Annotated in this window: 48 protein-coding genes, 1 tRNA gene and 2 pseudogenes (1 of these 51 running past the window's edge); 22 read left to right on the forward strand and 29 right to left on the reverse strand. The window is 70.6% G+C overall.

Going from position 1 to position 57,671, the window contains the following annotated elements:
• A partial coding sequence (locus MXD62_RS22465; protein WP_248831457.1) for an alkaline phosphatase PhoX occupies positions 1 to 847 on the reverse strand: 847 nt, incomplete at its 3' end.
• A 156-nt stretch (positions 848 to 1,003) separates the two neighbouring features.
• On the opposite strand from MXD62_RS22465, the gene MXD62_RS22470 reads away from it, so the two are divergent.
• Positions 1,004 to 2,368, forward strand: coding sequence for a UDP-glucose--hexose-1-phosphate uridylyltransferase (locus MXD62_RS22470; protein WP_248831458.1), 1,365 nt, complete (start codon positions 1,004 to 1,006; stop codon positions 2,366 to 2,368).
• 43 nt (positions 2,369 to 2,411) lie between these two features.
• On the opposite strand, the gene MXD62_RS22475 is transcribed toward MXD62_RS22470, so the two are convergent.
• From MXD62_RS22475 to MXD62_RS22490, 4 genes are all read right to left on the reverse strand, one after another.
• Positions 2,412 to 3,329 (reverse strand): PHB depolymerase family esterase, encoded by a 918-nt coding sequence (locus tag MXD62_RS22475; protein ID WP_248831459.1) that lies wholly within the window; start codon positions 3,327 to 3,329, stop codon positions 2,412 to 2,414.
• A 287-nt stretch (positions 3,330 to 3,616) separates the two neighbouring features.
• Positions 3,617 to 7,819 (reverse strand): ATP-dependent RNA helicase HrpA, encoded by a 4,203-nt coding sequence (hrpA, locus tag MXD62_RS22480; protein ID WP_248831506.1) that lies wholly within the window; start codon positions 7,817 to 7,819, stop codon positions 3,617 to 3,619.
• A gap of 405 nt (positions 7,820 to 8,224) precedes the next feature.
• Positions 8,225 to 8,689 (reverse strand): DUF1772 domain-containing protein, encoded by a 465-nt coding sequence (locus MXD62_RS22485; protein WP_248831460.1) that lies wholly within the window; start codon positions 8,687 to 8,689, stop codon positions 8,225 to 8,227.
• A 372-nt stretch (positions 8,690 to 9,061) separates the two neighbouring features.
• Complete coding sequence (locus tag MXD62_RS22490) at positions 9,062 to 9,928, reverse strand: helix-turn-helix transcriptional regulator (RefSeq protein ID WP_248831461.1); 867 nt, start codon at positions 9,926 to 9,928, stop codon at positions 9,062 to 9,064.
• Between the two features lie 1,593 nt (positions 9,929 to 11,521).
• Between MXD62_RS22490 and MXD62_RS22495 the strand changes: the two genes are divergently transcribed.
• Both MXD62_RS22495 and MXD62_RS22500 read left to right on the forward strand, forming a co-directional pair.
• Complete coding sequence (locus tag MXD62_RS22495) at positions 11,522 to 11,758, forward strand: DUF397 domain-containing protein (RefSeq protein WP_020458923.1); 237 nt, start codon at positions 11,522 to 11,524, stop codon at positions 11,756 to 11,758.
• A gap of 657 nt (positions 11,759 to 12,415) precedes the next feature.
• A complete protein-coding gene (locus MXD62_RS22500) occupies positions 12,416 to 13,123 on the forward strand; it encodes a hypothetical protein (protein WP_020458925.1) in 708 nt (235 codons plus the stop codon).
• A 147-nt stretch (positions 13,124 to 13,270) separates the two neighbouring features.
• On the opposite strand, the gene MXD62_RS22505 is transcribed toward MXD62_RS22500, so the two are convergent.
• Positions 13,271 to 14,050: a hypothetical protein gene (locus MXD62_RS22505; RefSeq protein WP_248831462.1), complete on the reverse strand. Its 780-nt coding sequence runs from the start codon at positions 14,048 to 14,050 to the stop codon at positions 13,271 to 13,273.
• A gap of 847 nt (positions 14,051 to 14,897) precedes the next feature.
• Between MXD62_RS22505 and MXD62_RS22510 the strand changes: the two genes are divergently transcribed.
• Positions 14,898 to 15,302 (forward strand): PPOX class F420-dependent oxidoreductase, encoded by a 405-nt coding sequence (locus MXD62_RS22510; protein WP_248831463.1) that lies wholly within the window; start codon positions 14,898 to 14,900, stop codon positions 15,300 to 15,302.
• A gap of 35 nt (positions 15,303 to 15,337) precedes the next feature.
• Here MXD62_RS22510 and MXD62_RS22515 read toward each other — a convergent pair whose 3' ends face one another.
• The 3 genes from MXD62_RS22515 to MXD62_RS22525 all read right to left on the reverse strand — a co-directional run bounded on the left by MXD62_RS22515 (position 15,338) and on the right by MXD62_RS22525 (position 18,815).
• Positions 15,338 to 15,859 (reverse strand): oxidoreductase, encoded by a 522-nt coding sequence (locus MXD62_RS22515; RefSeq protein WP_248831464.1) that lies wholly within the window; start codon positions 15,857 to 15,859, stop codon positions 15,338 to 15,340.
• A gap of 10 nt (positions 15,860 to 15,869) precedes the next feature.
• Positions 15,870 to 16,811, reverse strand: a complete 942-nt coding sequence (locus MXD62_RS22520) for a ParA family protein (protein WP_112108263.1) — start codon at positions 16,809 to 16,811, stop codon at positions 15,870 to 15,872.
• 234 nt (positions 16,812 to 17,045) lie between these two features.
• Complete coding sequence (locus MXD62_RS22525) at positions 17,046 to 18,815, reverse strand: serine/threonine-protein kinase (protein WP_248831465.1); 1,770 nt, start codon at positions 18,813 to 18,815, stop codon at positions 17,046 to 17,048.
• Between the two features lie 235 nt (positions 18,816 to 19,050).
• Here MXD62_RS22525 and MXD62_RS22530 point away from each other — a divergent pair, with 235 nt between their 5' ends.
• The 3 genes from MXD62_RS22530 (at position 19,051) to MXD62_RS22540 (ending at position 22,322) form a co-directional block, all read left to right on the forward strand.
• Positions 19,051 to 19,518 carry an SCP2 sterol-binding domain-containing protein gene (locus MXD62_RS22530; RefSeq protein ID WP_071061261.1) on the forward strand — a complete coding sequence of 156 codons (468 nt, stop codon included), beginning with the start codon at positions 19,051 to 19,053 and terminating at the stop codon, positions 19,516 to 19,518.
• Positions 19,519 to 19,734: 216 nt separating this feature from the next.
• Positions 19,735 to 19,989 (forward strand): hypothetical protein, encoded by a 255-nt coding sequence (locus MXD62_RS22535; RefSeq protein WP_020458932.1) that lies wholly within the window; start codon positions 19,735 to 19,737, stop codon positions 19,987 to 19,989.
• Positions 19,990 to 20,405: 416 nt separating this feature from the next.
• On the forward strand, positions 20,406 to 22,322 hold the full coding sequence (locus MXD62_RS22540; RefSeq protein WP_248831466.1) for an ABC transporter ATP-binding protein: 1,917 nt from the start codon (positions 20,406 to 20,408) through the stop codon (positions 22,320 to 22,322).
• Between the two features lie 115 nt (positions 22,323 to 22,437).
• On the opposite strand, the gene MXD62_RS22545 is transcribed toward MXD62_RS22540, so the two are convergent.
• Complete coding sequence (locus MXD62_RS22545) at positions 22,438 to 24,087, reverse strand: alkaline phosphatase (RefSeq protein WP_248831467.1); 1,650 nt, start codon at positions 24,085 to 24,087, stop codon at positions 22,438 to 22,440.
• 510 nt (positions 24,088 to 24,597) lie between these two features.
• Here MXD62_RS22545 and MXD62_RS22550 point away from each other — a divergent pair.
• A complete protein-coding gene (locus tag MXD62_RS22550; RefSeq protein ID WP_248831468.1) occupies positions 24,598 to 26,160 on the forward strand; it encodes an LCP family protein in 1,563 nt (520 codons plus the stop codon).
• Between the two features lie 69 nt (positions 26,161 to 26,229).
• Here the strand turns inward: MXD62_RS22550 and MXD62_RS39830 are convergent, their stop codons facing one another.
• Positions 26,230 to 26,721: a helix-turn-helix domain-containing protein gene (locus tag MXD62_RS39830; protein ID WP_248831469.1), complete on the reverse strand. Its 492-nt coding sequence runs from the start codon at positions 26,719 to 26,721 to the stop codon at positions 26,230 to 26,232.
• 162 nt (positions 26,722 to 26,883) lie between these two features.
• A complete protein-coding gene (locus tag MXD62_RS22560) occupies positions 26,884 to 27,162 on the reverse strand; it encodes a hypothetical protein (protein WP_248831470.1) in 279 nt (92 codons plus the stop codon).
• A gap of 248 nt (positions 27,163 to 27,410) precedes the next feature.
• On the opposite strand from MXD62_RS22560, the gene MXD62_RS22565 reads away from it, so the two are divergent.
• Both MXD62_RS22565 and MXD62_RS22570 read left to right on the forward strand, forming a co-directional pair.
• Positions 27,411 to 27,483, forward strand: a tRNA-Asn gene (locus tag MXD62_RS22565).
• 193 nt (positions 27,484 to 27,676) lie between these two features.
• Positions 27,677 to 28,525 carry a phosphotransferase gene (locus tag MXD62_RS22570; RefSeq protein ID WP_248831471.1) on the forward strand — a complete coding sequence of 283 codons (849 nt, stop codon included), beginning with the start codon at positions 27,677 to 27,679 and terminating at the stop codon, positions 28,523 to 28,525.
• An 8-nt stretch (positions 28,526 to 28,533) separates the two neighbouring features.
• Here MXD62_RS22570 and MXD62_RS22575 read toward each other — a convergent pair whose 3' ends face one another.
• The 3 genes and pseudogenes from MXD62_RS22575 to MXD62_RS22585 all read right to left on the reverse strand — a co-directional run.
• Positions 28,534 to 29,238, reverse strand: coding sequence for a 2'-5' RNA ligase family protein (locus MXD62_RS22575; protein WP_248831472.1), 705 nt, complete (start codon positions 29,236 to 29,238; stop codon positions 28,534 to 28,536).
• A 26-nt stretch (positions 29,239 to 29,264) separates the two neighbouring features.
• Complete coding sequence (locus tag MXD62_RS22580) at positions 29,265 to 29,549, reverse strand: hypothetical protein (protein ID WP_248831473.1); 285 nt, start codon at positions 29,547 to 29,549, stop codon at positions 29,265 to 29,267.
• A gap of 154 nt (positions 29,550 to 29,703) precedes the next feature.
• A pseudogene (locus tag MXD62_RS22585) lies at positions 29,704 to 29,967 on the reverse strand (ISAzo13 family transposase); the annotation flags it as partial.
• A gap of 1,017 nt (positions 29,968 to 30,984) precedes the next feature.
• Between MXD62_RS22585 and MXD62_RS22590 the strand changes: the two are divergent.
• Entirely contained in the window at positions 30,985 to 32,205 is a 1,221-nt protein-coding gene (locus MXD62_RS22590; protein ID WP_248831474.1) for an ABC transporter substrate-binding protein, read from the forward strand.
• A 226-nt stretch (positions 32,206 to 32,431) separates the two neighbouring features.
• Positions 32,432 to 32,647 (forward strand): annotated as a pseudogene (locus MXD62_RS22595) (transposase); the annotation flags it as partial.
• Between the two features lie 64 nt (positions 32,648 to 32,711).
• On the opposite strand, the gene MXD62_RS22600 reads toward MXD62_RS22595, so the two are convergent.
• The 4 genes from MXD62_RS22600 to MXD62_RS22615 form a co-directional block, all read right to left on the reverse strand.
• Complete coding sequence (locus MXD62_RS22600) at positions 32,712 to 33,854, reverse strand: ISL3 family transposase (protein ID WP_248831475.1); 1,143 nt, start codon at positions 33,852 to 33,854, stop codon at positions 32,712 to 32,714.
• Positions 33,851 to 34,201 (reverse strand): transposase family protein, encoded by a 351-nt coding sequence (locus tag MXD62_RS22605; protein ID WP_308301307.1) that lies wholly within the window; start codon positions 34,199 to 34,201, stop codon positions 33,851 to 33,853. The genes MXD62_RS22600 and MXD62_RS22605 overlap by 4 nt, the downstream gene beginning before the upstream one ends.
• A gap of 182 nt (positions 34,202 to 34,383) precedes the next feature.
• Positions 34,384 to 34,746, reverse strand: a complete 363-nt coding sequence (locus MXD62_RS22610; protein WP_248831477.1) for a hypothetical protein — start codon at positions 34,744 to 34,746, stop codon at positions 34,384 to 34,386.
• 103 nt (positions 34,747 to 34,849) lie between these two features.
• The gene (locus tag MXD62_RS22615) at positions 34,850 to 37,048 is read right to left on the reverse strand and encodes an MMPL family transporter (protein ID WP_248831478.1); all 2,199 of its coding nucleotides are present in this window, start codon (positions 37,046 to 37,048) and stop codon (positions 34,850 to 34,852) included.
• Between the two features lie 306 nt (positions 37,049 to 37,354).
• On the opposite strand from MXD62_RS22615, the gene MXD62_RS22620 reads away from it, so the two are divergent.
• Positions 37,355 to 37,972: a TetR/AcrR family transcriptional regulator gene (locus tag MXD62_RS22620; protein ID WP_248831479.1), complete on the forward strand. Its 618-nt coding sequence runs from the start codon at positions 37,355 to 37,357 to the stop codon at positions 37,970 to 37,972.
• Positions 37,973 to 38,267: 295 nt separating this feature from the next.
• Here the strand turns inward: MXD62_RS22620 and MXD62_RS22625 are convergent, their stop codons facing one another.
• The 7 genes from MXD62_RS22625 to MXD62_RS22655 form a co-directional block, all read right to left on the reverse strand.
• On the reverse strand, positions 38,268 to 38,729 hold the full coding sequence (locus MXD62_RS22625) for a hypothetical protein (protein ID WP_248831480.1): 462 nt from the start codon (positions 38,727 to 38,729) through the stop codon (positions 38,268 to 38,270).
• Between the two features lie 115 nt (positions 38,730 to 38,844).
• On the reverse strand, positions 38,845 to 41,466 hold the full coding sequence (locus MXD62_RS22630) for a heavy metal translocating P-type ATPase (protein WP_248831481.1): 2,622 nt from the start codon (positions 41,464 to 41,466) through the stop codon (positions 38,845 to 38,847).
• Positions 41,467 to 41,719: 253 nt separating this feature from the next.
• The gene (locus MXD62_RS22635) at positions 41,720 to 42,319 is read right to left on the reverse strand and encodes a hypothetical protein (RefSeq protein ID WP_248831482.1); all 600 of its coding nucleotides are present in this window, start codon (positions 42,317 to 42,319) and stop codon (positions 41,720 to 41,722) included.
• Positions 42,320 to 42,330: 11 nt separating this feature from the next.
• Positions 42,331 to 43,260, reverse strand: coding sequence for a zinc metalloprotease HtpX (htpX, locus tag MXD62_RS22640; protein ID WP_248831483.1), 930 nt, complete (start codon positions 43,258 to 43,260; stop codon positions 42,331 to 42,333).
• Positions 43,261 to 43,270: 10 nt separating this feature from the next.
• The gene (locus tag MXD62_RS22645; protein ID WP_248831484.1) at positions 43,271 to 43,549 is read right to left on the reverse strand and encodes a hypothetical protein; all 279 of its coding nucleotides are present in this window, start codon (positions 43,547 to 43,549) and stop codon (positions 43,271 to 43,273) included.
• On the reverse strand, positions 43,546 to 44,325 hold the full coding sequence (locus MXD62_RS22650) for a PspA/IM30 family protein (protein ID WP_248831485.1): 780 nt from the start codon (positions 44,323 to 44,325) through the stop codon (positions 43,546 to 43,548). The genes MXD62_RS22645 and MXD62_RS22650 overlap by 4 nt, the downstream gene beginning before the upstream one ends.
• A 280-nt stretch (positions 44,326 to 44,605) precedes the next feature.
• The gene (locus MXD62_RS22655) at positions 44,606 to 44,815 is read right to left on the reverse strand and encodes a DUF2933 domain-containing protein (RefSeq protein WP_248831486.1); all 210 of its coding nucleotides are present in this window, start codon (positions 44,813 to 44,815) and stop codon (positions 44,606 to 44,608) included.
• Between the two features lie 473 nt (positions 44,816 to 45,288).
• Between MXD62_RS22655 and MXD62_RS22660 the strand changes: the two genes are divergently transcribed.
• Positions 45,289 to 45,795: an excalibur calcium-binding domain-containing protein gene (locus MXD62_RS22660; protein WP_248831487.1), complete on the forward strand. Its 507-nt coding sequence runs from the start codon at positions 45,289 to 45,291 to the stop codon at positions 45,793 to 45,795.
• A gap of 486 nt (positions 45,796 to 46,281) precedes the next feature.
• The gene (locus tag MXD62_RS22665; RefSeq protein ID WP_248831488.1) at positions 46,282 to 47,505 is read left to right on the forward strand and encodes a YibE/F family protein; all 1,224 of its coding nucleotides are present in this window, start codon (positions 46,282 to 46,284) and stop codon (positions 47,503 to 47,505) included.
• Between the two features lie 668 nt (positions 47,506 to 48,173).
• Here the strand turns inward: MXD62_RS22665 and MXD62_RS22670 are convergent.
• The 3 genes from MXD62_RS22670 to MXD62_RS22680 form a co-directional block, all read right to left on the reverse strand.
• Positions 48,174 to 48,389 carry a hypothetical protein gene (locus MXD62_RS22670; RefSeq protein WP_248831489.1) on the reverse strand — a complete coding sequence of 72 codons (216 nt, stop codon included), beginning with the start codon at positions 48,387 to 48,389 and terminating at the stop codon, positions 48,174 to 48,176.
• Positions 48,390 to 48,666: 277 nt separating this feature from the next.
• Positions 48,667 to 49,428, reverse strand: coding sequence for a hypothetical protein (locus MXD62_RS22675; RefSeq protein WP_248831490.1), 762 nt, complete (start codon positions 49,426 to 49,428; stop codon positions 48,667 to 48,669).
• A 221-nt stretch (positions 49,429 to 49,649) separates the two neighbouring features.
• Complete coding sequence (locus tag MXD62_RS22680) at positions 49,650 to 50,108, reverse strand: BlaI/MecI/CopY family transcriptional regulator (RefSeq protein WP_308301308.1); 459 nt, start codon at positions 50,106 to 50,108, stop codon at positions 49,650 to 49,652.
• Positions 50,109 to 50,483: 375 nt separating this feature from the next.
• Here MXD62_RS22680 and MXD62_RS22685 point away from each other — a divergent pair, with 375 nt between their 5' ends.
• From MXD62_RS22685 to MXD62_RS22715, 7 genes are all read left to right on the forward strand, one after another.
• A complete protein-coding gene (locus MXD62_RS22685; RefSeq protein ID WP_248831492.1) occupies positions 50,484 to 51,830 on the forward strand; it encodes a WD40 repeat domain-containing protein in 1,347 nt (448 codons plus the stop codon).
• 875 nt (positions 51,831 to 52,705) lie between these two features.
• The gene (locus MXD62_RS22690) at positions 52,706 to 53,839 is read left to right on the forward strand and encodes a sulfite exporter TauE/SafE family protein (protein WP_248831493.1); all 1,134 of its coding nucleotides are present in this window, start codon (positions 52,706 to 52,708) and stop codon (positions 53,837 to 53,839) included.
• Positions 53,840 to 53,882: 43 nt separating this feature from the next.
• The gene (locus MXD62_RS22695) at positions 53,883 to 54,104 is read left to right on the forward strand and encodes a heavy-metal-associated domain-containing protein (protein ID WP_248831494.1); all 222 of its coding nucleotides are present in this window, start codon (positions 53,883 to 53,885) and stop codon (positions 54,102 to 54,104) included.
• Positions 54,105 to 54,342: 238 nt separating this feature from the next.
• Complete coding sequence (locus MXD62_RS22700) at positions 54,343 to 55,062, forward strand: hypothetical protein (RefSeq protein WP_248831495.1); 720 nt, start codon at positions 54,343 to 54,345, stop codon at positions 55,060 to 55,062.
• Between the two features lie 223 nt (positions 55,063 to 55,285).
• The gene (locus MXD62_RS22705; RefSeq protein ID WP_248831496.1) at positions 55,286 to 55,525 is read left to right on the forward strand and encodes a heavy-metal-associated domain-containing protein; all 240 of its coding nucleotides are present in this window, start codon (positions 55,286 to 55,288) and stop codon (positions 55,523 to 55,525) included.
• On the forward strand, positions 55,522 to 56,493 hold the full coding sequence (locus MXD62_RS22710; protein ID WP_248831497.1) for a hypothetical protein: 972 nt from the start codon (positions 55,522 to 55,524) through the stop codon (positions 56,491 to 56,493). Before MXD62_RS22705 ends, MXD62_RS22710 begins: the two co-directional genes overlap by 4 nt.
• Before the next feature lie 19 nt (positions 56,494 to 56,512).
• Positions 56,513 to 57,671, forward strand: partial view of a heavy metal translocating P-type ATPase gene (locus tag MXD62_RS22715; RefSeq protein WP_248831498.1) — the 5' portion only. 1,121 nt of this gene lie beyond the right edge of the window; the window shows 1,159 of its 2,280 coding nt (coding positions 1–1,159); its start codon is at positions 56,513 to 56,515; its stop codon lies beyond the right edge, outside the window.

Raw genomic sequence — 57,671 nt, forward strand, 5'->3', positions numbered from 1 at the left:
GCTCGCCGACCGCGTCGTAGGCCCAGACCCGGTTGTCGCCCTTGGTGGTGAAGAAGCAGGTGCCCGCCACGTAGTGGCAGCCCTCGCCGCCGTCGAAGGCGCGGGCGTCGGAGACCTGCCTGCGGGTCGACCGCGGGAGACCGTCCGGGTCGGGGACCCGCGCCCAGCGCACCGGACCGGACTCGGTGTCCTCGGGTGCGACCAGCACCTCCAGGACGCCCGCGGACAGATCGCCCCACCGGGCCGGGCGGAAGCGGTAGAAGCAGCCGTCACGGCGGTCCTCGGTGAGGTAGACGACCTGGCGGTCGGGGTCGCAGGCGGCCGCCTCGTGGGTGAACCGCCCCATCGCGGGGCGTGCCACCGCGTCCCGGCGGCCGTCCGGCCATGTCTCGTGCACCCGCCCGAACGCGTGCTCCTCGCAGGAGAGCCAGGTGCCCCACGGCGTCGCCCCGCCCGAGCAGTTGGCCGAGGTTCGCCGCAGGATCCTGCTGGCCGAGACGATCGTGCCGGTGGCGTCGAAGCGCAGCGCCGAGGCGCCCCCGCGCCACGCCGTCTCGGAGTTGGAGACATAGGTCCAACCCGTTCCGGCGGGGAAGCAGGCGCCGCCGTCCGGGGCGTCGTGCCACTCGAGATCCGTGCCGGGGACGACCTGGCGCGAACGGGCGACCACCCGGCTGGTGAACCCGCGGGGCAGGGCGACCCCGTTGGCGTCGGGTGCCTGAGGGGGGCCATAGGGGCCCTCGCCCGGTCGGGCGGTGGCGGCGAGCGCGGGTGCCCAGCTCGCTCCGGACAGAGCGGCCACCCCGGCGCTCGCGAGCGCCAGGCGCAGCACGGTGCGGCGGTCCACGGTTGTCGCCTCCTCACTGCGGTCGGCGACCCGACCCTAAAGTGATGGCGATGGCACTGACAGTAGTGGTGGGGGCGGTGGCGGGTCGTCCGCCGGCGGCGGTGACGCATGTCTCTGGCGCCGGAGGCGCCGGTGGGGCGTTGATACGGTTCGTCCGTGCTGGTCTCGGTTTTCCCGTCCGATGACGGTCCTGGTCCGGACGATCAGCCCGGGCCGGGGGGCGACTGCGACCGGCGCGGCGAGACGCCCTCGCCGAACGGGCAGGCTGCGGCCGGGCCCGCGGCGCACCGGCGGCACGATCCGCTGGGCGATCGCTGGATCATCGTCTCGGCGGGCCGGGTGGCGCGCCCGTGGCGCGGCGGCCAGGAAGTGGTCGCCACCGCCGTGGGGACCTACGACCCCGAATGCCATCTCTGCCCGGGAAACGTGCGCGCCTCCGGCAAGGCGAATCCCGACTACGACGGCGTTTACGTGTTCGACAACGACTTCCCGGCGCTGCGCCCCGAGCCCGCGGACCTGGCCGCGTCCCCCGATCAGGCGGTGTCTCCCGATCAGGCGGTGTCTGCTGATCCGTCCGGGCTGGATGCGCGGGCGGCGGGGCTGCTGCACGCCGAGCCGGGCATCGGCACGTGCCGCGTCGTCTGCTTCGATCCGGGCCACGACCAGTCACTGGCGAGCCTGGGGCTCGACCGGGTGCGGGCGGTGGTCGACACCTGGGCCGACCAGGAGCGTGAGCTCGGCCGGACCTGGAACTGGGTACAGATCTTCGAGAACCGCGGCGCCGCGATGGGGGCGTCCAGCCCGCACCCGCACGGGCAGATCTGGGCGTCGTCGTTCCTGCCCGACCTCGCCGCGGTCGAGGACCGCACCCAGCGCGACCATCTACGGTCCAGGGGCACCTCGCTGCTGGTCGACTACGCGGCGCTGGAGGCTGAGCTCGCCGCCGCGGATGACGGCGCCAGCACCGCCGCCGCCAGCAGAGTCGCTGCTGGCAAGGCCACCAACGGCAAGGTCGCCAACGGCAAGGCCACTGATGGCGTGGACGGCCCCGGCCGGTCCGCGAGCCGGGTGGTCGTGGCGAACGACCACTGGCTCGTCGTCGTCCCCTACTGGGCGTTCTGGCCGTTCGAGACGCTGGTGCTCCCGCGCCGCCCGGTCGGCCTGCTCCAGCACCTGACCGACGCCGAGCGCGACGCGCTGGCCCAGGCGCTGCGGTCCCTGCTCAGCTGCTACGACGCGCTGTTCGACTCGCCCTTCCCCTACTCGATGGGCTGGCACGCGGCGCCCGGCGCGCGCCCGGATCCCGACGCGCCGGTGCCCGCGCACTGGCAGCTGCATGCCCACTTCCACCCGCCGCTGCTGCGGTCACCGACCGTCCGCAAGCACCTGGTGGGCTACGAGATGTTCGCAGGCGTGCTACGCGACATCACCCCGGAGGACGCCGCCGCCCGGCTGCGGGCCGCCGGGGCGCGCGCGGAGAAACGGACAACAGAGCCCACGCGGGGGCTCACGCCGGGATGATCCCGAGCGGTGGCCTGGCTTCCGGTGGCAGCAGACGCGGGGGTCAGCGGGTGCTGGGGAGCGCCGTCGTCCCGGACCACTGCTGGGAGAACCCCCACAGGGTGCCCGTGGCCCACCACGGCCAGGCGTGTCCGCCGTCCCAGGGGATGCCCACCACCGTCGACGAGCTGGTGACCCGCTCCGACTCGGTGCGCGCGTCCGGGAATGTGACATGGACGTAGTCCGACCAGCCGCCGCGCCACGGCACGGTGGTGTCCGCCGTACCGTGGATGTGCATCATCCGGATGCGTGCCTGGTCGCAGGGCACGAGCAGGTGGCCCGCGACAACGCCGGCCGCCGCGAACACGTCCGGTGCCTCGCAGACGGCACGGGCCGCCAGCATCCCGCCGTTGGAGTAGCCCCAGACGTAGACGCGGCTGCGGTCCACCGGGGTCCGCCGGGCCACGTCGGCCACGAGTTCGCGCAGGTAGGCGATGTCGTCCTGCCCATTCGTCCCGGCGCAGCAGGTGCCGGCGTTCCACGATCCGTCCACGGCGTGCCCGTAGGCGAGCACGAACCCGTGCTCGTCGGCGAACGGGGTGGCCCCGCTGATGTCGCGCATGTCGGCCGCGGTGTGGGCGTAGGCGTGCAGCAGGACGACGAGCGGCCTGGGCGCCCCGGAACGGACGGTGGTGTGCAGGTCGTAGCTGCGCCCCGACCGGAGCGCGATCTCCTTGGTGTACGCCGGGCCCGCGTCGGTGGCATCGCTCGCGGTCCGGTCGCCAGTTCTGTCGGTGGCCCGGTGCATGGTGGACGCAGCGGTCGGTGACGGGGACGCGGACGTCGCGGCCGGCCGTGCGGGGGCAGGCGCCGTAGCCGCGGGAGGTGATCCACCGCCGTACATCAGGGCCACCGGCACGGCGGCCAGCGGGATGCCGACGATCACGAACAGCGCCACCAGGAGCCTGCCGCCGGCCGTCACCGCACCCCCAACGCCCGGCCCAGCGCGACCTGAGGCCACCGAAGACAAGAAGAACAACCCTGCTCACGAGGAGGTGAGATCGGGTGGATCCGGGAGATGTTCGTACGTCGTTGTGATCGGCACAGGATTCTCGCCGGGGGGTGTCATCGTAATGGGCGCCGATGGCCGGTCGTCCCATGGGCGAGGTGTCTGACCGGCCGTGCCCTCCCGCACGCGAGCCGCAACCGGCACGCGAGCCGCAACCGGCGGTCTGCGGGCCCGGCGGGTGACGGGCCCGCGCGGCGAGGTCAGCCGGGGCGCAGTTGGTCGATCGCCCGGTAGACGCGCTCCTCGGAGACCGGGTACGGCGTGCGCAGCGCCTGGGCGAACAGGCTGACCCGCAGCTCCTCGATCATCCAGCGGATCGCCTGGACCGGTTCGGACCCGGCGCGAGCCGGGCCCACCTCGTCGATCAGCTCGTTGAAGGCCTCGACGACGTTGCGCACCCGGAGGGTGAGCTGGCGGTCCCGGGCGGCGTCGGCGGGCAGCCGGTCCAGGCGCCGCCGGGCGGCGGTGAGGTAGCGCTCCAGATCGGGCAGGCGCTCGGCGCCCGTCTCGGTCACGAAGCCCCGGTGAATCAGTGTGTCGAGCTGGGCACGCAGGTCGGTCGCGGTCACCAGCAGCGCCGGGCTGCCCAGCGCCCGCACCCCGAGGCTGATCCCGTGGGCGGCGGCCAGCACGCGCTCGGTGCCGCGGACCACCGACCACGCGGTGTCCGCCAGCTCCGCGCGCACCGTCTCGAGTAGCGCGGCGAAACCCGCCTCGTCCCGGGCGGGCCCGCCGGCGCGGCGCAGCAGCGTGTCCACGGCGGCGGCGACGCAGTCGTCCAGCAGGTCGGTGACGTCGCGGTGCGGGTTGTTGCTCAGGGCCAGCTTCGCCGCGTTCGGCAGCCGGCCGATGATCCCCCGGACGGGGGAGGGGACGTTGAGGAGCAGCAGCCGCCGGGTGCCGGCCCACATCGCGCGGTCGGCCTCCTCCCGGTCGTCGAAGACCCGGACCGCGACCGAGTCGCCCTCGTCGACCAGAGCCGGGTGGGCGCGCACGAGATGCCCGCCGCGGCTGCGCTCGATCACCGCGGGCAGCGTGCCGACGTCCCAGGTGCGCAGGCCCGAGCGTTCCACGCCGGCGGCCGCGGCCGAGACGACCGCCTTCGTCCGGGGCCGTAGCCGGGCCCGCAGCTCGGCCAGGTCCTTGCCCTCCGCGAGCGTCGCCCCGCCGTCGTCGACGACCCGGAAGGTCATCCGCAGGTGCGGCGGCAGCAGCTCGGCCAGCCGCGGCGGCGCCCAGACCCCGGAGGGGAGCGCCGAGCCGCTCATCCGGTGCAGCTCACCGGCGACGGCGTCGGCCAGCGGGCGGTCGTCGGGGGTCAGGCGGTCGTCGGGGGTCAGGCGGTCCAGGACAGCGCGGGCGTAGTTCGGCGCCGGGACGAAGCCGCGCCGCACCACTTTGGGCAGCGCACGGATCAGCGCGGTGACGAGCTCCTCCCGCAGCCCGGGCACCTGCCAGGTGAACGGCTCCGCGCGCAGCGTGCCGAGGACCGGCAGCGGCACCCGCACGGTCACCCCGTCGGCGGCCTCCCCGGGCGTGAACTGGTAGGTGAGCGCCAGCTCGACGCCGTCGGCGTCCCAGGTGTCGGGGTAGTCCTGCTGGCGGATCGCGCCCGCGCGGTCGTTGACCAGCATCGACGCGGAGAAGTCGAGCAGGTCCGGCTCGGTGCGGCGGGTCGCCTTCCACCAGGTGTCGAAATGGCGGCCGGAGACGACGTCGGCGGGTATGCGCTGGTCGTAGAACTCGAACAGCGTCTCGTCGTCGACGAGGATGTCGCGGCGGCGGGCCCGGTGCTCCAACTCCTCGACCCCGGCGAGCAGCTCCCGGTTCGCGTGGAAGAAGGCGTGCCGGGTGTTCCAGTCGCCCTCGACGAGCGCGTGCCGGATGAACAGGTCCCGGCTGACGACCGGGTCGATCCGGCCGTACTGGACCAGCCGCGACGTCACCAGCGGGATCCCGTACAGCGTGACCTTCTCGTAGGCCAGCGCTGCGGCCTGCTTGCGGGACCAGTGCGGCTCGCTGTAGGTACGCCGCAGCAGGTGCTCGGCGAGCGGCTCGACCCACTCGGGTTCCACCCGCGCCACGGTCCGCGCCCACAGCCGGGACGTCTCGACCAGCTCGGCCGCGACGACCCAGGTCGGGATGCCCGGCCCGCGCCGCCCTCCGGTCTCCGCGTCCGCTTCCGCCGGTGCGCCCCGGCCCGCGTCGCCGGCTTCGGGCCGCGCCGGCCTCCGCCGCGCCAGCCCGGAACCGGGGAAGATCGCGAAGCGGGCGCCCCGGGCCCCGAGATAGTCCTTCTTCTCCGGCTCGTAGCGGCCGAGGTGGGAGAGCAGCCCGGTGAGCAGCGCCTGGTGCACCGACCGGGCGTCGGCCGGGCTGTCGTTCGGCTCCAGCCCCAGGCTCCGGGCGATCGCGCGCAGCTGGCCGTGGACGTCCTGCCACTCCCGGATCCGCAGGTAGTTCAGGAACTCGGTGCGGCACATCCGCCGGAACTGGTTGGACGACCGCTCCTCGCGCGCGGTGCGCAGGTGCCGCCACAGGTTCAGGATCGACAGGAAGTCCGACGTCGGGTCGGTGAACCGGGCGTGCCGCTCGTCGGCGGCGGCCCGGTGCTCGACGGGCCGCTCCCGCGGGTCCTGGATGGCCAGCGCGGAGGCGATCACGAGCACCTCGGACAGGCAGCCCAGCTCGCCGGCCGCGAGCACCATCCGGGCCAGTCGGGGATCCACCGGCAGCTGGGCGAGACTGCGCCCGGTCGGGGTCAGCCGTCTGCCGGGCTCGGCGTCCTCGATGAAGGCACCCAGCTCGGTCAGCAGCCGCATGCCGTCGGTGACCTGGCGCGACTCCGGCGGGTCGAGGAACGGGAAGTCCGCCATCTCGCCGAGGCCGAGTGCCTCCATCTGCAGGATCACCGAGGCCAGGTTGGTGCGCAGGATCTCGGGATCGGTGAAGGCCGGCCGGCCGGCGAAGTCCTCCTCCGAGTACAGCCGGATGCAGATCCCGTCGGACGTCCGGCCGCACCGGCCGGCCCGCTGGTTGGCCGAGGCCTGCGAGACCGGCTCGATCGGCAGGCGCTGCACCTTCGTCCGATGGCTGTACCGGGAGATGCGCGCCAGCCCCGGGTCGATCACGTAGCGGATGCCCGGGACGGTCAGCGACGTCTCGGCGACGTTGGTGGCCAGCACGATCCGGCGTCCGGTGTGCGGGGTGAAGACCCGGTGCTGCTCGGCCGAGGACAGCCGGGCGTAGAGCGGGACGATCTCGGTCATCGGGAGGTCTCGGCGGGCCAGCGCGTCGGCCGTGTCGCGGATCTCGCGCTCCCCGCTGAGGAACACCAGGATGTCGCCCGGCCCCTCGGCGCACAGCTCGTCCACCGCGTCGCAGATCGCCGAGACCTGGTCGCGCTCGGTGTCGGCGCCCGCCCCGGTTCGGGCGTCGCCACCGGCTCCTCGCCGGGCCTCGCTGTTGCCTCTTCGGCCGTCGCCGCCGGCTCCCTTGCGACCACCGGCTCGTGGTTCGCTCCGTGCCGCGGTGCCAGCGTCGGCGTCGGTGTCGGCGTACGCGTCAGCCTCGGAGTCGGCATCGACGCCCGGCCCGGTGTCGATCAGAGGGCGGTAGCGGGTCTCGACCGGGTAGGTGCGGCCGGAAACCTCGATCACCGGCGCGTCGTGGAAGTGGCGGGCGAACCGGTGCGGGTCGATCGTCGCCGAGGTGATGACCACCTTGAGGTCCGGGCGGCGGGGGAGCAGCCCGTGCAGGTAGCCGAGAATGAAGTCGATGTTGAGGCTGCGCTCGTGCGCCTCGTCGATGATCAGGGTGTCGTACTGGCGGAGCAGCCGGTCGGCGGTCAGCTCGTTGAGCAGGATGCCATCCGTCATCAGCTTGATCAGCGTGGACGGGCCGACCCGGTCGGTGAAGCGCATCTGGTAGCCGACCAGCCCGCCCCCGCTGCTGTTCCCGCCTCCGCCTCCGTTCGGGCCGGCCTGGGCCCGGTCACGGCCGGTCTCGGGGATCACGCTGCCGAGCTCCTCGGCGATCCGTTCCGCCACGGTGCGCGCGGCGATCCGCCGCGGCTGGGTGTGCCCGATCATGCCGCGCACGCCCCGGCCCAGCTCCAGACACAGCTTGGGGAGCTGCGTGGTCTTGCCCGAACCGGTCTCGCCGGCGATCACCACGACCTGGTTGTCCCGGATGGCGGCCAGGATCTCCTCCCGGCGCTGGCTGACCGGCAGCTCCTCCGGGTAGCCGATCACCGGGACGCTGGCCCGGCGCGTCTCCACCCGCAGCCGGGCGGTCTCGACGTCCGCCGCCAGCCGCGCGATCGAGGAGTCGCGCGCCGCCGGGTCGCGCATCCGGCGGGCCCGGTCGAGGTGCCGGCTCAGGCGGTGGGCGTCGCGCGCCATGAGCTGGGGCAGGCAGGCACGCAGCTCGGCCAGCGGCGGCGGTGCCGGCGGCGGCGTTTCAGCAGGAGAGATCACAGACGGCGTATTCCCGGGCGGTCGTCGGTTCGTGGGTACCCCGGTCGAGCTGGGCACGGGCCACGCTACGAGCGCGGCCGCACTCCGGCCCGGACCGCGGCGGCCGCCTTCGCGCGGCGTTGTCTTCGAGGCAGCTCTTCCGAGTCAGCCCCTCAGGGCAGCATTGTGCCCGCGCCGCCGCGCGCCGGCACCTGCTTTTCTCCAGCGCCGGGCCGGCGGCCCGCATTCCCAGCGGACGCCGGCTCCGGTCGGGGATCGTCCCGGGATCAGCCCCGGGCCCGGGCGGGCGCGCCGCCCAGGCGGGCGGGCGCGCTCAGTAGGCCGACGCGGTCAGTAGGTCGTGGTCGCCGCCAGCGCGAGCAGCACCAGCGCGCCGACGGCGGCGGTGGTGCGGATGGAGTTGAAGAAGTCCCACCGGGCCCGCTGGGACTCCCAGTCGGCGGGCGGGGCCTCCGGGCGCCAGGTGGCCATCGCGTTGTTGATCGGCAGGTCGCCCCGCACCGTGACGAGGATGTTGGTGAACACGGCGACGGCCGCGACGGCGGCGATGATCGCGCAGGTGGACGCGCCGTCCACGGCCGCCACGACGGCCAGCGCGACCGTCGACAGCAGACTGCTGATCTGGAGCGGCTTCATCAGCTTCGGGTAGCTGACGTCGAACGCCTGCTTGACCAGCACATACGAAGTCGGGGGCAGGGAGTGCATCGCGGGCCGGACGGCGACCAGGCCGACGGCCATGGTCCCCGCTACGAGCCCGGTCAGGACCAGGGAGATCACGACAAGCGCCGAGACCATGGTTTTCCGGCTCTCCATCCTGTGGGCGCGGCTGAACGGGTGCATTCATACCAAGTTGTGGGAGCACTTGGGTGCCATTGCCCAGATGTGTGCCGGTTGATGCCGATGTCTGCCGGAGTCACCGACGGTGGACGCGTCGGCCGCCGCCGAGGTCGCTCGGGCCGGCCGTGGCCGGTTGCGACGTCGCGGATCGCCCCGCGGGAGCATCCTGAGCGCCGGGGCGGCGCCGTGTGGAGCCCGCGGCTCCGAAGGGTGTCGAGGCGGCCTGGCCCGCCCGAGCCGTGGCCTGCCTCGTGCCGCCGGACGGCCCCGCATGACTGGCTGGCCTATCCGGCGTCGGGGTGAATCTCGTTGTGGTACGCCTGGCCAGCTTCAGAGCTCGGTGATGATTTGGCTGAGAAGCTTGGGCGTGGTGGCCGGCGGCGGGCTGTCCACCGTCAGCCGGTTCATCGCTTCGGCGTAAATGTCCACATCTTCTCTTTTATCCATGTAGACGGCGCCGGTGAGCTGCTCCAGGTAGACCACATCGGGGAGGTCTGACTCCGGGAAACGCAGGATGCTGAAAGCGCCGCCCTCGGCCGCGTGCCCGCCGAAGGCGAAGGGCATGATCTGCAGAGTCAGGTTCGGCAGGTCGCACAGGGCGATCAGCTGCTCGAGCTGGCTGCGCATCACCTTGGGGCCGCCGATCGGGCGCCGCAGGGCGACCTCGTCGACAACTACCCACAGTCGAGGCGCGTTCTCGCGGTGGAGAACCTTCTGCCGGTTCATGCGCACGTTGACCCGGCGCTCGATGATCTCCGCGGGCACACCGGTGTTGCCCTGCGTGATCACCGCCCTGGCGTACTCCTCCGTCTGGAGAAGCCCGGGGATGAACTGGAGCTCATAGGTCCGGATGAGCTGCGCCGCCTCCTCCAGTCCGATGAAGGGCTGGAACCAGTTCGGGAGCACGTCACCGAAGCTGTGCCACCAGCCGGGCCGGTTGGCCTCCCGGACGAGGGAGAGCAACGGCGCGCGCTCGGCGCTGTCCGTCACCCCGTACAGGGTGAGGAGGTCGTCGACGTCGCGTTCCTTGAAGCTCACCCGCCCCAGTTCCATGCGGCTGATCTTCGACTCCGAGGCCCGGATGTGGTAGCCGGCGTCCTCGCGGCTTATGCCCTTTTCCTCCCGAAGTCGACGGAGCTGTGAGCCGAGCAGGATCCGACGTACGGTCGGACCGCCACCCGGCTGAGTGGTTGTCACTGTCGGCCCCCTCGCCATAGGTCAATGCAAGAGTACGGCATTCGATCTTCTACCCTCGTTCACCTCGCGCCTTCTCCGCCCCGTTCAACTCAGTCACGTCTCGCGGTGCGAACGAGATACGTATACACGGTTGACGGAGAGCGCTCGCGACCGACTCCCAATTTCGGTGGGGTACGAGACCCGGTCCGGCTGTTCCGCATACTGCCCGGTCATTGCGTCCCACGCTGGGTACGCATTCCGAGGTTGGGCGGGCGGCTCCGGGCGCGGCCGAAGCCCGGGCGGCGGGTGCGTAACCCGCGTCAGTCCGGCCGGCTCCTGGGGCGGCTGCCGTTACCCCCGCCATCGGGCATCCCCCGGGGCGGGACCACCGGAGGAGGTCTGGTGGTGCCTGCTTCCATCCGGATCCCCCTTGACCGGATCAGCCTTGCTCGGTCGCCACTGTGGCAGAAAGACCACGCCGGGTCGAGCAGTTGCCGGCCGCCGGAGTACACCTCTGATCTCCTCACCGGTGATCCCGTCGCCGGGATCGGAAGAGCGCCTGTCGACGGCGCGGAGCACACCTCTTTCCCCGCTCGCCGACGGTGCTCGCGCCTCGCGCACGGTGCCGCCGCGTTCGGTCCGGGACCCGCTTCTGTGGGCCGGAATCGGGCGTCGTGTCGACCGTACAACCTCCCCGCAGGCCTGCCGGGCGTGATCGGGACCTTCGTCTCGGCATGTAGGGCGGTACGGCGCTGAGGGCGGGAGCCCGGCCGCGCGGGCCGGAATTCACGTGGGAACGCTGCTCGGGGCACGCGCCGGCGGGATGCCGGCAGGCCGGACGGGCGCCGCCGCGGGCGGAGCCGAACAGGCCGTTCGCCACCACTGCCGGCGCCGGAGAGTGGGCACGATCGGGTGATCACCGGAATGGACCCTTCGGGCGGCCGAGGCGGGCTGGGTGCTGCCTGGCCGGGTCGGGACCGGACCGGACCGGGGTCAGGTTCGACGGGTCCGATGGCGTCGCGTCTGTCGGGGCTGGGTCTGTCAGCCGCCGGGTCCGTGTAGCCGTCGGGTCCGTCGGGCGTCGGGTCCGTCGAGCCCGGACGTGCCGGGCCGGGGCCGGAGGGCTGCGGGTTCGTGGCGGGCTCTCTTCCTTCCGATCTTCTTTGTCGCCGGAGAAAGTCCTACACCACAGGGGATCTCCGCGATGATCCGTGTCCGTAACGACGATGAAATGTAGACGGAACACGAGATCGACGTTTCGCCCGCGGTATTCCGTAGTGCATTCAGTGTGTCCTGGTGTTGATGTCGTGTGTCCGCGTCGCGGGTTGTGAGTGTCACCCGAAAGGGTCGATCCGTAGCGGTCGAACGTCGCGTGCACGTGGGCGCAGGTCGGATGCACGTGCACACGCGCGTGCTGTATCGTGAGCCGAAGTCCGTGCAAGCGCACGCGCCGACCCCCGGAGGGAGGTGGGACGAGGCCTCTCATCGGCCGAGGCTTCCCTGTGGCGGAGCGGTTCTGTGGCCGCGGACGAGCCGCGAGCCGCTCGAGCGGAAAGGTGCCCAGACCGCGTGTAGCGAGCGCCTGGCTCCGGACGAATCTTCAGGAGACCGACCTTGTCCAAGATCTACAGTGGTATGCCTGCCACGGCCCTACAGCGGGTTACCTGGCAGAAGAGTCGACGGAGCAATTCGCAGGGCAACTGCGTCGAGATGGCGCGGCTTCCCGGGGACGCGGTGGCCGTCCGAAACTCCAGGCATCCCGACGGACCCGCGCTGGTTTACACGCGGGCCGAGATTGAGGCGCTGATCCTGGGCGCGAAGGATGGGGATTTCGACAACCTGCTCATCTGAGCGGGGCGGTCTCACGGGGGTCCCCAGCACGTGGCGTCGCGGTCGCCCTCGGGGGTGGTGACCAGGCATCCGTCAGGGTGTCGTTCGACACGTGTGAACTAACGGAAAGTGAAACACCAAACGCATCAAGCGATCTCCAGGTGGCGAACGCATGGGACATCGCGCCACGCACCACCGGCGCCACGAACCTCCGCCTGGGTGACTCGCACCAGGTACGCACCATCACCGCTGACGAACGAGGCGCCGGCCCACCGGCGCCGGCCGCTCGATCAGCTCCAGGGCGAGCTTGACGGATCCTGCTGTAGTCCGTCTCGCTCCGGATCACGACCGGACACCGGCGTCCGGTCATGATCGCAAGGTGAGATGCGTGGCTGGGAGCTCTCCGCCAGACCGTCTCCGTGACGCCCTGCGCGGGCCGCCGTGGCCCGTCGCCAGGCGCCGATACGGGGGCGGGCGGCACCCCGTGGCCTCGGCAGCACCTGTCGGGGCGTATGACGGCCTGTGGACCGCCGGATCCACGCCCGCGCACTGCCCGCACCGAAGCACCCGACCGCCGACGCGAGACCCGGTACCCGCCTCACCACGTACCGATGCGACATCGACCCCCCGGGGCTGACGCGAGCGCTGCCATGCCCTGTACGCGCACCGGAGAGCCGAATGACGACCCTGACCATGGATCGGATCTTCACGTCCGGGGATCTCCCGCTCCTGTCCCTCCCACAGGCCGACGGGCTGATCACCTGCAGATGGTTCCACGAGCCTGTCGTGGTGCGGGCCCTGGCCGAGGACGGCGGTGACGCCGTCGGCGAACGGCGGCGTGCGCAGGTGGGATTCGTGATGGTGGAGCCGAGCTGGCTGGCCCGGGCCGCCGCCGAGCGGGTCCGCGGCCCCGGGATCGACGCGGTCGTGATGCACGTGCAGGGCGGGCTGCCCGGCCGCAGCGCGCTGGCGCTCGCGTTCGCCTCCCATCTGCGGTCGGTGCTGCTGCGCAGCGGGCGGGAGACCCACGTGGTCACCGCCGGCGCCCGGCCCGACCTGACCGGCCTGGCGGACCTGGTGCGCATTCCCCATCTGGTCACCGTCACCGACGCCACCGGCGCGATCGCCGACACCGTGGTCTGGGAGGTCATGACCGACGCCCAGTTCGACGCGTGGCTCGACGGAGCCCCCCGACCGGACCAGCACGCGATCGAGGCCCACCTGCCCGGTCTGCTCCGTCTGCGCGGTCTGCACCGGTCCGGCCGGCTCGACCGCCGGCGAGCCGGTGCCCTGCTGGACGTCCTCGAAGGCGGGACGCTGTCAACCCGGCTGATCCACCTCTGCCCTCGGGTCGTGCTGCCGCTCGCCGCGGCCGCGGCTGCCTAAGGCCACCCGCCGCGAACAGCCCGGTGCGGGCGCTCGACCACGTGTGACCATCTCGTCGCCCGCAGACCGTTGCATCACCCGGTGGGGCGGTGCAAACATGTACTAGCCGCCCGGGGATCCCCCCGTACCCCGGGCGGCCTTTTCATGTCACCGGCAGGGTCGTGCCATCCGTCGGCCCGGGGTCGACCAGCCACCGTCCGGTGCGTCGTCCAACGCCCCGCGGAGCCGGTCGGGGATGCTGATCACCAGCGCGGTGCCCGGATCCGCGCCCGCGGAGCGGATCTGCCGCGCCGCCGCCGCGACGGCCGACTCGATCACCGCAGACACCCCGTCGTTCATCGCCGGGACGGCGTAGACCACGTGGGGGAACCTGCGCAGCAGGTCGCCGGCGACACCGATCGCCGCGCTGATCCCGTGGTTGACCCGCTCGACCTGCACGGCGGCGCAGGATCCGTCGGCGAGCCGGGCGACACCGTCCGGAACGTGCGCGCCGGTCCGGACCGCCCGCTCGTGCTCGTCGCGCCAACGGCGTGCGCCCACCCACCCGACCACCGGGATGCCGGGCGGCCGGTGTTCCAGCAGCAGCCGGGTGCGAGCCACCTCGGCGGCGTGCACGGCTGCGGTCAGCGGGCCCGCGGCGCTGTGATCGACCTCGCCGACCAGGCGTGCGCCGTCCTCGGTGAGGCGCACGATCCGACCCCGGTTGGCGAACAGCCCCTCCGCCTGGACGAGATCCGCCTGCTGCCAGCGCCGCACGACCGCCCTCGCCGCGCTCGGGGAGGCCAGCCGCGCCGGGTCGAGCACGATGGCGAGATCCACCTCGTAGGCCGAACCCATCTCCAGCAGCCAGCTCAGGCACCGGAAGTCACGCGCGTTGATGCGGATGCTGCCCTTGTCGGATCGTTCCTTTCTGGCCACCTGGCTCATCTGTGTGCCTTCCCTGGACACCGGATCGGGTGCCGCCTCCAGACCGGCCCGATCGCCGCGGGGGTCGTCCTGCCGCCGGATCGAGCGAGAAATTTATATAGAGGATTATTCTCTGGTTGTTTCGGCGGCACCCATGGCGAGGTGGGTCTGGCGCCGCGCGGGATGTGGGAGGTGAGGTTCCGCCTCCGGGGTATTCGCCTCCGGGACAAAGGCACGCCGTGGTATCGGTCGATCCCACGGATGAGAACGCCGATTCCTCATCCGATGCGCCATCGTCGGCCGGAGGCCCAATTCTGCCAAGCGGGCGAACGCTGTCAAGTGCTCCGCCGGCCCGGCGCCGGTATTCGTGTCGACCCACGGCCGCTTTCCGTGACTCCGCTCCGCGCCCGTATGGGCCTCGGGTCGTCGCCGCGGCGGGACGCCCGTCCGCGGCTTTACCGGGCCGCGTTTCCAGGATATTGACCGGAGTCAGCACTCCGTCGCTGTGGGCCGGTGGGCGGGTGGGGTTCGCCGCCGGACCCGCCGGACCCGCCGGCTTGGCTGACCCGTCCGTCCGGCCTGCCCGGCTCCCGGCTGGGTGGGTATGACCGCAGGTGGCGCGGCGGTGACGGACCGGTGCCGGGCCCGCCGCCGCGGGACCGCACCGGACGCCCCTCAGCGCCCGCGGCCGGCGGGGGAACGAGGAAAATTCGGCGAAGCCAGGCGGGTGAGGTTCGTTCTCCCACATCTCGGAATCATCCCGCCGGCGCGGTGAATCGGTCCGGCCGCGCGATTCGTGCCGGGAATCTTCCGGGCTTCTCCGCCGCCCGGCGAGCGGCCCGGCCGCGGCCGGGCTACGGTTCCGCCCATGTCGTCAGCCGTCACACTGCCTGCATGGACCGAAACGTCGAAGTACCTGTCACTGACCACCTTTCGTAGTGACGGGCGATCCGTCTCGACGCCGGTGTGGTTCGTGGTCAACGGCGCCGAGCTGCTCGTTCTTACCGACGAAAAAAGCGGAAAGGTGCGCCGTCTGCGTGACTCCCCGCGGGCGACGGTCGCCCCGTGCGACGCACGCGGAAAGGCGGCGGAGAGCCCGGTGGATGTGATGGCAGAGGTCGTCCCGGAACGTACCGGTGCCGCGCGGGCCATGGTGCGCCACCGTTACCGGGTCGCGGCGCCGCTGGTCTCGGCCATGTCGAAGGCGGCACGCGCGGTGCGCCGGCGCCCGCCGGAGACCCAGACCGCCATCCGGATCACCCTGCCTGGCTAGTAGCCGCACCCGCCGCCCGCTGCTGGGCGGCGGCCTCACGTGCCGTGGACGCCGCCGAACATCGCCTCCGATCGCAGCCGCAGGCCGGCCGTCTGGTCCACGATCTTCCGTTGGACGGCGGCCCGGGGGTCGCGGCTGGTGATGCCCTTGATCCCCAGGTCGACGGCCAGCGCCCGCAACCGGGCCACCGCGAGCGGGCCGAGGGCGTCCAGGAGCTGCTCGGCGGCCGCGCGGCTGGGCGCGTCGAGCAGGGATCGGCGCAGCTCCTCGAGCTCGGCTCCGCTGGGAACCTCGACCTGGGCCCGGCCCGCGGCGCCCGCCGCCGTACCAGCGGGACGTCGCGCCGCCGTGCCCGTGGGACGTCGCGCCGCCGTGCCCGAAGGACGTCCAGCGGGGGTGGACACCACGGCGAGCCGGGCGTGGCCCGCGATCAGGTCGGCGACCTGGCGGCTGTCGAGGCCGGTCAGCAGCTCCGCCACCTGGCGCAGCAGCAACGCGCCGAGGTCCGCGGGCGAGGCGCCGGAGTCAACACCCACGGCGCCGGTTCCCGTGCTCATGGTGGTGGCTTCAGTACCCACGGTTGGCCGCCCCGATCCGCCGGAGGAACTCGTCGACGAGCGTGCGCAGCTCGAGCGCGAGCCCGCGGGGAATGCGCTCGGAGAGCACGACGGGGAGCTGGGTTCCGGCCGCGCCGGCGAAGTAGCTGTTGCTCTCCCGGACCATCGCGTCGAACACCGGCGCGTCGAGGCTTTTCGCCAGCTCGATGTGCGGCTGCATCGCGGTGATCGGCTGGCCGCCGTAGTACTGCACCATGGTGAACACGATGCCGAGGATCTGCGGGTCGAGCCGTTTGACCCCCGGGTAGCGGTCCGACTGCATGTCGGCGACCCGGTTGTACTCCCACGCGAAGCGGCGCAGCCGGGTGAGCAGGTGCTCGATGCCCAGCGTCGACAGCTCGTCCGGCCGGGCCGGGACGAGCAGGAAGTCGCACGCGGCGACCGCCATGCGGGTGATCACACCGAAGTTCGGCGGGCAGTCGATGAGCACCAGGTCGTAGTCGTGCGGGTGGAACGTCGCCAGGCCCGCGGCGAGACGCTGGTAGACGTCGAAGTAGTACCGGGTCGAGCGGTGGACCTGCGCCCCGCCCAGCCGGGCCGCCAGGTTCATCTCGACGTCACCCAGCGAGAGGTGCGACGCGACCAGCCCGAGCCCGCCGCCGTTGTGGGTGATGGCCGAGTTGACGACCGGCGGCGTCGTGACGAACGGTGAGAGGTGCGGAACGTAGGACTCGCCGCGCCAGGCCTCGAACCACTCCTTGACGGTCCGGTCGTCGGCGAGATTCGCCCGCCACTCCTCCGGGCGGTAGAACGAGAACGTGAGGCTCGCCTGCGGGTCGAGGTCGATCATCAGGACGCGCTTTCCCCAACGGGCGATGTCCGCGCCGATGTTCGCGGTGAGCGTCGTCTTTCCCACCCCGCCCTTGTAATTGACGACTGCCACGACTTTCACGGCATCCTCGCTCCCGTATCCCGCCGGTGCTGGTAAGAGGAAACCACACGCCGGCGCGTGATTCGTGCGGCGGGGCGCACGGCGGAGATTCGCGCGGAGCGGGTTTGTGCGGAGAGTGTTTGTGCGGCGGGGCCGGGCCGGGGCGGATTCGCCGCGCCGGGCACGCTACTCCGCAGGACGGCCGGGCACGCTGTTCCGCGGGGCGGAGAGCGCGGCGGACCGGCCTGCCGGCCGTCAGGGCGGCGCGTAGCCGATGAGCCCCTCCGCTGTCTGGCCCTCGCAGTCGGCCTGGAGTGATTCGAAGTGATCCTCGCCGATACGGCACCGGTACACCGCCTGGGTGGCCGGCTCCGCCGGCTTCGCCGCGTAGATCCAGCCCAGCACGCCCACCGGCGTGCGACTCTCGCATGAGGACGCCAGCGAGGTGAACGACTCCGCCCCGTTGAGGCACGTGTAGACGGGAACCGTCCCAGGGGCGTCACCGCTGGTGAAGAGGTTGCCCAGCACCTGCTCCAGGTGGAAGCCGGCCGCCGGCGCCGCGCTCGTGAGCGAGGCGTGATCCTGACCGTTGTAGTAGCGGTACAGCGGCGTGGCCGGCGGCAGCTGCGGAGTCTGGGACGGCGCGGGCGCGGGGGCCGGCGACGGCGGCACACCCGGTGTGCCCGTTGAAGGGCCCGGCGGATTCGAGCCCGGCGCCACGCCGGGGGAGCCGGGGGCGGTCTGGGTCGCGCCCGGCTTCGCGGGATCCGCGGCCGGGAAGCCCGGCCGGCTCGCGCGTGCCCCCTTGTCCGCCGGCACCGGGGGCACCATGTCCTTGAGCGCCCCGACCCGCATCCGCGCGTCCTGGTCGCTCCGGTCACCGCTCCCCGCCGACCGGTCCCATCCCACACCGGTCGCGGCGAGCGTGACCGCGAGCACGGCGAGGGCCAGGCCGGCGGCGGCGAGACCGGTCAGCAGGCCGGAGCGGCCGGCACCGGTGCCGCCGGTCCCGCGGCGGCGCGCCCGCAGGGTCCGATCCGCCACCGTGCCGATGCCCGGCGCCACCACCGAGCCCGCCGGTGCCACCGAGCCCGCCCGCGCCGCCGCGGTCTGGACGTCCGACACGTCGGGCGGGGGGCCGGCGCCTGGCGGCGTCGGTGGAACCCAGCCGGTTCCGATCAGTCCGCGGACCGCGGCGTCGGCCTCGTCGAGGCTGGCCACCGCGACCCCGGCGAGGCTGGACACGACCTGCGTCGCCGTCGGCCGCAGGCCCGGGTCCTTGGCGAGGGCACGGGCGAGCAGCGGGAGCAGGTGGTCGGGCACACCGGTCAGATCGGGGTCGTCGGCGAGCATGCGCATCGCGGACACCGCCGGCGCGTCGGCGGGGAACGGGTGCCGCCCCCGCGCCGCGAAGACCACACACAGAGCCCAGGCGAAGATGTCTCCGGGTGGCCCGACCCGCTCGCCGCGAAGCTGCTCGGGTGCCATCCACGCGACGGTCCCGAGCACGCCCCCGGCGGTCGTGTGGCTCGTGGCGTCGAGCGACCGGGCGATGCCGAAGTCGATGATCTTCGGGCCGTCCCAGGCCAGCAGCACGTTGGACGGCTTGAGGTCGCGATGCACCAGGCCGGCGGCGTGCACGGCCACCAGCGCGTTCGCCAGACCGGCGGCGAGGCCGGCGAGCATCGGCCCGTCGAGGTGCCCGCGCCGGCTCACCGCCGCCTGCAGGCTCACCCCGTCGACGTACTCGGTCGCCATCCACGGCGTCGGTGCGTCGACGTCGGCGTCGAGAACGGCGGCGACGAACGAGCCGCGCACCCGGCGGGCGGCGGCGACCTCCTGGCGGAACCGGCCGCGGAACTCGGCGTCGCCGAGCAGGTCAGGCCGGACGACCTTGACCGCCGCTGGTCGGCGGGCGGGGTCGAACCCCAGGTAGACGGCGCCCATCCCACCGGTGCCGAGCCTGCCTGACAGCCGGTACGGCCCGATGGCACGCGGGTCGGAGTCGATGAGCGGCTCCAGCATCCGGTGTCCTTTCCGCCGCGGCTCGGTGTCGACGGCGCCGGGCCGGCCGCCCGGTCGCCGATGGTATCCACCGGCCACATGCACCTGAACAGGCCCAAATGCCACACGGCCGCGGCAGGGTCCGGGTGTCACCTTCGGTGGGGGGCCGCTCCGAGGGCGTCGGGGGGACGCGACATCATGGGGCGTACCGGCGCATGGCCGGCCATCCGTATCGGCGCGGCACCTGGGAGCACCCATGTCCGACCTGTCCGTTGATCTGAACGCCGACCCGGCCACGCTGGTTGACGCGCTGGGCTCGTTGTCGGAGTCCCAGACGGAGACGGTTCTGCGTGGCCCGTCGGGCGACGCCGTCCTCGACGAGCTGTTCGCCCGGATGCGCGACAGCTTCCAGCCCGAGAAGGCCAAGGGCGAGGACGCGCTGGTCCAGTTCGTCCTCAGCGGCGGGCCGGGCGGTGCGACGCGGGTGTATGTGCTGGCCGTCCACGGTGCGGCGTGCGAGCTGACCATCGACCCGCCCGGCGGCACGGCGCCGGGCGGCGGGCGGACGGTGACCATCACGACCGACCGCGTGCGGCTGGTGCGCGTTGTCACAGGGCAGGCGAACGCCGCCAAGCTCTACCTCACTCGCAAGATCAAAATCGACGGTGACCTCAAGTTCGGCGGGCAGGTCGTCTCCTGGTTCGGGGTTCCCTCCGAGAACTGAGCGCCGCCGGTTACCGAGCGCACACCGCTGCGGGATCGCGTTATGGTCCGGCGGGGATCCGTAAACGGGCTGTAATCGATCCGCGGGACGGGTCGCGTCGCCTCGAGGTCCGTTCCGGTGGCCGGTCTGGCAGGCCGCCGGAACAGCTGTTGTGCAGGGTGTTGCCAAGACTTCCTGCTCACGCAACCATCTATCACCGTGACATGTGACGAGGTAATGCAGGTAACTGACCCGATCGAACGTGCGGGGCTTGCCGACGAGCTGATGTGGACGTCACATCCGCAGCGTTCGGCCCTGCGCGCAATCAGGGCCGCCGCCATCAGGCAGGCGCTCGAGGGCGGGTACGCCCCCACCGATCTCGCCAGCCGGATGAAGGTGACGGTCGCCGACGTCGGATGGATGGCGGACCACCCGGTGTCCGTGCTGCCGGCGGCGCCGCGAATGGCCGAGCGGGCGACACGCATCGCCTGAGCTCGCGGTCGGGACCGCGGCGAGGGACGTAGTCCGGTCAACGGCGACCGGGCACACCTTTCGCCGGCCTCCTGGAACCGCCGAATCCAGGGGTGGCTCCCGCAGGCGGATCCGCTTTCTGCCTTTCTGCCTTTCTCCTAGCCAGCTCACTCTTGGCCCTTGGCCCTTGGCCCTTGCTCGTCGCGGAGCAGGGCGACGTCGGCCCGCCTGGCGGCCCCGGTCGCAAAAGCTTGACCTGAAGTCAACTTCAGGTATTAGCGTCCGAGCTGGCTCGTGATCCCCCGGCCGTCCGGCCGAGGAGCCGCGCGCCCCGAACGCCGCCGGCGCGCCCACCTGGACGCGCGGAAAACTGTCGGACCTCCGTGTTTCGATACGTGCGGCCGTACGGACCTCGGCGACGGACAGGTGGTGTTCAGATGAGCATGGAGTTCGCGGCCTGGAACTCGATGTATTCGGCGATGCACGCGCAGGAGGAGCGGCGCCCGTTCTCCCGGGCGACCGTGCGCCGGATCGCGGGATTCGCCCGGCCGCACCGCCGCACCCTGGGCCTGTTCCTGGTGACGAGCATCGCCGGAGCCGTCCTGGCGGTGGCGACGCCGGTGCTGGCCGGCCGGGTCGTCACCGCGATCGTGGACGGCTCCCGCCCCCGCACGGTCATCGTCCTCGCGGCGCTGATCGCGGCGATCGCGGTGGCCGAGGCCGCCCTCGGCGTACTCAACCGCTGGCTGTCCGCCGGCATCGGCGAGGGCCTCATCCTCGACCTGCGTACCGCGGTGTTCGACCACGTCCAGCGGATGCCGATCGCCTTCTTCACCCGCACCCGCACCGGTGCCCTGGTCAGCCGGCTGAACAACGACGTGATCGGCGCCCAGCGCGCCTTCAGCGACACCCTGTCAGGAGTCGTCGGCAACCTCGTCGCGCTCCTGCTCACCCTCGCCGTCATGATCAGTCTGTCCTGGCAGATCACCCTGCTCGCGCTGGTCCTGCTCCCCGTGTTCGTCCTGCCGGCACGGCGGATGGGCTCCCGCCTCGCCCGCCTGGAGCGTGAGGCCGCCCACCACAACGCCGTCATGGGCTCACGGATGACGGAGCGCTTCTCCGCCCCCGGCGCCACCCTGATCAAGCTGTTCGGCCGGCCCGCCGACGAATCCGCCCAGTTCGCCCGCCGAGCCCAGCGGGTGCGCGACATCGGCCTGCGCACCGCCATGGTCCAGTGGGTGTTCGTGACGGCCCTGACCCTCGTGTCCGCCCTCGCACTGGCGCTCGTCTACGGGCTGGGCGGGTACTACGCCCTGCGTGGCGAGCTGGAGCCCGGCGCCGTCGTCGCCCTGGCGCTCCTGCTCACCCGCCTCTACGCGCCGCTGACCTCACTGGCCAGCGCCCGGGTGGAGGTGATGAGCGCCCTGGTCAGCTTCGAGCGGGTGTTCGAGATCCTCGACCTCGAGCCCCTCATCGTGGAGCGCCCCGACGCCCGCGTGCTGCCCGCCGGCCCGGTGTCGGTGGAGTTCGACCACGTGCACTTCGCCTACCCCTCGGCCGACGCCGTGTCACTGGCGTCGCTGGAGGAGGTGGCCGTCCTGGACGAGCGCGAGAACGGTGAGGTGCTGCACGACGTCTCGCTGCGGGCCGAGCCGGGCCAGATGATCGCCCTCGTCGGCTCGTCCGGGGCTGGAAAATCGACGATCGCCCAGCTCATCCCGCGTCTCTACGACGTGGGCTCGGGCGCGATCCGGCTGTCCGGGGTGGACGTCCGCGACCTGACCGCGGACTCGCTGCGCGAGACCATCGGCATGGTCACCCAGGATGACCACCTCTTCCACGACACCGTGCGGGCGAACCTGCTGCTGGCCAGGCCCGAGGCCACCGAGGCCGAGCTGTGGGACGTGCTGGGCCGGGCCAGGCTGGCGGACCTGGTGACCCGGCTTCCCGACGGGCTGGACACCGTGGTGGGGGAGCGGGGCTACCGCCTCTCCGGCGGGGAGCGCCAGCGCCTCACGATCGCCCGCCTGCTGCTGGCCCGCCCCCGGGTGGTGATCCTGGACGAGGCCACCGCGCACCTGGACTCCACGTCCGAGGCGGCCGTGCAGGAGGCGCTCGGCGAGGCGCTGGCCGGCCGGACAGCGCTGGTGATCGCGCACCGGCTCTCCACCGTGCGGTCGGCCGACGTCATCCTCGTCATCGAGGCCGGCCGGATCGTCGAGCGCGGCAGCCACCCCGAGCTCATCGCGGCGGGCGGTCGTTACGCCGAGCTGTACCGGACCCAGTTCGAGCAGCGGGACCCCGCCGCGGAGGTGCCGCTTCAGCCTGCGCCTGCGCTCGCCGGCGCCGAGTAGGCCCGGTGGCGGCGAGCGAGGCGGCGGTTGGCGCGGCAGCGTGCCAGCCATGGCGAGCGCGGCGGTCAGCACCATGGCGGGCGCGGTGGGTACGGCTGCGCCCGCCACGGCGTGGTCAGCCGGCTGGCAGCGCCTTCGACCACAGGACGCCGCCGGCCGCGTCACGCAGCTCGACGGTCAGCGCGCGGGAGCCGCCGTCGATCGCGAGGCGGCCGAAGAACTGCAGCCCGGCGGAGGGAGGGAGGTTCGACTGGCCGGGCGGAGGCGTCCGGGCGAAGACCTGCTCGGGACCGAAGGTGGGATCGAGCGCGTTGGGGCCGAACGTGCCCGCGTTCAGCGGCCCCGCCACGAACTCCCAGAACGGGTCGAAGTCCTTGGTGGCCGCCCGGTCGGGGTGATAGCTCAGCGCCGCGGTGTAGTGCACGTCCGCGGTGATCCATACGGTGTTGCGCACCCGGTTGCGCCGGATCGCCGAGAGGACCTGCCCGATCTCGACCTCACGACCCAGCGGCACCCCGGGCGAGCCCTGCGCCACTCCCTCGATGGCGGTGGTGCCGTCCGGGACGACGATGCCGAGCGGCAGGTCGTTCGCGATCACCTTCCAGGTCGCCCTGCTCCTGGTCAGACCGTCGATGAGCCAGTCCCGCTGCCGGGTGCCGAGGATCGCCGCGCCGGCCGGATCCGTCTGCCCCACCCCGTTGTTGTTCTTGTAACTGCGCATGTCCAGGACGAACACGTCCAGCAGCGGGCCGTAGGAGATCTTGCGGTACAGCCGGCCCGCCGGGTCCGGCCGGCCCGGCAGTGTGGGGGTGTACTCGAACAGAGCCTGCCGCGACCGGGCGGACAGGACGTCCACGCGCTTCTCGGTGTACCGGTCGTCGGTGAGGATCTCGCCCGGATACCAGTTGTTCGTGGTCTCGTGGTCATCCCATTGGAACACCCAGGGAACCTCGCGGTTGAACGCGAGCAGGTTCGCGTCCATGAAGTTGTAGCGGAAGTTCCCGCGGAACTCGGCGAGGGTCTCGGCGACCTTGCGCTTCTCGTCGGTGACCAGGTTGTGCCACACACTGCCGTCGGGTAGTGCGACCGTCTCGGCCAGCGGCCCGTCGGCGTAGACGAAGTCACCCGAGCAGATGGCGAAGTCCGGCGACAGCCGGCGCATCGTCTCGAAGATCGTCATTCCGCCGCGGTCTGGGTTGATTCCCCAGCCCTGGCCGCAGACATCACCAGACCACACCAAAGACACGTCCCGGGGGCGGACCGGCGCGGTCCGCAGACGTCCGACCAGGGTCTCGCCGACGCGGCGCGGATCATCCGCCGCCGCCAGCCGCACCCGGTAGAAGACCTCGCTGCCGGGCGGGAGCCCGTTCACGGCGACGACCCCGGTGCGGTCCGTGGCATCAGTGAGACGCGTGACGCCCACCGTCCGTGCCGACCGGAACGACTCGCTGCCTGACACCTCCACGGTCATCAGCGCCGGGCGGTCCGAGCGGGCCCAGATCACGGCGCCGCTGGTGTCGACATCGCCCGCCTGCACCCCGGAGGTGAACGCCGGGCGCCCGCCCAGCACCTGCCCGCCGGCGGCGACCGTCGGCGTGCCGGTCGCGGCGCCGGCCCGCCCGGCCCCGCTCCCCAGCCCGACGACGCCGGCCGTCGCCACGACGGCACCGCCGCGCAGCAGCGCCCGGCGTCCCACCCCGGCCGGCCCGTGCCCCGCCGGACCGTTCTCGAGGGGTGACGTGGATCGGTGGTCAGGTGCGGTCATGAGCGTCCTTCTTCCTCCGGCCGCACCGCCGCCGCGCGCTCCGACGGTCGCCCCCGTGGCCGCCGTCCCGCGCGGCGGCTCCGGCGCGGCGTCAGCGCGGTGGCCCCCAGTGGGGAGAAGCCTGGCAATCACGGCGAGCCGGCGACCGACTCCCCGCCGACGCTCCGCGTACGGCGCGATGAACGTTGCGGAACGCGATGAACATCGCGCAGAGGGATGAGCGCTGCGGATCGGGCGGGCCAGTCAGAGCCCGGCAGCCGGCCAGCCGGCTGCTGAGGCCCCGATCCCGGCTGGTGAGGTTCAGAACCCGGCTGGTGAGGTTCAGAACCCGGCCGCGGGCGGCGCGGAACAGCCCCGGCGGCGATCTGGCCCGGTCAGAGGGTGTCTCCGCGTGGGCGCTCCTGACCAGCGCGGACGGGACCACCGGGTGGTCCCGTCCGCGAGTGCATAGCCTATGATTTCCGCCCCAAGCGCTGTTTTCCGTGTGGTGCGCCGGAAGGAGACCCTGGATTGGGCGGGCGACCGGGTGTGCCACGGGATCCAGAACGACGATCCAGAACGCTCCCGTTCGACCTGCGCGCCGGAGGCCGGCCGCGCCGCAGCGCGTCCTCACAGCTCTCCCGGGTGCTCCTCGGTTTCCTTTCCGTCCTGGTCTTCTCGATCACTGCGGGTGGCTGGGCCGTCTACACCTACGCCAACGGCCGCATCGGGCAGGTCAACCTCGACCTCGGTGACGACCGGCCCGAAGAGTCCGAGGGCGCCACCAACTTCCTGCTCGTCGGCACGGACAGCCGTGCGGGCCTCGAAGGGCAGCGCTCCGATACCACGATCCTCGCCCACTTCGGTGAGGACGAGACCGTGACCATGCTGTCCATCCCGCGCGACACCTACGTCACGATCCCCGAGTACACCGACACCGACGGGCGCAAGCACGCCCGACACAAGGCCAAGTTCAACTCCGCGATCTCCGACGGCGGCCCGTCGCTGCTGGTCCGCACGATCGAGTCGCTGACCAACATGCGCATCGACCACTACGTCTCGATGGACCTGGCAGGCTTCAAGTCGATCACCGACGCGATCGGCGGCGTGGACGTCTGTGTCCTGCCCTCGGACCACAAGGAGTACGTCGCCGAGAACGGCCGGACGAGCCGCAACACCAACGATCCGATGAGCGGCTTCGTCGGCGGCCCCGGGACGATCCACGTCGGCGGCGAGCAGGCCCTGGCGTTCGTCCGGCAGCGGCACGGCCTGCCCGGCGGCGACATGGACCGCATCCGCCGTCAGCAGCAGTTCATGGGCGCGGTGTTCCACAAGGTCGTCGGCGGCGGGGTCCTGACGAACCCCAGCCAGCTCGAGCAGCTCCTGTCCACGGCCACCGGCGCGCTCACCCTGGACGACAACACTGATCTCCTGGACCTGCGGAAGCTCGCGACCAGGCTGAAAGGCATCGCCTCGGGCGGGGTCGGCATGCAGACCCTGCCGACCCATCCGCCCACCCGGGCCGAGGGCGCGGTGAACGACCGCGGCGAGATCCTCGTCGGCGGGCAGCGGGTGTCCGTCCAGTTCTACAATCCGGCTGATCTGGAGCGCATCGTCGCCCCGCTGGGCGGCTCCACAGGTTCGGCCCCGGGCGTCGGCGGCGGAGCCGACGCCACCGAGGTCGCCGTCCAGGTCTTCAACGGCAGCGGGATCGCCGGCCTGGCCGCCGACGCCGTCGACGAGCTGACCGCCAAGGGCTTCCGGGCGACCAACGCCGGCAACGCCTCCACCCGCAACTACGTGACCTCCCGGGTCCGCTTCGGCACCGGCCTGGACGCCGCCGCGGCCACCCTGCAGACCCTCGTCCCGGGGGCACGACTCGAGAGCGACCCCGGCATCGACGGGCTGCAGCTGATCCTCGGATCGTCCTTCGACGGCATCGCCGACGTCCCGGTCACGCCGCCCGCGGCCGCTCCGGCCGCCGGCGGCGCTGAGACCGCCGCCGCCGGCACGGCGGCAGCCGGAACCGCCCCCGGTGCGCCCGCGCCCCCCGCCGCGGCCACCCCACCCCCCGCGCCGAACTGCACCTACTGACCGTGGGATGTCCACCCGACCGCGGGACGTCGTAGTCGGCCCGGGGGCTGACCGGGGTGCCGGGCGGGGTCAGTCGGAATCCGGTTCGTCCGTCGCGTGGCTGGCGGAGCCCTTCGGTACTCGTTGGCGCGGACTGAGCGCGTCCCAGCCGTGGGCCCAGGCGGACAGCGGCTCCAGAACGCCCAACAGCCGACGTCCATGGCTGGTCAGGCGGTACTCGCCGACCTCGTCGACCTCGACCAGGCCGGCTTCGCGCAGCTCGCGCATCCGCTGCGAGAGCTGGGACTCCGGCGCGCCGACCCGTCCGGCGAGAGACCGGAAGGAGGACGAACCGCCGCGAAGGCTCCAGAAGGCGGCCAGCGCGTACCGGCGTCCCAGCAGTTCCAGGATGGCGGCGAGCTCCTCCGGCACACCGGCCGCAGCCTGCCCGGAGCCGGAGCCGGAGCCGGAGCCGGAGCCAGGCCCGGACCCGGCACCTGACCCCGGCGTGGCACCGCCGGCATGCGTGGACGTCCGCCGGCCGCCGGGGCCGCGTCGCCCCCGGTCAGCGCGCGCGGACACCGGTGTGGCCGACGGCGGCCGGGCGGACCCGTGCCGAGCGCTCGCCAGCGGGACGGACCCGGACGGCCTGCAGCCAGACCGCCCGGAACCGGCGTTTCCTGGAGTGGTCCCCCAAGTGGGGCAGGGCCGGCACCGCGGTGTGGTGGGAGATGCTGCTCGTCGTCAGCGCGAGTGCACCCCCACACCGTTGGAGCTGTGCGCTCCCAGGGACGCGGCGAAGGTGGTGCCGTCGCTGTCCTGGGCGCTGCCCAGCACGGTGCGGACCCGCTGGGCGAGGGCCCCGGCCTGGGCGGAGACCACCCCGGCGACGCTCTGGACCTCCGGGCGTTCCCTGACCTCGCGTGCCTGGCGCATGATCGCGTCGTAGTGGCCACGCCCCGCACGGGCACCGAGGACGTACCCGATGCCGAGGGCAACGACCACACTGGGCCTGATGCGCATGGTTCCTCCCGGGGCAGGGGCCGGGCGTTCGCGGCTGACACCGCGCTTGCTCCGGCTTGTCACAGGCTTGTTTACTACCCCACCGACAGCCGTGCCGGAACCTCAGGTAGGCTGACGACGTCAGGCACGATCCGTCGCCGCCACCCGCCCGGTTCGGGCGGCTAGATCCAGGCGGCACGGCGGCCAGGCCGCGGAGCATCTGGTCGCTCGGCGGAACCTGGGCGGTTCGGGCCTGACGGAAATGACGGTCCCGCGTAGCTCAATTGGCAGAGCAGCCGGCTGTTAACCGGCAGGTTAGAGGTTCGAGTCCTCTCGCGGGAGCACGTTCGCCCAGGTCAGGGGCTATTTCCGCAAGATCCTGAAGATCTTGAAGTAAAGATCACCCCAACTTTACCCCCATGATTTTTTGTACCGCCCAACGTGACCTGCCGGTGCCCGCGCCGTGGACAGATTCGACCGCGGACGCAGCCGAGCCGAGGCCGACGTGATGGATGTACCCCTTCCGGGCGGTTGGGTGAACACTGTCGCCCGCAGCGGCGACACGGTGCGCAGACCCCAGCCGCAGCGCGCCGAGTTCGTGCACGAGCTGCTTGCCTTCCTGGCGCGGCGTGGCTGGGGTGGCGCGCCGCGGTTCCTCGGTACCGACGAGCACGGCCGGGAGATCCTCAGCTTCCTGCCCGGGCATGTCGCCTGGGAGCCCGTGCAGCCTGCCGCCGTCACGTCTGATGAGAGCCTCGTCGGGGTCGCCGAGCTGGTTCGCGGGTTTCACGATCTGACCGCGGGCACGCCACTGGCCGCCAGCAGCGAGGTCGTCTGTCACAACGACCTGGCGCCGAAGAACACCGTCTACCGCGACCTCGGCGATGGACTACGCCCTGTCGCCTTCCTTGACTGGGATCTGACCGCCCCCGGGGAGCGGATCCATGACGTCGCGCACGTCTGCTGGCAGTTCCTCGGCCTCGGCCCCGCGGTGACCGATACGGACGAGGTGGCGCGGAGGATCGGGCTGATCCGTGACGCCTACGGACTGCACCGGCGTGCGCCACTGATCGAGACGATCCTGTGGTGGCAGGACCGCTGTTGGCGTGGCATTCAGGCAGGAGCGCTGGCGGGTGACCCGGCGGCGGTGCGCCTACGCGACGCCGGCGCCATTGAGGACGTCCGTGCCGCCTACCAATGGGTGGTCGACAACCGCGGCCGACTCGGCGACCAGAGTGGATCTTTCAGGGGTGAACGGTCCTGTACGGATCAATCGGGCAGGCCCATGGCCGGCGCCGCAGACCCTAGCAGCGGTGGGGAGGGGCTTGGAGTCACCCCAGAGCCCGATTCCAGGTGTTCGTCCGGACCCCCGCTAGGCTGCTAGAGCCCAGGTCAGGGCCGGTACTCGTTGCTGGAGGTGCTGCTAGGTCTAGCGGACCGGGTGCTAGATCCAGCAGGCGCTGGCAGGTGCACGCGGGCCACGGTGTCCCACCGGTACGCGCGTTCCTCGCGGCGTAGTTCGACCAGCGCGACGGTGCCGACCGTGACCCGGACGGGTGGAAGTTCCCGGAGGTCTCTGACGGCCGTGATGATCGGATGGGCGTCGGTCGGGCTGTTGCAGTAGGCGATGCCGACGTGGGGCCGGAACCCGTGCGGCTTGACCACCACCGCGGCGGGCCCGAGTACGGCTGTGGTCGCCTCGATGAGCCTGTCCCGGACGGCGACCACCGGTGCCCAGGGCAGGACGCTGAAGCGGACGGCACCGGACGACCCCGCCAGTGGCCCCACGGCCAACGAGAACGGCTCGACACCGGCCAGCCGTGCACATGTCTGCTCCACGGCCCTGTCAACGTCAGCCCGGCCGATCTGGTCGGTGAAGGCGAGACGTTGGAGCGTCAGATGCAGCCCGTCAGGCGGTACCGGGTCGAGGACGGGCAGGCGCAGCCGCCGCTGGCACCGGTCGGCAAGGGCGTGCAGCTCGGTGGCGTCCTCGAAGGTCAGCATCCAGTGGTAGGAGCGGCGTCCGGGCGTCCAGCCGGGCCGGTCCCAGTGGTTGTCGAGCCGTTCGAGACTGGCGAAGCGGTGCCAGTCGTCCATGATCGGGTCAGTGGTGGGTGACGCGGTCACCGGCGCGCGGGAACGGGGATGGCGAGTGCGCGGGACGCTTCCGCGAGTTCGGTGACCGGGCCGGTCTGTTGCCATGGCCTGGCACGGGCGACCAGCTCATTGCTGCGACGTCGGATGGACTCGATCGGGTTGCCGGCCGTGGTGGTCAGCGCCTCGATCCCCAGTGCGGCGGCCTGCTCCGGGTCGGGAGCGTCGGACAGGAGCAGTACGGTCGCCAGGTCGAGGCGGACGAGACAACGGCTCCACATCGACGGGGACCGGTCGGCTACCTGCACGGCCATGTCCGCATACTCTCGCACCCTGGCTGTCTCGCCCAGGGAGACGTATGCGGTCGCGGCGTTCGCGGCGACACGAGCCGTGCTGTAGGGCCCAAAGGAGATGCAGGGTGACATCCCGTCAGGCACTGGACGGTTGTTGGCCAGGTCGAACGCTTCGCTCCGGGTCCTTCTCCCACAGCGCTTTGTGACCCGCACCCGGCGCGCGCACCCGACCCGTCGGGACCGCGCCGGACTCCAGCTCGGCCACGCCTCGCGAGACTGTGCCCTCCGAGACCCCGGCCGCCCGGGCCACCAGATGGATCCCGCCATGTCCGAACGCCCGCGCGTCCGCTCCCAGCACCAGCCGGCGTTGCCGCTCGTCCAGGTGCGGCACCAACAACGCGAACTTCTCCGCGAGCACCGCCTCGTCAACCTGCTCCACACGCCGGAGCGTCCCACGATCTTCCACGTAGATCAAAGACCGGAGTTATTTTCCGGCAGCTCCTTGGGCGTGGAGCGAGGTGGAAGTATCATCTCGGGCGTTCAAAAACAATGATCATCCGGTGCCTGGCAGGTGTGGCCTGAGGGCGGGATGCCCTCGCCCGTTACTACGCGAGTCCCGCTGCGCTGGCGCGGACGGTGACCTCGTGGCGCGCACCGCCGACGCTGCGGGCGGCCGTTCACCGCTCGTCAGGCGTGGAGGGCCCTGTCCGCAGAATCTCCTGCGGACAGGGCCATCGATGGCTGTCGGCTGGAGGCGAGGCCAGCGGTGAAGTGTGCGACGCGGTCGCGCTCAAAGCGGAATTCGATGCTCGCGGCGATGATGTCGATGCCGGCGCGGGGCCTGCGGTTTTCGGGAGTGTCCGACTACCGGCTCTGTTCCACTTTCAGTGGTGACTCAGAGTCAACGGTTGGCGAGGCCCGGCGTGTCTAGGTCTGTCCGAGGACGCGGGTCTCCAGAGTCGTCGCCTCTACGGCGACCCGCGCCCGAACTCGATCACGATCTGCTCCGGATCTGACGGGATTGATCCTCCGTCGTCACCGTTGCTACCGCCGTTAACACATGGTCACCACCGGAAGTGGAACAGAGCCGGTAGCCGGACACTCCCGCGGGCGGGGCACGACCGGTGTGCCAGCAGCTGGGTGGCCCAGCGGAAAAGGGTCGTGACCGCTCCCCGGCCGGCCGAGCTTGCGCCAGCGGAGAAGCCGGGGCAGCGAACGGTGCGCCGGCGGCGCGGGAAATGCGCCCGGCGGAGGACCAGCGGTGTCGGCTCCCGATTCCACGCTGCGGCTCGCCCGAAGAACGGAACTCGGTAGATATACTGTCCGGGCTCGTCCTGTTTAGATCGAAGATCTACTTGAAGGAAGGTTTGCATGGCGGCGGGCCCTGGAGTGGCCCAGTCGGCTTGGCGCATCGCCGACCCCACCATCAGCCTCTTTATTTTCTGTGGAGAAACAGATGTTCCTGGGTAGATTATCGCCAAGGTTACTGGGGGGCGCGGCGGCCGCGATTCTTGCGGTTGCCGTGACCGGCTGTTCCGCGTCGGGAGACGGCGGCAGGGCGGCGGCCGCCGCCTGTAACAGCCCCGGCGTCACCGCCGACCAGATAAAGCTTGGCCTCGTGGTCACCGACTCGGGTACCGGCAGCGCCGCGTTCGACTCGGCCCGCTCCGGCGTTGACGCCAGGATCGGGTTGGCCAATCAGGAAGGCGGCATACATGGCCGCCGGATCGTCTACGAGTGGCGTGACGACGCGAACTCCCCGCCGCAGAACGCCAACGTCACCACGAACCTCGTCCAGCACGACTCGGTCTTCGGCCTGGTGACGGCCACCGCCGCGATCGGGGACTCGTTGGACGGCCTTGCCGCGCAGAACGTCCCCGTTGTCGGCTTCGCTCAGCCGGACTGGGGTAAATACCAGAACTTCTTCACCTATCTGTACGCGGCGTCACCCGACACCATCGGCCGCTACATCCAGGCCAGCGGTGGCACAAAGGTCGCCTTCGTGACCACGGGGGCGTCGGCCTTCACCTTGCAGGTCATGGCGCGATACCAGACCGCCTTTCAAGCGATCGGTCTCGGTACGACCGACGCGATCTCCTACGCGAGCAGCACAGACAGCCCGGCCCGGGTGGTCCAGCAGATATCGGCAGCCGGCGCCGACTCCATGATCGGTTTCACGACCTCGGCGGACTTCGCCGCGATCGCGCAGGCCGCCCGCGCGGCGCACCTGGACCTCTCCAGCAGTGTCGCGCTCACCGGGTACGACCACAGCCTGCTGGCCACGCTGGGCCCGGCGCTCTCCGGTGTCTCGTTCCCCGTCTACTTCCGGCCCTTCGAGGCCGGGGGCGCGGCCATCGACCGCTACCGCGCCGCGATGACCCGCTTCGCGCCGGAGACGTTCGTCCCCGAACAGCAGTTCGCCATGCACGCCTACATCTACACTGACATGTTCCTTCGCGGCCTCGAACTGGCCGGTTCCTGCCCCACCCGCGAGGGATTCATCAGCGCGCTACGGAAGGTCTCCGACTACGACGCGGGCGGCCTGATCGCGCCGATAGACTTCGGTAACAACGCCAGTCAGCCGCTCAACTGCTACGCCTTCGTCAAGATCAACCCGGCCGGAAACGCGTTCCAGGTCGTCCACGAACGCCTCTGCGCCGACGGCACGGGCACCTAAGCGTGTCGTTCAACCTGCCTGCCAGCCGTCCCGGCGGGGCAGGTCTCTCCCACGGGCGGTGCAGATCATAGGCCAGTGGTCGAGCGAGGCGGCGAGTGGCGTCCACTGGCGTGGTGTACGGGGTGTGATCGTCTAACGACTCGCCAGCGTGACGCTCCGTGACGTTGGGCGGCCATCGTGTGATCTTTTTCGAGTACCGCGAAGAACTCGACGAGGAGGAAACGTGATGGCCGGTCGTTCGACTGTGACCGACGCCGAGGGGTTCGGTAAGGAACTGCTCGCGGCGGGTCCGGATCTGCTGGGGTCGATGGTGAAGGTGTTCGCGGAGGCGCCGATGGGCGCCGAGGCGGATGATCTGTGTAATGCCGAGTACGGGGAGGTATCTCTGGAACGAGTCAATCGCCGGAATGGCTACCGGATTCGGGAGCGGGACACCCGCGCCGTGGCTCCGGTAGCGAGTTCTGGATCTGTCCCTGATCTTGTGATCGAAGTGGACCCGGGCACCGTCAGGTCGCGAGGAGATCTCGTTTGCGGAGCAGGTCGAAGTTCGCCCTGCCATACATCTGCCGTTTGATCATTTTGATGCGGTTCACGGCTCCTTCGACCTGTCCAGAGCTGTGTGGCAGGGTCAACCCGCTGAGGACGGCGTCGTGGTCGCGCAGGAGGCCGCCGGTGAAGCGGTGGAGTTCAGGCAGATCATCGACGGCGGCGATCCAGCTGTTGAGTCGCTCGCCGTGGCGGCCGGTGAGCATCTGCGCGAACGCGGTGACATGACCGGCGGTCTTCTGGAGGTCCTGGCAGCGGGTGAGGACCTCCTGCAACGCGAGGGTGTCCTGTTCATCCAGGCGCTCGGGGTGGGTGAGGATCCACCGGGTGACGGTACGAACCTTCGGCGCCGGCCGCGCTGCGGGTGCGGCGGCGCTGCCGCCGGCGCGTAATGGGCGCAGATAGGCCAAGACGACGGCCTTGCTCCCGGTGTAGCCCTGGTCGCGGATCTCCCGGAACAGCTGGCTGCCGTTGGTGATCCCGGCGTTGACCCGCTCGTTGAGGTAGGGCTCCCACCGCTGGAGAATCGAACCGCGGCCGTCGCGGGCCTTGGCTAGGACGTCGTCGACACTGGCCGCGCGGTAGTACTTGCGGACCGTTCCCCGGGCCAGGCCGAGTCGCGCGGCGATCGGTTTGATGCCCACGCCTGCGGCTTTCAGTTCCTGGACGGCGGCGTACCGCTCGCGGGCATGCCGCACGAACGCCCGCTGCTCGAAGTACGCGTCCCGCGCTGTGGCCACCGCGCCGTCAAGGTCCGCCTGCGGCTCGTCCGCAGCCTCGTCGGTAGCCGGCGGTTGCGCCAGGCAGGAACGGTGCCGGGCGACCGTCGTCTCGACGTATCCGGCGAGATTGCTCCACAGATGGAAGCGGTCCGCCACCTGCACCGCGTCCGGGGCACCGGTGCGGGCGCCATCGGCATAGGCACCGGCCCGATCCCGGCAGATCACCTGCGCGCCGGGATGCTCGCCCAGCCAGCCGGCGAACGTCGCCGCTTCCCGATCGGGCAACAGGTCCACCGGCCGGCGACTGTCGAGATCGATCAGGACCGTCCTGTAGACCCGACCCCGGCGCAGCGCGAAGTCATCCACCCCGAGGACCGTCACCGCCCCGATCTGAGGGTCGGGTAGAGCCCGGACCCGGCGCAGCAGCGTGTTCCGACCGGGGCGGGAAGCCCCATCCTGTCCGCGAGGCGTGCTCCGGCTCTGCCCGCCAACGCCAACCCGATCGCCTCGATCATCCGATCAGCGAGCGAGGTGAACCGGGCATGCGGACTCGTCAGACCCACGACCTGCTCCGCGAACGTCACCCGCGGACAGCCCGCCGTCAGGCAGCGGAACCGCCGAACCAGTAGATCGATCTCGACATGAGCACCCGCGATCGCCGCATCGACCAGCCGGCGGCGATACCGCCCGTGCACCCGCTCCGAGACCACCCCGCACCCGGGGCACACGCCAGCGGCTCCTCGAACATGGGCCCGTAACCGCAGCCGATCACCGGCCCGGTCAACCCGATCGACAATGAGACCCGCCAGGTGCGGAAGGAGAACCCCAAGGTCAGAGAGGCACCCGACACATGATCACAGAAGGCCGATCGTGGTCAGCGAGCTACCCCGGGGCCAGTCTGACCACAAGATCAGGGACAGATCCCGAGTTCTGGCCCCATCTTCCGCCGGGATCCGGTCATCGCAACACCTTTCGGGACTGGTGTTGCAACCACCGTTAGAACCCAAGTCGGAAGGTGGGGCCAGAGGAAACGCTCATAGCCAGTAGGCGATAGCGCAATGGGCCGGCTCCCGATGGTGACCCGGTGGGCATCCTCGTCGACGCTTAGCTCACCGCATATCAGTACGGACGTTTCCGCGTCCGCACCGCGGCGGCGCAGGATCGCCCGGGTCCGGGCGACCAACTCCTCGATCTCGATCACCTCGAAGTCCGCCAGCCGCAGCGCCATGGCGACGACGTACGAGACGTTCTCCTCGTCTTCGACCACCACCACACGAGTGTGCGCCATTCAGAAGACCCCGATGTGTTCCGCGATCAGGGTCCGGTTGGTGCGGAAGACGGGGAATATATCCGGCCGCCGTCGGCGGGTGGCGCGTTTAGGCAGGTGCGCGTTCGTGGGTGGTGTCGAGGGGGTCCTGTCCATCGTCGAGGAGGTGGCGTAGTTTCTCGCCTTCGACGTCGAGGTTGGGCAGGATCCGGTCGAGCCAGCGGGGTAGCCACCAGGCTGCACGGCCGAGCAGGGCCATCACCGCCGGGACGATGGTCATGCGCACGACCACCGCGTCGAAGAGCACGGCGACGCCGAGAGCGAAGCCGATGGACTTGACGATCGATTCGGGCGACAGGATGAACCCGGCGAAGACGCTGATCATGATGAAGGCCGCGGCGGTGACGACCCGGGCCCCGTGACCGAAACCGGTGATCATGGCCTGGCGCGGGGTGCTGCCGTGCGAGTATTCCTCGCGCATCCGCGTGACGAGGAAGACCTGGTAGTCCATGGCGAGACCGAACACGATGCCGACCAGGACGATGGGCAGAAGGCTGATGATCGGCCCGGTCTGCTTGATGCCGAAGACGTCGGCGAGCCAGCCCCACTGGAACACCGCCACGACCGCGCCGAATGTGGCCGCGATGCTGAGCAGGAAGCCGAGGGTGGCTGTCACCGGCACGAGCAGGGACCGGAACACCAGCAGGAGCAGGACGAACGCCAGGCCGACCACGACGATCAGATAGGGCACGAGAGCGTCGCCGAGCTTCTTGGAGACGTCGATGTTGATGGCGGTCAGACCGGTGACACCGATGCTGGCGCCAGGCACCGTGCCGTCGATCTTCCGGATGGAGTGGACCAGTTCCTCGGTCGCGGTGGCGCTCGGTTCGCTTGTCGGGATGACGGTCAGCAGCGCCGTGTCGGCCGCCGGGTTGATGACCGCCGGGGTGACCGTGGCGACGTCACGCAGGCCATGGATCGCCTGTGTCACCTGGTCCGCCGCCGTCTGCGCCGACCCGGCACCCGCGTCGACGGTGACGGTCAGCGGCGCGTTGAAGCCAGGACCGAACGCGCCGGCCAGCAGGTCGTAGGCCTTGCGTTGGGTGGTGTCGGGTGCGGCGGCGCCGTCATCAGGCATGCCAAGTCGCAGGTCCAGGGCTGGGATCGCGATGACACCAAGTGTGATGACTCCGATGAGCAGCGCCATGACCGGGCGGCGGGCGATCGCCCCGGCCCGCCTCGCGCCGATGTTGGGCCCCGGCGTGGCACGGTCCGCCTCCAGGTCGCGGGCGTGCAGCCCACGAGGGTGCCGGGAGATACGCCGGCCGGCGAAGCCCAGCAGCGCCGGCAGCAGGGTCAGCGCGATGACTACGGCGACGGCCACGGTGAACGCGGCGGCCAACCCCATCTGGGTGATGAACGGAATGCCCGCGACCACCAGCGCCGCGAGCGCGATCACGACGGTCAGGCCGGCGAACACCACCGCGGAACCAGCGGTGCCGACCGCCAGGCCGGCTGCCTCTTCCCGGTCACGGCCGGCGGCGAGCTCGTGCCGATACCGGGAGACGATGAACAGCGCGTAGTCGATACCCACCGCCAGGCCGATCATCAGGGCGAGTGTCGGCGTGGTCGACGACAGGTTCACGAACCCGCTCATGGTGCTGATCGCGCCGATGCCGATGGCGATGCCGAGGATCGCGGTCAGCAGCGGCAGGCCGGCCGCCACCAGCGAGCCGAACGTGATGAACAGGACTACGGCGGCGACCGCGATCCCGACGACTTCGCCCGCGCCCTGCTCCGGCTTGACCCGCACCGCATCGCCGCCGACCTCGACGGTCAGGCCCTGGGCGCGGGCCTCGTCCACGACGGCGGTGAGCGCGTCGCGGGCCTGCTCGGTCAGGTCCGCCGACGGCACCTGATAGGTCGTGCTCGCAAAGGCCACGGTGCCGGCGCTGTTGACCGCCCCGGACTGGAACGGGTCGGTGACCGAGGCGACCTGCGGCACCTCCTTCAACTGCGCGATCGCTTGCTCGACCTCCGCCCGCACGGCACTGAGTTGCTGACCATCCGGCGCGGCGAACACGACCCGCGCCGTGGCGCCATCGGCGGAGGCCTGCGGGAACCGCTCGTTGAGGAGGTCGATTGCCTCCTGCGACGGCGTACCCGGGATGCGGAACGTGTCGGAGGTCGACCCGGACAGGGTGGCGGCGCCGGCCAGCGCGGCGGCGAGGACCGCCACCCACACAGCGGTGACCAGCCACCGCCGGCGGAACGCGAACCGGCCAAGCCGATAGAGGAACGAGGCCATGTGGGGGCTCCTGTTCGAAGGTGCACGGGATCGCCCGACCACAGGCGGCCGACGGCCACGGGCGTGGCGACTGGGTCCCGCTGGTTCCAGCGGTGCCGAGCGACACCCGAGACGCTAGCCGTCCAGCAAGTGAAATGCTAGCTGATCGTAAAGTACGTCACTTGTCGAACGGCCAGGATCTTGCTTTACGAACGACATGTTGATGCCCTAGTATCGGCGAGTCGAGCGCTAGCTGGCCGGCAGGTTGCTAGCTTGTCAACCGGCAAGCTAGTCTGTGAGTCCGTAAGGATTCAGCGAGGAGTAACCGTGACCCCCGCCGCACTGAACGCACCCGGTGGGACCGACACCCGAGGGCGGATCATCGACACGGCGGTCCGCCTGTTCACCAGGCACAGCTTCGCGGGCACCTCGCTGCAGATGATCGCGGATGAACTGGGCGTCACCAAGGCGGCCCTCTACTATCACTTCCACACCCGCGAGGAGCTACTCACCGCGGTGGTCGAGCCGGTGCTCGGACCATTGCGCACCATCATCGAGGCCGCCGAGGCGCAACGTACCCCCCACGCCCGCGCGGAGCACCTGCTCACCGGCTACGCCGCCCTCGCCGTGCGCAACCGCGCCGTGATCTCCGTGTTGGCCGCCGACCCCGGCGTGACCGACGTGCTGCTCACCGAGCGCGACTTCGGCGACCTGATCAGCCGCCAGGTCCGACTTCTCGCAGATGTCGACCGCGGCCCCAGCGGGCAGATCAAGGCCGCCCTCGTACTGGGCGGAATCGCCGTCGCGGTCGCACCGAGACTGATTGACCTGGACGACGATGTCCTGCTCCAGCACCTCGTCGAGGCGGGCCGCCGCACGCTGGGACTACGCACGCCACGGCGGGCCACCCACAACGCGGCCCTCAGCCAGGCCGGACCTCCATGAAAGCTCGAGACTGGACTCCCACCGAGCCCGCGCTTATGAGTACCTGGCATCCGCATCCACCTGCGATCGAGCGGATCTCCTGACTCTGGCGCACATTCGGTGGTGACTGGCAGTCGATTCCTGTCATGAACTGTCATTCACGGCGGGATCGTCTGGCAACACAGGCATTCGGAGCCTCGCCCCCGGGGCCAAGGACGCAACTACGGGGGTGCCTTGTCCGCAAACAGGCGGGTTGACGACAAGTAGCCGGCCCGCTCGTCAGTGTCGTGCTTCTGCTGGCGAGCGGGCGCCGGCTTCAGTCGGCAACATCAGGTGCCGTCTGACGGTGGAGTGTCGCGATGATCGCGGCGTAGGCGAGCTCGGCTGTCGTCTGCCACTGCTGCCCCACGTCTGTCATGACGGCGGCGGTGAAGTGCGGACTGAGACGGGCACCGACCGCGGCGACGAGCGGGTCGGGCGGGTTGCCGTCGTGACCGGCGGCATGCCAAACCGTGCTCGCGATGCGCGCCATCGCATTGCGGCGCTCCAGCCTGCGCCGCTGTTCCGCCGCGGCGAGGTCTGGCGGCAGGTCGGAGCGTGACGTGAGCTCCCAGTAGCCCGGTCCGAACGACGCGTTCATCCGGTGCGCGGCCTCGCACGTCGCGCAGAGCCACCGCCTCAGATCGCCGTCGTAGGCGGGAAGCTGCTCACCGTAGTGCTCCATGGCGGCTGCGAACGCGGCGGCGATCAGCTGCTCACGGCTGTCGTCCTGCGTCAAAAGCCAGCATCTGGCGGCCTCAGCGTGGGTGGGGTGCGCGGCTTATGTCGTGGTTGGCAGTGAACGTGTCGAGTCAGTGCGCGGCGTAGAGGCGCGGGATTTTCCATGGTCCGTTTTAGGTGTGTGGGCTGTTCGGGTCGATGCGCATGCCGCAGACGGGGTCCGTGAACGGTTCGGCTGAAGTGGTGTGTTCGGCGTGCGTAGCGGGTCCGACGGTCGTTCCTGTCTCGACGGTGGGTTCGGTCGGTGTCGGGGTCGCCGTGGTGTCGGGTCGTGGTGGGGTGAAGTGACGTAGTCGGTTGGCGTTGGTGACGACGGAGAGGGAGGACAGCGCCATGGCGGCGGCGGCGAGGACGGGGCTGAGCCGGATCTCGAAGAAGGGGTAGAGCACCCCGGCCGCGATCGGGATGCCGACGATGTTGTAGACGAAGGCGAGGAAGAGGTTCTGGCGGATGTTGCGCATCGTCGCCCGGGACAGCCGGATGGCGGTGACCAGGCCGGTGAGTGAGCCGGAGACGAGGGTGATGTCGCTGGCCTCGATCGCGACGTCGGCGCCGGTGCCGATGGCGCAGCCGACGTCGGCCTGGGCGAGGGCGGGGGCGTCGTTGATGCCGTCGCCGACCATGGCGACTCTGCGGTGCTCGCCCTGCAGCCGCTGTACTTCGCGGGCCTTGTGCTCGGGGAGGACCTCGGCGAGTGCCCGGTCGATGCCGACCTGGCGGGCGATGGCGGCGGCGGTCCGCCGCCCGTCACCTGTGATCATGATGACGTCGAGGCCGAGCCGGCGGAGTTCGGCGATCGCCTGGATGGAGTCGGGTTTGATGGCGTCGGCCACGCCGATCACACCGGCCGGGTGCCCGTCGACGGCCACGACCATGGCCGTCTTGCCGTCTGCGGACAGCCGGATCGGGTCGGCTTCGAACGAGGTTGGGTCGATGCCTGCGTCGGTGAGCAGGCCCGGGTTGCCGATGAGGACCTCGTGGCCGTCGACGGTCGCGCGGATACCTTTACCGGTGACCGAGTCGAAGCCGGTCGGTTCGGTGACGGGGATGCCACGGGTGGTCGCGCCGGCGACGATGGCTGCGGCGAGCGGGTGTTCGGATGCGTTTTCGGCGGTGGCGACGAGGTGTAGCAGGCGGGTCTCGTCCATACCGGCGGCGGGCAGGACGTCGGTGAGCGTTGGGTGCCCCTGGGTGATGGTGCCGGTCTTGTCCAGGACGATGGTGTCGAGTTCGTGCGCGGTCTCCAGGGCTTCGGCGGAGCGGATCAGGATGCCCTGGCTGGCGCCCTTGCCGGTGGCGACCATGATGGACAGCGGTGTGGCGAGTCCGAGTGCGCAGGGACAGGCGATGATCAGGACGGCGACCGCCGAGACGAGCGCAAGGGTAAGGGCCGGCTGCGGTCCGGCGAGCAGCCAGACGACGAACGTCCAGATCGCGATGACGACGACCGCGGGCACGAAGTAGCCGGAGATCAGGTCTGCCAGCCGCTGGATCGGCGCCCTGGATGCCTGTGCCTGCTGCACGAGGCGGATGATCTGGGCGAGCATGGTGTCGCGGCCGACCTTGGTGGCCCGGAACCGGAATGCCCCGGTCTGGTTGATCGTCGCGCCGATCACCGTGTCGCCGGTCTGCTTGGTGACCGGCATAGGCTCACCGGTGACCATGGACTCGTCCACGGTGGATCGCCCGTCGACGACCTCGCCGTCGACCGGGATCTTCTCCCCGGGACGGACCAGAACGGTGTCACCGGGCAGCACGTCCTCGATCGGGACGTCGATCTGCGCACCGTCGCGGAGCAGGCGGGCGGTGCGGGCCTGCAGGCCGATCAGACTGCGGATGGCCTGGCCGGTGCCGGCCTTCGCCCGTGTTTCCAGCAGCCGGCCGAGCAGGATGAGCGTGAGGATGACGCCGACCGCTTCGAAGTACACATCGCGGACATCGGCTGGGAAGAGGCCGGGCGCGACGGTGACCAGCGTGCTGTAGCCGAACGCAGCCGTGGTACCAAGCGTGATCAGGCTGTTCATGTCGGCGCCGCGGTGGCGCAGCGCGAGCCAGCCGGTGCGGTGGATCGGCCAGCCCGTGTAGGCCATGACCGGGGCGATCAACGCCAGTTGCAGCCACCGGTTCATCAGCGCCTCGGGTACCCAGGTCGCGTGGAACAGGTCAGCGGCCATCACGGCGACGACGACCGGGAGGCTCAGCACCGCGCCGACAACGACGCGCCGGGTCAGGTCCCTGATCTCAGTCTGGCGAGCAGCGGCTTCGGCGTCGAGGTCGGCGGGCTCCGGAGCCACGGTCTGCCCGCGGTGCGGTTCGGTCGTCGCGCCGACCCGGGTTGTCTCGCCGCCAGCGGGAGAGCCGCCAGCGCTGTCGGGTCCGACGAGCAGCGTGCCGTGCACCATGTTCATCCCGCAGGCGAACCCGAAACGACCGGGCCGGTCGGGTGTCAGCTCGACCGTGGTGGTCGCGTACGCGGGCAGAGCCGCGTTGATGCCGAAGTCGGGGAACACGACGTGAGAGGTGCAGTCCCCGCCTTCGCGCCGGTCGAAGGTCAGTTGCAGGGGGATGCCGGGACGGGCGTGGATGAGGTTCGGGGAGTAGCCGCCCGCCACGACGACCGTCGCCCGCTGCACGCCGTGATGCAGCTCGGTGCGCTGCACGTGCTTCGGGCCGAAGAAGAACCAGACGAGGAACCCCGTCAGGGCCAGTGCCGCGAGGACGACGGTGGGAATCATGTCCGCTCACTTCCCTGCCAGGGGTGAGGTGCTGGTGGTGGCTGTCGTGGTCGACGGTGCGCCGCTCACCCACGGAGGAGCCCCAACTCCTCGTTCTCGACCTACCCCAGCATCGGCCTCGCTACCCGGGTGGGGTACCTGCCGAGTCTTGACCGCGTCCGGATGAACGTCACCGCCGGCACGGTCGACACGGCACCTCGGCACCGCCCCGGCCCCTGACAACACGGGGGCAGGCACGCCCAGGGGCCTCTGGTCAGCCCTGGGTGGGTGTTTGCGGGTTGTCCTGTTCGTCGAGTCCGGGAGCTCCCCAGACCGGGAACCAACGGGACAGGTCGGGCTCGATCGGCAGGTCGCCAGCCAGGACGGCCCTGACTTCCAGCTCGGTCGGATTGTCGCGACGCTGGTCGCCCAGCGGGGCGAACGGGTACCAACTGCCTCGCTTGTAGAGGTAGATCAGTCCCAGCGGTCGGGTGCCGTCGGAGAACGCGACGACCGTGCACAGCAACGCGGGGCCGAAGCCGGCGTCGGTCAGGGCCGAGTTGACCGCGTGCAGGTCGGTGACCAGCCCGGCGAGGTCGTCGTCCGAGGTCCGTCGGACCAGCCAGACGTAGCCGAAGGCGTCGGTCCGGCGTTCGTACCTGGCGCCGTCCAGGGCGAGCAGGCGATCGATCTCCTGCTGCAGGCCGGCGAACGAGCCCCCCTCCGCCGGCTTGATACAGACCGACCCGACGCCGGTGGGCCGCCACGGCGAGGACACCTGCAGGGTGACGGCCGCGGCGGGCAGGGCGAACAGCCGGTCGAGGTTCGGTGGTACCGGTCGGGACCGGCCCAGCAGAACGTCCAGGATCCGCATCTGCCGGCCCTCTACCGGGCTTCGCCGAGTTCGGCAGACAGCCGGGCGAGCTGCGTCAACCGGGTGTCGAGCGGTGGATGGGTGGAGAACAGCGAGGACAGGCTGAACCCCCCGGCCGCCGCCGGGGCGAAGAAGAAGGCGTTGAACGGCTCGGCGGCGCGCAGGTCCCGGCTCGGGATGCGCGACATCTCTCCAGTGATCTTGACCAGTGCCGAGGCCAGCGTCGACGGCCGTCCGGTGAGCATTGCTCCCGAGCGGTCCGCGGCGAGCTCCCGGTAGCGGGAGAGCGCCCTGGTCAGGAGGAAGGACAGCACATAGACCACGGTCGAGGCGAGCACGACGACGAGCACGACGAGCGCGCCGTTGTCCTCGTCGTCGTCCCGGGAGCGGCCGAACCCGCCGAACATGCCGGAGTAGAGACCGAACCTGGTGATCAGACCTGCGAGTACCCCGAGGAACGAGGCCACGGTCATGACGGCCACGTCCCGGTGCGCGACGTGGGACAGCTCGTGGGACAGCACCCCCTCGAGTTCGTCGGTGTCCAGCCGCCGCAGCAGCCCGGTCGTGACGCAGACCACGGCCCGCCGCGGGCTCCGGCCGGTGGCGAAGGCGTTGGGCACATCCACGTCCGCGACCGCCACCGCCGGCTTGGGCGCGCCGGACAGCGCGCACAGCCGATCGATGACGCCGTGCAGCTGCGGTGCCTGCTCCGGCGTCACCACCCGGCCGCCCATCGCGTACAGCGCGATGCGGTCGGAGAACCAGTATTGGGTGAACAGCAGGCCCCCGGCGATCACGATGACCAGGACCGTTGACACACCGAGCGAGATCAGGACGGCGACGAAGGCAACGTAGAGAAGTCCGAGCAGGAAGACGGTCACCAGCATCCGGGCCGTCAGTCCGTGGTCGGCGGAGAACCGCCGCGGCGCGTTCACAGTCATGGCTGCCTTCTCAGCCCGGGACCAGGCCCTCGTCGCCGAGCAGCCCGCGGACCTCGGCGAGCGTCGCATCGGCTGGCGGGAGGACCAGGTCGGAGGGTGCGAGCCAGTCCGCCGGCGGCGTTGACCCGACTTCGCGGACGTGGCCGAGCAAGGCGCGGGCGGCGGCGCGGAAACCCGTCTCGTCGCCGGCTTCGATTGCCGTCACCAACCGTTCGTCCAGGACGTTCAGCGCGTCCAGCTCGCTGTCGGGGACGTCGAACTGCCCCTCACCCAGGATGCGCACGATCATGACTGTCCCTCCGGTCGCGTCCCCGGCCGTGAGCCGCCCGGTTGGGCGCTCCCGATCGCTCGCGGTCGGCTCCCGGCCGGCAGCGCACCTTTGATCGCGGCCAGCTCCCGCTCCACATCGGAAGACGCCGACAGCCGGTCCAGCTCGGCCTGGATGTCGTCCCGCGGACCGCCCGCGGTCGCATCATCCAGCGCTCCGGAGGCGAGCAGCTCGTCGATCGCACCCGCTCGGGCCTGCATCTGCTGAGTCTTGTCCTCGGCCCGCTGGACCGCCAGCCCGACGTCACCCATCTCCTCGGAGACGCCGGCGACCGCCTCGCCGATCTTCGTCTGTGCCTCGGCCGCGGTGTACGTCGCCTTGATCGTTTCCTTGCGGGTCCGGAACGCCTCGACCTTGGCCTGCAGCCGCTGCGCCGCGAGCGTGAGCCGTTCTTCCTCTGCCTGCAGGGACGCATGCTGCTGCTCGAGCTCCTGGACCTGCCCGGTGACTCCGGCACGACGGCTCAGGGCCTCCCGGGCCAGGTCGTCCCGGCCTGCGGCTACTGCCTGCCGGGCCTGCTCCGACAGCCTGTCCGCGGACCCCCGCAGCTGCTGAACCTGCAACTCCAACCGCTTGCGGCTGGTGGCGACGTCGGCAACGCCGCGGCGGACCTGCTGCAACAGTTCGAGCTGGCGCTGATAGGAGTAGTCGAGGACCTCGCGTGGGTCCTCGGCACGGTCCAACATCTTGCTGGCCTTGGTCCTGAACACCAGTGCCAGCCGTCGGCTGAGGCTCATCTGCGCCTTCCCTCCTGGAAACTCGGGAACCCCGGCCTCCGGCCGTGCGAGAGATCTACCCTCGGCAATCGTCTGCCGCCGAAGACTTGACCCTGGTCATGTCGACTCCTCCTCCTGACGGCATCGGCAGGCCATCCGCCGCCGCCCACGGGCCGTCGAGCAGGACACGGACCGAGTCGTACCCGGGCAGCGCCCGTGCCTACCCCGGCGGCTGATCGAGCAGCGGAGCTGGATACCTTCCGGGTGGCAGGGCGGTCGCCGTCACCTCGAGCTCCGTTTGTCACCGAGGGGTGGGAGGGCGTTGTTCGCCGTCTCGGTGGCGATGATTTTCCACCGTGTCGTCCATATGGCGCATCATGAAGAGCATCATCAGCGGGCAGCCGGCCACAAGTAGGAGCGCCAACAGCGCCGTAGTCGGCACTCCGACGACAACCACAACAGCAATGACGATCGCTGCGGCCAGTGCGTATACCGGCATGTTCTTCCTCACCGGTCCTCCTCCGCGTCCGTCCTATGTCAGTCTTTCCCCGCATGCTCCGGGGGAGCAGAGAACTTGGCGTCGCGGCGGAGGGGTCGATGCGCAGGACGGCGGGGGCCGAAGGACCTACCACGGTTCCCGTAGGAACGGGTATAGGTGTGGCGACGAGTGCATTTCGGGCAGGCCGCTGTGGCTGCGCAGGCGGCGGCACTTGGCCGGACCGGCTGGGCTGCAGCAGCGGCGGGCCCGGGGGTGTCTACCGGCCAGGCTGGCTGTTTCGGGTCGGCCACTGGCGGTCGCTGATCTCGCCCGACCTTCCTCGCCGTGGTCCGAGCAGCGCTGGTTGATCACGAACGGCCCAGGTATTCAGGAAACGGCTGCTCACACCTTCCGAGTGAAGCGTGGTCCGTGGTCGGCGGTCATGCCCCACCTCCTGTTACGTTCCCCTCGAGTTACATAGCGTCACTATCGGATCGGGGGGATCTGTGAAGCTGTTCACTCGGCTCATGGCGACCGGTGTCGCCTGCGCCGGCTCACTCATGGTGATCGGAACCGTTCCCGTGGCAGCTGCGAACATCAACTGTTCCGACTTCACGACTCAGCCGGAAGCCCAGGCCTGGCTCCTCGCGCATGACCCCGCGAGGGCTCTCGAAGATCTCGACCGGGACAGCGACGGCAAGGCCTGCGAGGACCTGCCCCCAGGCCCGATGACACCGTCCACGTCCAGCCTGAAACCGTCCTCCACGACGCCGTCGACACCCGTCCCACCGTCTATGGCCGGCCCGATGCACCATGATCCGATGCATTGCCTGCAGATGCGCCACGATCCGATGCGTTGCGGGCAGATGCCTGTCGGTGGCGTGCAGGCCGGCGGCGGTGGAACGGCGCGGGGCGAAGAAGCGGAGATGGTCCCGATCGCACTGGGACTCGGGGGCGTCGCGCTGCTCGGTGGTGGTGTCGCCCTCCGCCAACGCCGCAGGGGCCACCGGTAGGCGGCACAGGTCGCGGTGGTGCGGAGAGAACGGCCGATCTTGACCACAGATCTTCCGGTGAGTGGGCCGCCTTGGCGACCCGCCAAAGCTTCTCCTAAGGCCGGACGCAGGCTCTCGGACGGGAAGACTTGCGGTCAAGATCCGCTGGTGGTGTCCGGATGGAACTGTGCCCTCCGATTTCCTGGACTTCGCGATCTTTTTGATCTCTCGGCGTTCGGCAGTGTGAATGTCCGCGGCCGCCTCAGCGGCGGGCTGTCGCCCGCGGCGAAGCGTTGTTGGAGCGGGGTATAGAGGATGGGTCGCTGAACCGCGCCGGGTCGGATGGAGGCGCGGGCCGGACGGTGCGCCTGGCGCAGGAGATGTATGAGGCCACCTGGCCGCAGGTAGCACCATGCTCAACGGCCACACTCGGGAGCCATGGGGCCTGGACATCACCACGGTGGAGGAGCGGGGACCGGCGAGACGTCGCGGCCGGCCACGACTGTCATGGCGGCGGCGGTGGCGCTGTTCCTGATCTTCACCGTGGTCGGTGTCGTCCTGCTCTGGCCGTCCGGTGGCACCCGGGAAACCCCCGAGGATCTGCGCGGCCTGGTGGGCGGCGCCAGCAAGCTCGTCAACGCCACCATCGAACGCGTCGGTCGGGGTCCCTGCCCCGACCTGACCGGCGCAGGGGCACCCCCGGCGACCTGCGACCAGATCGACGTCGTCCTGGACGATCCGTCGGAATCCGACACCCGGCTCCATCTCGACACTCTGGTCGACCCCACCGGCCCGATCCTGAAGGTCGGGGACAAGGTCCGTCTCGCCCCGACCACCGACATCGCGGGCCAGGCGACCTACTACGTCGCGGACTTCCAACGCTCCGCTCCGATCGGCTGGATCGCGTTCCTCACCGCCGCCGTGGTCGTCGCAGTTGCCCGTTGGCGCGGACTGGCCGCGCTCGCCGGCCTCATCCTCAGCTACCTCGTGATCGTCAAGTTCACGTTGCCGTCCCTGCTCGACGGACATTCCCCCGTCGCGGTCGCCCTGATCACAGGCACCGCCCTGGTCGTCGTTCTGCTCTACCTTGCCCACGGCGTCTCCGCCCGTACCACCGCCGCCCTGCTCGGGACCCTCGCCAGCATGGCTCTCGCCGGCGCCTTCGGCGCATTGGCTATCAACTTCGCTCGCATCACCGGACTCGGCTCTGACGAGGACGTGATGCTCAAGGGGTTCGCCGGGCAGCTGAGCCTTCCCGGGCTGGTTCTCGCCAGTGTCATCATCGGCTCACTCGGCCTGATCAACGACATGACGATCACTCAGGCTGCTGCGGTCTGGGAGGTCTCCGACGCGGCCCCGCGGGCCTCGTTGCGGCACCTGTACCGCTCCGGGATGCGCGTCGGACGCGACCACATCGCCTCCAGCGTCTACACCCTCGTCCTCGCCTACGCCGGCGCCGCCCTCCCGACCCTGCTCCTGTTCACCCTCGCCGACCGCAGCAGCGCCGACCTGGCCAGCACCGACCTCGTCGGTGCCGAAATCGTGCGGACCGCGGCCGGCACCATCGGCCTCGTCGCCTCGGTGCCCCTCACCACCGCCATTGCCGCACTCGCCGCGTCACGACGACACCCCCCAGGCTCGGTATCCCCTTCGACCGACATCGACACCGACGCTGCCCCAGCCGGTCACGCCGATGCGGACACCCAGCCCCTCACCTATCGGGCCGGCTAGCGTTTTGCCGTCCGGGCTCATCGATGCGTCGGGAACCCGCACCCACAGGTTGGAGCAGCGCCTGGCTCAGGTTGTCAGGCACGTCGCGCCGCATGGTGAGGACAGGGACCGGCGGCAACCGCGAGCACAAACCAGGCGGCAGGCACGAGGGCGCCGACGGCTGTCGGGAGCAGGGTGTCGGGATCCTGCCTCATCAGAGCGAAGCCGGCCTGGCCGGGGGCGAGCCGTCCGACGTCTGGAATATAGGCGATCAGCAGGTTCTCGATGAACAGCAGTCAGGTGGCCAGGCCGACCATGGCGGTGACCTGACTACGCAGGATCGCGCCCAGTCCGAGGCCGAAGGCGGTCCACGGCGCGCCCATGTGGACGATCATATGATTCCCCAGCTGTGGGGGGGGGCTGACGGTCACGTAATTCGGCGATCATTCACACCCACCAGGGCTCCGCCCAGGAGGAGACGGACGAAACCGGGGTGGGTAAGGGTGATGTCGATGCCACGTCCAGCGGGGACAGAACTCCCAACGACGACGGCGACGAGTTCCACGGCGAATCCGAACACCGCCCCGGTGAGGGCGCTCGCGCCGGGCTTCGCGGTCAGGACTGTCCCCGCCGCGGGGTGACGAGGAACGCCGAGCGAATCGTTCCATGGCGGAACTCGGTAGCGATGGTCATCGCGCCGGCGATCCCCCGGCGAACAGCGCTGCGAGGACTCCCCAACCGAACACCCTCATCTGATCTGTGACGGTTATCGGCCGGTCTGGGCTGAGGCTGAACGCATGGAGGGCCACCGCGAACTGACCGAGACCGAGCAGGGGCAGCAGCAGGGTGAGGTCGGTGCGGGTCGAGCGCTGCTTGCGCAGTTCGGCGGCGAGGACGGCGTTCACGCGGCCACCTCGGAGGTGGCCGCGAGGTAGACCTCTTCGAGGGGCCTGCCCGTCCGCGGTCAGCTGATCGGGCCGACCCTGTGCCACTCGCCGACCTCGGTGGAGTAGCAGTGAGGCTCCGCCTCGGACCGCCGAGCAGGGTAGTTGGGTTGGTGCTCCTGGTGCTGGTGGGAGCATCCTCACGACCGTAGCCGTGCCAGGAGGCCGGTGATGGGTGCGCATACAGTGACGGTCGGCGAGGTGCTCGACGCGTGAAGACCCCGGCGACCAAAGATCGTTAGCCGGTGGATAGGCGTAGCAGCCGTGTGAAGGTGGCACCAGTGTTGCGGGACTCGTAGATCCCGTCTGTGGTGGCGGCGAGCAGGCGCCGTGCGTCGCCGGCGGTGAACGCCTGCGGGGCGCCGCCGGGGATCTCGGATACCCGCTTCCAGGTGTCGCCAACGTCGGTGCTGACGCTGAGGGTGCCGGCCGGGTCCAGCCCGTAAAGGCTGGTGCTGGCCGGCCAGGCGAGGAGCATTTGCACGGCGGCGTTGCGTGGTGATGCGAACGTCCGCCCGCCGTCGGTGCTGGCCCGCAGGGTGGCGGAGTCGGCATCGTAGCCGTAAGCGGTGCCATGGTTGTAGTCGAGGGCGTGGAAGTCTGCCTGGCCGGTCAGGGAGCGCTTCCGCCAGGTCTTGTCCGCGTCCGTGGACTCGATCAGCCCGGCGTTCGGCGGGCTGATCGAACCAGCGGCGGGATGCCCGCTGGCGAGGAACGTGTCGGGGCCGGCCACGGTGAAGCCCATGAAATCGTTGCGCTCCTGCCCGACGAGTCGTGCCGTGCCTCGATCGATGCGGAACAAGCCGTAGTGGGTGGCGACGTAGACCGCGTTGTCGGCGGGATTAACGCCGAGTCCGTGCACGTGGCTGATCTGCGGGGCCTGCTCACCACGGTTGGTGGACGAACCGTTCGAGCAGGCCACGACCAAGATCGTAACGGTGAGCAGGGCAGCGGTCCACAGCACGGCGCCGCAACGTCGATAGAGGAACACGGCGATCATCCACCTCCTCCGGTGTATGCGCCAGGCCACAGGTTCGACCGCTGTCTCCTACGCAGAGTAGTATTTGTTTGCGTCGTAGCTGCGATGTGTGCGCCGTCTTACCGCTGGTGGCTGGTGGCTGATGGCGAGGGTGAACACGGGGTTCTCTGCGCTGTAGAGCCCCACGGGCTGTCCCAGCTGCGGGCTGACCCAGGCGTGCATCATCGGGGCGAGCGACGGCACTACGATGCTTCCGCCGATGAACGGCGATGTGGTTTCGGTGCGGCTCGGTGACCTGTATCCGGATGCTCGCCCGTGCAGCTCTTCCAGCCGGTGGCGTTGTTCGGGGGCATCTCGGCGAGCCGGATGGCGAACGCGCCCAGCGCCGCCTGCCCATAGCGGGCCACCATATCGATGGTCTCCCGGTTGCTGGCCCAGACGAGGAACTGCCCGGGGGTGTGCGCGGCCCGGTACTCGTGCGCCCTACGGCCGGGTTTGGCGTGGGCAGCGAGAAGGCCCTTGATCGTCAGTTGGCGCAAGACAGTCATGACCGTGGTGTCGGCGAGTTCGGGCATCAGTGTCGCCACATCGCGGACCACGAACGGCGCGGGGACCTGAGTGGTCCACACCAACCTCATGATCCGAGCTTCCAGTGGCCCGAGTAGGGCAAGGGCACACCCAAGGTCCTCCTCGGAGCCCACCGCCCCGCTACCATCCTGGTCACATCTCCTACAGCCGATAGTAGAAATGCTGATGAGCGGGGGAGGGCTGGACTGCCTGGGCCGGGCTGCGGGCGCACGCCGACGACGCGATCCGTCGGGTCGCCGGCCCCATTCCAACCCATGTCTGCCGGCGGCGACACTGCCGTGGTGGAAGCTGGTAGTGAGGATGTGAGCGGCGTGCGGGGACGGGATTGGTCGTGGCAGCGCGGGCTGTTGCGGCGGGGGATGGTGGTACCCCGGGCCTTGGCTGTGCTGGTGGTAGTCGTGGTGGCAGTGGTGGTGTGGCGCCTTGACCGTGCTGAGGGTGCCAGCAGCGCTCCACAGGAGGTGTCACAGCGGCTGGCTGCCGAAGCGGTGAAGACCGCCACCGACCGGCCGGATCTCGCCCGCCGGCTCGCGGTCGCCGCCTACCGCACTGCCCCCACCTCACAAGCCCAGAACATCGTGCTGCACCTGCTGGCCTCTGGCGACCGGCCGCTGGCTACTCTCACCGGTCACACCGATGGCGTGAGCGATGTGGTGTTCAGCCCGGACGGTGGGCTCCTGGCCACCAGCAGTATCGACGGCACCGCTCGGCTGTGGGATGCCACCGCCCGGGGTGCCGTCAGCGAACCGCTGGCCGTTCTCACCGGCCACATCGGTGGCCTTTATGGGGCCGCGTTCAGCCCGGACGGCCGACTCCTGGCCACCAGAAGCATCGACGGCACCGCTCGGCTGTGGGATGCCACCGCCCGGGGTGCTGTCAGCGAACCGCTGGCCGTTCTCACCGGCCACACCGACGGCGTCACCGACGTGGCGTTCAGCCCGGACGGCCGGTTCCTGGTTACCAGCAGTCTCGATGGCACCGTCAAGATGTGGGACACCACTACCCGAGGCGGGGCTGACCAACCCCTGGCCACCCTCACCGCTGGCCGTGTCAACGGTGTGGTGTTCAGCCCGGACGGGCGTCTACTCGCCACGAGCAGCTGGGACGGCACCGCTCGGGTGTGGGATGCCACCGCGCGGGGTGCCGTCAGTGAACCGCTGGCCACCCTCACCGGCTACGCCGGCGGTGTCTCCGACGTGGTGTTCAGCCCGGACGGCCGACTCCTGGCGACGAGCAGTACGGACGGCACCGCTCGGCTGTGGAATGCCACCGCCCGGGGTGCTGTCAGCGAACCGCTGGCCACCCTCACCGGCCACACCAGCAGCGTCACCGACGTGGTGTTCAGCCCGGACGGCCGACTCCTGGCCACGAGCAGTACGGACGGCACCGCACGACTGTGGGATGCCACCACCGCCCGGGGTCAGGTTCAGCCACTGGCCACCCTCACCGGCCACACCGGCGGCGTCTATGGGCCTGCGTTCAGCCCAGACGGGCGGCTCTTGGCCACCAGGAGTGAGGACCACACTGCACGGGTGTGGGACACCACCGCACGAGGTGCCATTGACGATTCCCCGGCCGTCCTCACCGGCCACACCAACTCCGTCTACGATCTGGCATTCAGTCCAAATGGCCGGCTACTCGCCACAGGTAGCTGGGACAACACAGCCCGGCTATGGGGTCTGGACGCCGGCCTGCTGGTTAGTGCCGCCTGTGACGAGGATGCGAACCGGCTCACCGAGGCTGAATGGAAGGCCGTAGTGCCCGGCGTTCCCTATGAGGCGCCATGCCCTACCCGTCAGGATGACATGAGACAGGCGATGCCTATCATCTTGTGACCAGGGCGGGTTGAGGAGAATTCGACACCCCGGGTTTCGAGGTCCGACGTCACCTGGGCCCGTACGACTCTTGCGGCCTGCGGCGGCGGGCGCGATGTGGTGTGCACCAGCCGACCACGAAAGAGGAAATTACCAGTCATCCTCGCGTCCCCCGCGTGTGCGGGGCCGACCGAGCGCTCGTCCCCGACGCCATGTCGCGGTTGGCCTTGTAGACGGCGTTGCTGGCCTGCCGGCTGACGGAGCCGTTCTCTCCATCGAAGACCACCAGGATCTCCGGTCAGCCGTCGAGCTCGGCGGTCACTGCTTTGCGCAGGAGCGCGAAGAACATGAACTGGGTGGACGCCTGCAGCATCCAGGGCCGACAGACGCCGCCTGCCGGGGCTGCCCACGGCCAACCTTCGCTCTGTCTACGATTTTTTGTAGTAGATCTTGGTTTGGTGGCGGGTCGCGGACAGACGCTGCCCGGGTGTTCCGATGGGCCTGCTTTGCCACGGTGCCCCCGGCTTCGTGGGTGGCCCCGTGGCGGATCGGTCGCGACAGCATTTGGCGCGAGGCCGAGGCCGAGAGCAGGCAGCTGCGCTCGTCGTGGTCATGGTGGGGCCGGCCGCCGTCCCCTGCTGCCCTCGTGATCTTTTCGTGCTGTCTGCCGGCAGCTGGTCCCCGGAGGTTGGCCCCGGCGCCGTGGATGGTCACCGCCGACCCGGTTTTCTACTACTTCATGTAGTGGTTTACCGTCTGGTTCGGCAACTGGCGTCGGACCGCATGCCGGATCCCGCCCCGGTCTCGCTGCTCGTTTCGACACGCAGCCCGGGGCGGGGCTCCGCGCTCGGCTGGCGAGCTTTCGAGCATCCTCGTCCACTCTCACGGGAGGCTGCGTGAATCTCGCAACTGTTCTGGTGACCGGCCTGTTCGCGGGTGGTGTGTCCTGCGCCGCAGTGCAGGGCGGCCTGCTGACCGGCCTGATCACCCGGCAGCGTGCGGCAGCGGCGGGGTCAGCCGAGCCGCCCCGTCCTGCGCCTGGGCGTGGTCGCCATTCGGCCCGCCATGCCGTCCGCCAGGACCGGGCCCGTTCCGGGATCCGGTCGGTGCAGGCCGTACGAGAACCGGACTGGCGTGCTCAGCTCGGTGACGACCTCGCCCCGGTCGGCGGGTTCCTGGCCGGCAAGCTTGTCTCGCACGTCCTGCTCGGGGCGTTGTTGGGTGCCGTGGGCGGCGCGGTGGAGCTTTCGGCCGATGCGCGCACCTGGCTGCAGATCGGCGCCGGCCTGCTGATCATCGTGTTCGGTCTCGCCCAGCTGGGCGTGCCGGGGTTCCGCGGCGTCGTCGTCGAGCCGCCGGCCTCGTGGATGAGGGTCGTCCGCAGGCGTGCCCGTTCCCAGGCGGCGCTGGCACCGGCGCTGCTCGGTCTGGCCACCGTGCTCATTCCGTGCGGCGTGACGCTGTCGGTGGAGGCGCTTGCGCTCGCGTCCGGGTCCGCGCTGGCGGGTGCGGCGACGATGGGGGTGTTCGTGCTCGGCACCGGCCCGTTGTTCGCCGTTCTCGGCTACGCCGCCCGTAAGGCCGCGACCGCGTGGCGCAGCCGGCTGGCCGCGGTCACCGGGCTGGTCGTGTTGGCTATGGGGCTCTACACCCTCAACGGTGGCCTGCAGCTCGCCGGTTCGCCGCTGGCCGCCAACCGGCTCGCCGAGGCCGTCGGGCTCTCTCGGGTGCCGGTCGACACGTCGGCCGCGTCGACGGTGGACGGGCGCCAGACCGTGGAGATCACGGCTGATGCCGACTCCTACAGCCCCGGCAACGTCCAGGTGCAGGCCGGTGTGCCCACGACGCTGGTGGTGCACTCGGACAACGCGCAGGGCTGCATCCGGTCGTTTGTCATCCCGGACCGCGACGTCGAGAAGGTCCTGCCGGTCGAGGGCGACACGGCGATCGATCTGGGGGCGCTGGAACCCGGGAAGCTGCGCTACGCGTGCGGCATGGGGATGTTCACCGGGGTCATCACCGTCGTCTGAGCACATTGCCTTCGGCTGTACAAGGAGAACGGAGTACCCGACAGTGCCCGCCACCACACGTACGTTCCGCGTCGAGGGAATGCATTGTGCCAGCTGTTCGCTGCTCATCGACGACGCTCTGGAGGATCTACCGGGCGTTCGTAGCACCCGGACCACTCTGAAGCAGGGACGCACCGCGGTCGAGCTGGACCTGAGCCAGAACAGCCCGCAGGACGTGGTCAGAGTGATCGAAGAACTCGGTTACAGGGCCTCGCTGCTGCCGTGACGGACCGGCCAGAACCTGTCGGGCAGGCCGACTGCCTCGGTCATCGGATCGTCCGCTGCCATGAGGTCTACCACCAGGAGGCCGGCGTGACTGTGTTGTTCTGCGCGACCGGGTGAGCCGAGCAGTGGACGGTCCACCTACCATGCCGCTCGTTATCCGCCGGTCGGCGTTCCACGAGCCATCCAGACCCGTTCCCGACTCGTCCCTGTTCCGGACCGAAGCCGAGGGACGGAGACATATGGGAGGCCGGCGGAGAGCCGAGACCCGGATCATGGCCGACATCGGGGCACGCAGAATCGTGGCGGCGTTCGCTTCGCTCGGCGCGGCCGCGACTCATGCCGCTGTCGCGCCGAGCCATTTCACCTCCTGGCCGTTGTCGGGCGTTTTCTTCTTCGCGACCGCGGTCTTCCAGGCGGGCTGGGCCCTCGCCGTGATGCGGAGCGCCGGCCGACGGACGGTGGCGACGGGCCTGCTGGTCAACGCGGGGGTGATCCTGGTGTGGGTCCTCAGCCGGACCGCGGGTTTCCCCGCCGGCCCCCATGCCGGTGTGCCCGAACAGGTCGACAGGGTCGACCTCACCGCGGTGGCCTTTCAGATAGTGGTCTGCGTCCTTGCTCTGTGGTCCCTCCGGGCGCGGCCCGCGCGTGGGTTCCGTTCCTCGTTCAGCGCGGCTGCCGTGATCGGTGCCGTCGGCGCCGGGGTCACTGGCTTCACCCTGCCCGCGGTCGAACTCGCTGGGTCACACGGTCACGGTGACAGCCACGGCCACGAGATGACAGACGAGTCCGTTCCCCACTCTCACAGTTCGGGCGATGATCCCCCGGAGCTCCCACACGACAGCGTGGGTGGGACGACCGGACCGTCGCCCGCGGCTGGCGAAACCCGTGAGCAGGAGCTGCCGTCCCCGCCTGCTCCCAACCACCCCCACCCCCCGGGTACCGCACCTCACGACGACTGAGCATCCCGACGCCCCCGGCTCCACATCCAGCCGCACGCACTGTCTGACCGGGGCGACGGCGGTCGCATCCCGGGCTTCCCACGAGGTACCCCCATGGGGTACCTTGCTCGACGAAGGATACCCCCCATGGGTATCTCGCGAAGGGATGGAGAGGGCGGCCGTCGGTGTCGCGCCCTGCCGAGTCCTGACGCGATGCCCAGGGCCCCCGAGAGAGGAGCTCCTGATGAGCGAGACCACCTACACCGTGACTGGCATGACCTGCGGGCACTGCGTCGCCTCGGTCACCGAGGAGGTCGGCGAGATCCAGGGCGTGACGGACGTGGCGGTGGACCTGAGCTCCGGTGCGGTCACCGTCACCAGCGACCGGCAGGTCGACCCGGCCGAGGTCCGTGCCGCGGTCGAGGAGGCCGGCTACCAGCTCGCCGGGCTGAGGCCGGCGCCCGAAGGAGCTGGTGCGAGGTGAACGCGGCGGTGAAGCTGTCCGCCTTTGGCGTGGCACTCGCCCTGGCCGTCGCCGGGGCTTACGGCGTCGGCATGGCTGTCGGCCCTCTGACCGCGGTCGATGCGGGCGTCGACGATGCCTCGGAGGCCACGGCCGCTGAGGTCAGGGGTGCCGAGCGCGAGGACGGCCGCGGGGGCAGCGCCCGGGACGCCGTCCTGGAGCAGCCGGGCGGGCTGGCGTCCAGCGCGGGCGGCTACACCTTCACGCCCACTGATTCGAGCCTGACCCCTGGGGCCCGCGAGGACTTCACCTTCCGGATCGTCGGGCCGGACGGGGCTCCCGTCACGGCGTTCGACGTCGAGCATGACAAGCGGATGCACCTGATCCTGGTGCGCCGCGACGGCACCGGGTTCCAGCATGTACATCCGGACATGACGCCCGAGGGGACCTGGTCGGTCCCGCTCGGCGTGTCCGATGCCGGCTCCTACCGGGCGTTCGTGGACTTCACTCCCACCGGCGCGGCGGCCGCCACGCTGGGTGTCGACCTGGCCGCCCCCGGCCTGTTCGAGCCGGTCACGCACGTGCCGGCGCGCACCGCGGCGGTGGATGGGTATGAGGTGACGCTCGCCGGTGACCTCGTCGGTGGGCAGGCCTCGCCACTCACCCTGACGGTGCGCCGGGACGGGCGGCCGGTGACGGACCTGGAGCCCTATCTCGGCGCCTACGGGCACCTGGTCGCGCTGCGCGAGGGCGACCTGGCCTACCTGCACGTACATCCCGACGGCGGACCCGGTGAGGGGCCGGCAGGCCCGGACATCCCGTTCGTCGCCGAGGTGCCCAGCGCGGGCAGCTACCGGCTGTTCCTGGACTTCCAGCACGACGGGGTCGTCCGTACCGCCGAGTTCACCGTGCCCACCGAGCCGGACGCCCGGGACGCCACCGTCACCCCGCCGCCGGCCGGGCACGACGGCGCCGGCCACAGCCACTGACCGGGAGAGGAAGGCTGGCATGAGTGCCACGACGACGAACACGTCCGGCGCTGCGGTCACCGAGATCGAGCTCGCGATCGGCGGGATGACCTGCGCGTCCTGCGCGAACCGGATCGAACGCAAACTCAACAGGCTCGATGGCGTCACCGCCACGGTCAACTACGCCACAGAGAAGGCCCGGGTGAACGCCCCGGGCGGCGTCGACCCGGCCGTGCTGGTGGCCCAGGTCGAGGCGGCCGGCTACACCGCCGAACTGCCCCGGCCGCAGACGGCGGAGCCGGCGGCCGGCGTCCCCGACGCCGAGCCGGACCCGGCCCGACCGCTGCGCCAGCGCCTGGTCACCAGTGCCGTGCTGGCCGTTCCGGTGATCGCGATGGCGATGGTCCCGGCGCTGCAGTTCACGAACTGGCAGTGGTTCTCGCTGGCTCTGGCGGGCCCCGTCGTCACCTGGGCCGCCTGGCCGTTCCACCGGGCAGCCTGGACCAATCTTCGACACGGCGCGGCGACGATGGACACCCTGATCTCGATCGGTGTCAGCGCCGCGTTCCTGTGGTCGCTGTACGCGCTGCAGTTCGGCACCGCCGGGCTGCCCGGGATGGTGCACCCGTTCGAGCTGACCATCGCCCGCGGGGACGGGACGGGCAACATCTACCTGGAGGTCGCCGCCGGAGTCACCACGTTCATCCTCGCCGGCCGCTACTTCGAAGCGCGTGCGAAGCGCCGGGCCGGCGCGGCGCTGCAGGCGCTGCTCGAACTCGGCGCCAAGGACGCCGCGGTCCTGCGCGACGGCACCGAGGTGCGGATCCCGATCGACCAGCTCGCCGTCGGCGACCGGTTCGTCGTCCGGCCCGGCGAACGAATCGCCACCGACGGCACGGTCGAAGAAGGCTCGTCCGCCGTCGACGCCTCGATGCTGACCGGTGAGTCTGTCCCGGTCGAGGTGGCACCGGGCGACGCGGTGACCGGCTCGACGGTGAACGCCGGCGGGCGGTTGGTCGTGCGCGCCACCCGGGTCGGTGCCGACACACAGCTGGCCCAGATGACGAAGCTCGTCGAGGACGCCCAGAACGGCAAGGCCGCCGCGCAGCGGCTCGCCGACCGGATCTCCGGTGTGTTCGTGCCGGTCGTCATCGCCCTGGCCGCGGCCACCCTGGCCTTCTGGCTCGGGGCGGGGGCCG

The sequence above is a fragment of the Frankia sp. Mgl5 genome, assembly GCF_023242985.1.
Taxonomy (GTDB): Bacteria; Actinomycetota; Actinomycetes; order Frankiales; family Frankiaceae; genus Parafrankia; species Parafrankia soli.

Bases quoted from the DNA above. Each gene is read 5' to 3' on its own strand.
- MXD62_RS22665 (WP_248831488.1), top strand. From the start codon at position 46,282: ATGGCGGCGGCGGTGGCGCTGTTCCTGATCTTCACCGTGGTCGGTGTC.
- MXD62_RS22630 (WP_248831481.1), bottom strand. From the start codon at position 41,466: ATGATTCCCACCGTCGTCCTCGCGGCACTGGCCCTGACGGGGTTCCTC.
- htpX (WP_248831483.1), bottom strand. From the start codon at position 43,260: ATGACTGTGAACGCGCCGCGGCGGTTCTCCGCCGACCACGGACTGACG.
- MXD62_RS22540 (WP_248831466.1), top strand. From the start codon at position 20,406: ATGAGCATGGAGTTCGCGGCCTGGAACTCGATGTATTCGGCGATGCAC.
- MXD62_RS22530 (WP_071061261.1), top strand. From the start codon at position 19,051: ATGTCCGACCTGTCCGTTGATCTGAACGCCGACCCGGCCACGCTGGTT.
- MXD62_RS22535 (WP_020458932.1), top strand. From the start codon at position 19,735: ATGCAGGTAACTGACCCGATCGAACGTGCGGGGCTTGCCGACGAGCTG.
- MXD62_RS22500 (WP_020458925.1), top strand. From the start codon at position 12,416: ATGACGACCCTGACCATGGATCGGATCTTCACGTCCGGGGATCTCCCG.
- MXD62_RS22590 (WP_248831474.1), top strand. From the start codon at position 30,985: ATGTTCCTGGGTAGATTATCGCCAAGGTTACTGGGGGGCGCGGCGGCC.
- hrpA (WP_248831506.1), bottom strand. From the start codon at position 7,819: ATGGCGCGCGACGCCCACCGCCTGAGCCGGCACCTCGACCGGGCCCGC.
- MXD62_RS22510 (WP_248831463.1), top strand. From the start codon at position 14,898: ATGTCGTCAGCCGTCACACTGCCTGCATGGACCGAAACGTCGAAGTAC.
- MXD62_RS22545 (WP_248831467.1), bottom strand. From the start codon at position 24,087: ATGACCGCACCTGACCACCGATCCACGTCACCCCTCGAGAACGGTCCG.
- MXD62_RS22705 (WP_248831496.1), top strand. From the start codon at position 55,286: ATGAGCGAGACCACCTACACCGTGACTGGCATGACCTGCGGGCACTGC.
- MXD62_RS22515 (WP_248831464.1), bottom strand. From the start codon at position 15,859: ATGAGCACGGGAACCGGCGCCGTGGGTGTTGACTCCGGCGCCTCGCCC.
- MXD62_RS22575 (WP_248831472.1), bottom strand. From the start codon at position 29,238: ATGGACGACTGGCACCGCTTCGCCAGTCTCGAACGGCTCGACAACCAC.
- MXD62_RS22580 (WP_248831473.1), bottom strand. From the start codon at position 29,549: ATGGCCGTGCAGGTAGCCGACCGGTCCCCGTCGATGTGGAGCCGTTGT.
- MXD62_RS22700 (WP_248831495.1), top strand. From the start codon at position 54,343: ATGGGAGGCCGGCGGAGAGCCGAGACCCGGATCATGGCCGACATCGGG.
- MXD62_RS22485 (WP_248831460.1), bottom strand. From the start codon at position 8,689: ATGGTCTCGGCGCTTGTCGTGATCTCCCTGGTCCTGACCGGGCTCGTA.
- MXD62_RS22645 (WP_248831484.1), bottom strand. From the start codon at position 43,549: ATGATCGTGCGCATCCTGGGTGAGGGGCAGTTCGACGTCCCCGACAGC.
- MXD62_RS22525 (WP_248831465.1), bottom strand. From the start codon at position 18,815: ATGCTGGAGCCGCTCATCGACTCCGACCCGCGTGCCATCGGGCCGTAC.
- MXD62_RS22635 (WP_248831482.1), bottom strand. From the start codon at position 42,319: ATGCGGATCCTGGACGTTCTGCTGGGCCGGTCCCGACCGGTACCACCG.
- MXD62_RS22650 (WP_248831485.1), bottom strand. From the start codon at position 44,325: ATGAGCCTCAGCCGACGGCTGGCACTGGTGTTCAGGACCAAGGCCAGC.
- MXD62_RS22675 (WP_248831490.1), bottom strand. From the start codon at position 49,428: ATGATCGCCGTGTTCCTCTATCGACGTTGCGGCGCCGTGCTGTGGACC.
- MXD62_RS22505 (WP_248831462.1), bottom strand. From the start codon at position 14,050: ATGAGCCAGGTGGCCAGAAAGGAACGATCCGACAAGGGCAGCATCCGC.
- MXD62_RS22560 (WP_248831470.1), bottom strand. From the start codon at position 27,162: ATGCGCATCAGGCCCAGTGTGGTCGTTGCCCTCGGCATCGGGTACGTC.
- MXD62_RS22615 (WP_248831478.1), bottom strand. From the start codon at position 37,048: ATGGCCTCGTTCCTCTATCGGCTTGGCCGGTTCGCGTTCCGCCGGCGG.